This is a genomic window from Leucobacter sp. UCD-THU (genome assembly GCF_000349545.1).
GTDB classification, from domain to species: Bacteria; Actinomycetota; Actinomycetes; order Actinomycetales; family Microbacteriaceae; genus Leucobacter; species Leucobacter muris.
Map to the genome: position 1 here is coordinate 111,746 of NZ_KB714601.1, position 57,671 is coordinate 169,416.

Annotated in this window: 48 protein-coding genes and 1 tRNA gene (2 of these 49 running past the window's edge); 13 read left to right on the forward strand and 36 right to left on the reverse strand. The window is 70.7% G+C overall.

Annotated features, from left to right (window positions below; genetic code table 11):
- Positions 1–714 carry the 5' portion of a LytR C-terminal domain-containing protein gene (locus H490_RS21620; RefSeq protein WP_017883534.1) on the reverse strand. The gene continues 63 nt to the left of window position 1, outside the view, so the window shows 714 of its 777 coding nt (coding positions 1–714); its start codon is at positions 712–714; its stop codon lies beyond the left edge, outside the window.
- Between the two features lie 232 nt (positions 715–946).
- Positions 947–2,062 carry a heme/hemin ABC transporter substrate-binding protein gene (locus H490_RS21625; protein ID WP_017883535.1) on the reverse strand — a complete coding sequence of 372 codons (1,116 nt, stop codon included), beginning with the start codon at positions 2,060–2,062 and terminating at the stop codon, positions 947–949.
- Positions 2,063–2,213: 151 nt separating this feature from the next.
- Between H490_RS21625 and H490_RS21630 the strand changes: the two genes are divergently transcribed.
- The gene (locus tag H490_RS21630; RefSeq protein WP_017883536.1) at positions 2,214–3,281 is read left to right on the forward strand and encodes a FecCD family ABC transporter permease; all 1,068 of its coding nucleotides are present in this window, start codon (positions 2,214–2,216) and stop codon (positions 3,279–3,281) included.
- A complete protein-coding gene (locus H490_RS21635) occupies positions 3,281–4,093 on the forward strand; it encodes a heme ABC transporter ATP-binding protein (protein WP_031289850.1) in 813 nt (270 codons plus the stop codon). Before H490_RS21630 ends, H490_RS21635 begins: the two co-directional genes overlap by 1 nt.
- 119 nt (positions 4,094–4,212) lie before the next feature.
- On the opposite strand, the gene H490_RS21640 is transcribed toward H490_RS21635, so the two are convergent.
- On the reverse strand, positions 4,213–5,082 hold the full coding sequence (locus H490_RS21640; RefSeq protein WP_017883538.1) for an HtaA domain-containing protein: 870 nt from the start codon (positions 5,080–5,082) through the stop codon (positions 4,213–4,215).
- Positions 5,082–7,190 (reverse strand): HtaA domain-containing protein, encoded by a 2,109-nt coding sequence (locus tag H490_RS21645; RefSeq protein WP_193743390.1) that lies wholly within the window; start codon positions 7,188–7,190, stop codon positions 5,082–5,084. Before H490_RS21645 ends, H490_RS21640 begins: the two co-directional genes overlap by 1 nt.
- A gap of 938 nt (positions 7,191–8,128) precedes the next feature.
- On the opposite strand from H490_RS21645, the gene msrB reads away from it, so the two are divergent.
- Both msrB and H490_RS21655 read left to right on the forward strand, forming a co-directional pair.
- Positions 8,129–8,575, forward strand: a complete 447-nt coding sequence (gene msrB / locus H490_RS21650; RefSeq protein ID WP_017883540.1) for a peptide-methionine (R)-S-oxide reductase MsrB — start codon at positions 8,129–8,131, stop codon at positions 8,573–8,575.
- Entirely contained in the window at positions 8,572–9,129 is a 558-nt protein-coding gene (locus H490_RS21655) for a nitroreductase family protein (protein WP_017883541.1), read from the forward strand. The genes msrB and H490_RS21655 overlap by 4 nt, the downstream gene beginning before the upstream one ends.
- 21 nt (positions 9,130–9,150) lie before the next feature.
- Here the strand turns inward: H490_RS21655 and H490_RS21660 are convergent, their stop codons facing one another.
- From H490_RS21660 to secA, 4 genes are all read right to left on the reverse strand, one after another.
- Positions 9,151–10,101 (reverse strand): DMT family transporter, encoded by a 951-nt coding sequence (locus tag H490_RS21660; protein ID WP_041205214.1) that lies wholly within the window; start codon positions 10,099–10,101, stop codon positions 9,151–9,153.
- A gap of 303 nt (positions 10,102–10,404) precedes the next feature.
- Positions 10,405–10,477 (reverse strand) — tRNA-Thr (locus tag H490_RS21665).
- 36 nt (positions 10,478–10,513) lie between these two features.
- Positions 10,514–11,470 (reverse strand): DsbA family protein, encoded by a 957-nt coding sequence (locus tag H490_RS21670; protein ID WP_017883543.1) that lies wholly within the window; start codon positions 11,468–11,470, stop codon positions 10,514–10,516.
- 73 nt (positions 11,471–11,543) lie between these two features.
- Positions 11,544–14,321, reverse strand: a complete 2,778-nt coding sequence (gene secA, locus H490_RS21675; protein WP_017883544.1) for a preprotein translocase subunit SecA — start codon at positions 14,319–14,321, stop codon at positions 11,544–11,546.
- A 132-nt stretch (positions 14,322–14,453) separates the two neighbouring features.
- Between secA and H490_RS21680 the strand changes: the two genes are divergently transcribed.
- Positions 14,454–15,188 carry a polyprenol monophosphomannose synthase gene (locus H490_RS21680; protein WP_017883545.1) on the forward strand — a complete coding sequence of 245 codons (735 nt, stop codon included), beginning with the start codon at positions 14,454–14,456 and terminating at the stop codon, positions 15,186–15,188.
- Between the two features lie 105 nt (positions 15,189–15,293).
- Here the strand turns inward: H490_RS21680 and hpf are convergent, their stop codons facing one another.
- From hpf to truB, 12 genes are all read right to left on the reverse strand, one after another.
- Complete coding sequence (hpf, locus tag H490_RS21685; RefSeq protein ID WP_017883546.1) at positions 15,294–15,926, reverse strand: ribosome hibernation-promoting factor, HPF/YfiA family; 633 nt, start codon at positions 15,924–15,926, stop codon at positions 15,294–15,296.
- Positions 15,927–16,178: 252 nt separating this feature from the next.
- Positions 16,179–16,907, reverse strand: coding sequence for a ComF family protein (locus H490_RS31070; RefSeq protein WP_128387318.1), 729 nt, complete (start codon positions 16,905–16,907; stop codon positions 16,179–16,181).
- 137 nt (positions 16,908–17,044) lie between these two features.
- Complete coding sequence (locus H490_RS21695; RefSeq protein WP_017883548.1) at positions 17,045–18,718, reverse strand: GerMN domain-containing protein; 1,674 nt, start codon at positions 18,716–18,718, stop codon at positions 17,045–17,047.
- Positions 18,715–20,439: an MtrAB system histidine kinase MtrB gene (gene mtrB, locus H490_RS21700; RefSeq protein WP_238560315.1), complete on the reverse strand. Its 1,725-nt coding sequence runs from the start codon at positions 20,437–20,439 to the stop codon at positions 18,715–18,717. The genes H490_RS21695 and mtrB overlap by 4 nt, the downstream gene beginning before the upstream one ends.
- A gap of 8 nt (positions 20,440–20,447) precedes the next feature.
- On the reverse strand, positions 20,448–21,131 hold the full coding sequence (mtrA, locus tag H490_RS21705) for an MtrAB system response regulator MtrA (protein ID WP_017883550.1): 684 nt from the start codon (positions 21,129–21,131) through the stop codon (positions 20,448–20,450).
- Between the two features lie 57 nt (positions 21,132–21,188).
- Positions 21,189–21,626 (reverse strand): metallopeptidase family protein, encoded by a 438-nt coding sequence (locus H490_RS21710; RefSeq protein ID WP_031289854.1) that lies wholly within the window; start codon positions 21,624–21,626, stop codon positions 21,189–21,191.
- Between the two features lie 108 nt (positions 21,627–21,734).
- Entirely contained in the window at positions 21,735–23,132 is a 1,398-nt protein-coding gene (locus H490_RS21715; protein WP_017883552.1) for a DUF5719 family protein, read from the reverse strand.
- Positions 23,129–24,322 carry a hypothetical protein gene (locus tag H490_RS32635; protein WP_069187455.1) on the reverse strand — a complete coding sequence of 398 codons (1,194 nt, stop codon included), beginning with the start codon at positions 24,320–24,322 and terminating at the stop codon, positions 23,129–23,131. Before H490_RS32635 ends, H490_RS21715 begins: the two co-directional genes overlap by 4 nt.
- A gap of 17 nt (positions 24,323–24,339) precedes the next feature.
- Entirely contained in the window at positions 24,340–26,211 is a 1,872-nt protein-coding gene (locus tag H490_RS32640) for a glycosyltransferase family 2 protein (protein WP_069187456.1), read from the reverse strand.
- Positions 26,212–26,373: 162 nt separating this feature from the next.
- A complete protein-coding gene (locus tag H490_RS21725) occupies positions 26,374–26,682 on the reverse strand; it encodes a WhiB family transcriptional regulator (RefSeq protein WP_017883553.1) in 309 nt (102 codons plus the stop codon).
- Positions 26,683–26,844: 162 nt separating this feature from the next.
- Complete coding sequence (locus tag H490_RS21730) at positions 26,845–27,201, reverse strand: hypothetical protein (RefSeq protein ID WP_017883554.1); 357 nt, start codon at positions 27,199–27,201, stop codon at positions 26,845–26,847.
- Positions 27,198–28,211 (reverse strand): tRNA pseudouridine(55) synthase TruB, encoded by a 1,014-nt coding sequence (gene truB, locus H490_RS21735; protein WP_051066159.1) that lies wholly within the window; start codon positions 28,209–28,211, stop codon positions 27,198–27,200. The genes H490_RS21730 and truB overlap by 4 nt, the downstream gene beginning before the upstream one ends.
- A gap of 218 nt (positions 28,212–28,429) precedes the next feature.
- Between truB and H490_RS21740 the strand changes: the two genes are divergently transcribed.
- Positions 28,430–29,314 (forward strand): A/G-specific adenine glycosylase, encoded by an 885-nt coding sequence (locus H490_RS21740; protein ID WP_017883556.1) that lies wholly within the window; start codon positions 28,430–28,432, stop codon positions 29,312–29,314.
- 32 nt (positions 29,315–29,346) lie between these two features.
- Here H490_RS21740 and rbfA read toward each other — a convergent pair whose 3' ends face one another.
- On the reverse strand, positions 29,347–29,781 hold the full coding sequence (rbfA, locus tag H490_RS21745; RefSeq protein WP_017883557.1) for a 30S ribosome-binding factor RbfA: 435 nt from the start codon (positions 29,779–29,781) through the stop codon (positions 29,347–29,349).
- Positions 29,782–29,927: 146 nt separating this feature from the next.
- On the opposite strand from rbfA, the gene H490_RS21750 reads away from it, so the two are divergent.
- The gene (locus tag H490_RS21750; protein ID WP_017883558.1) at positions 29,928–30,371 is read left to right on the forward strand and encodes a helix-turn-helix transcriptional regulator; all 444 of its coding nucleotides are present in this window, start codon (positions 29,928–29,930) and stop codon (positions 30,369–30,371) included.
- 10 nt (positions 30,372–30,381) lie between these two features.
- Entirely contained in the window at positions 30,382–30,792 is a 411-nt protein-coding gene (locus H490_RS21755; protein ID WP_031289857.1) for a VOC family protein, read from the forward strand.
- Between the two features lie 119 nt (positions 30,793–30,911).
- Here H490_RS21755 and infB read toward each other — a convergent pair whose 3' ends face one another.
- From infB to H490_RS21790, 9 genes are all read right to left on the reverse strand, one after another.
- Positions 30,912–33,623: a translation initiation factor IF-2 gene (gene infB / locus H490_RS21760; RefSeq protein WP_031289859.1), complete on the reverse strand. Its 2,712-nt coding sequence runs from the start codon at positions 33,621–33,623 to the stop codon at positions 30,912–30,914.
- 74 nt (positions 33,624–33,697) lie between these two features.
- Entirely contained in the window at positions 33,698–33,955 is a 258-nt protein-coding gene (locus H490_RS31650) for a YlxR family protein (protein WP_081611614.1), read from the reverse strand.
- A 338-nt stretch (positions 33,956–34,293) separates the two neighbouring features.
- Positions 34,294–35,289 (reverse strand): transcription termination factor NusA, encoded by a 996-nt coding sequence (gene nusA, locus H490_RS21765; RefSeq protein WP_017883561.1) that lies wholly within the window; start codon positions 35,287–35,289, stop codon positions 34,294–34,296.
- 66 nt (positions 35,290–35,355) lie between these two features.
- Complete coding sequence (locus H490_RS21770; RefSeq protein WP_017883562.1) at positions 35,356–40,080, reverse strand: FtsK/SpoIIIE domain-containing protein; 4,725 nt, start codon at positions 40,078–40,080, stop codon at positions 35,356–35,358.
- Positions 40,081–40,105: 25 nt separating this feature from the next.
- Positions 40,106–40,807 (reverse strand): hypothetical protein, encoded by a 702-nt coding sequence (locus tag H490_RS21775; protein WP_152424215.1) that lies wholly within the window; start codon positions 40,805–40,807, stop codon positions 40,106–40,108.
- Between the two features lie 26 nt (positions 40,808–40,833).
- Positions 40,834–42,786, reverse strand: coding sequence for an alpha/beta hydrolase (locus H490_RS21780; protein ID WP_017883564.1), 1,953 nt, complete (start codon positions 42,784–42,786; stop codon positions 40,834–40,836).
- A gap of 2 nt (positions 42,787–42,788) precedes the next feature.
- Complete coding sequence (locus tag H490_RS32305; RefSeq protein ID WP_017883565.1) at positions 42,789–42,959, reverse strand: hypothetical protein; 171 nt, start codon at positions 42,957–42,959, stop codon at positions 42,789–42,791.
- A gap of 164 nt (positions 42,960–43,123) precedes the next feature.
- Positions 43,124–43,417 (reverse strand): WXG100 family type VII secretion target, encoded by a 294-nt coding sequence (locus H490_RS21785; RefSeq protein ID WP_017883566.1) that lies wholly within the window; start codon positions 43,415–43,417, stop codon positions 43,124–43,126.
- 261 nt (positions 43,418–43,678) lie between these two features.
- Positions 43,679–45,466 carry a proline--tRNA ligase gene (locus H490_RS21790; protein WP_017883567.1) on the reverse strand — a complete coding sequence of 596 codons (1,788 nt, stop codon included), beginning with the start codon at positions 45,464–45,466 and terminating at the stop codon, positions 43,679–43,681.
- A 171-nt stretch (positions 45,467–45,637) separates the two neighbouring features.
- Here H490_RS21790 and H490_RS21795 point away from each other — a divergent pair, with 171 nt between their 5' ends.
- Positions 45,638–47,206, forward strand: a complete 1,569-nt coding sequence (locus tag H490_RS21795) for a phospholipid carrier-dependent glycosyltransferase (protein WP_031289861.1) — start codon at positions 45,638–45,640, stop codon at positions 47,204–47,206.
- A 37-nt stretch (positions 47,207–47,243) separates the two neighbouring features.
- On the opposite strand, the gene H490_RS21800 is transcribed toward H490_RS21795, so the two are convergent.
- Positions 47,244–47,945 carry a response regulator gene (locus H490_RS21800; protein ID WP_017883569.1) on the reverse strand — a complete coding sequence of 234 codons (702 nt, stop codon included), beginning with the start codon at positions 47,943–47,945 and terminating at the stop codon, positions 47,244–47,246.
- Positions 47,942–49,306 (reverse strand): ATP-binding protein, encoded by a 1,365-nt coding sequence (locus H490_RS21805; RefSeq protein WP_017883570.1) that lies wholly within the window; start codon positions 49,304–49,306, stop codon positions 47,942–47,944. Before H490_RS21805 ends, H490_RS21800 begins: the two co-directional genes overlap by 4 nt.
- Before the next feature lie 114 nt (positions 49,307–49,420).
- Here H490_RS21805 and H490_RS21810 point away from each other — a divergent pair, with 114 nt between their 5' ends.
- Positions 49,421–51,211, forward strand: a complete 1,791-nt coding sequence (locus tag H490_RS21810; protein ID WP_031289864.1) for a PspC domain-containing protein — start codon at positions 49,421–49,423, stop codon at positions 51,209–51,211.
- A complete protein-coding gene (locus H490_RS21815) occupies positions 51,208–51,594 on the forward strand; it encodes a hypothetical protein (RefSeq protein ID WP_031289867.1) in 387 nt (128 codons plus the stop codon). Before H490_RS21810 ends, H490_RS21815 begins: the two co-directional genes overlap by 4 nt.
- A gap of 1 nt (position 51,595) precedes the next feature.
- Here the strand turns inward: H490_RS21815 and H490_RS21820 are convergent, their stop codons facing one another.
- Positions 51,596–53,104: a sensor histidine kinase gene (locus H490_RS21820; protein ID WP_017883571.1), complete on the reverse strand. Its 1,509-nt coding sequence runs from the start codon at positions 53,102–53,104 to the stop codon at positions 51,596–51,598.
- 349 nt (positions 53,105–53,453) lie between these two features.
- On the opposite strand from H490_RS21820, the gene H490_RS32310 reads away from it, so the two are divergent.
- A complete protein-coding gene (locus tag H490_RS32310) occupies positions 53,454–54,086 on the forward strand; it encodes an Rv3235 family protein (protein WP_017883572.1) in 633 nt (210 codons plus the stop codon).
- A gap of 64 nt (positions 54,087–54,150) precedes the next feature.
- Here H490_RS32310 and rlmB read toward each other — a convergent pair whose 3' ends face one another.
- The 3 genes from rlmB to phoU all read right to left on the reverse strand — a co-directional run bounded on the left by rlmB (position 54,151) and on the right by phoU (position 57,306).
- The gene (gene rlmB, locus H490_RS21830; protein ID WP_031289869.1) at positions 54,151–55,140 is read right to left on the reverse strand and encodes a 23S rRNA (guanosine(2251)-2'-O)-methyltransferase RlmB; all 990 of its coding nucleotides are present in this window, start codon (positions 55,138–55,140) and stop codon (positions 54,151–54,153) included.
- Entirely contained in the window at positions 55,137–56,597 is a 1,461-nt protein-coding gene (gene cysS, locus H490_RS21835; RefSeq protein WP_017883574.1) for a cysteine--tRNA ligase, read from the reverse strand. Before cysS ends, rlmB begins: the two co-directional genes overlap by 4 nt.
- Positions 56,598–56,664: 67 nt before the next feature.
- A complete protein-coding gene (phoU, locus tag H490_RS21840; protein ID WP_017883575.1) occupies positions 56,665–57,306 on the reverse strand; it encodes a phosphate signaling complex protein PhoU in 642 nt (213 codons plus the stop codon).
- A gap of 139 nt (positions 57,307–57,445) precedes the next feature.
- Here phoU and H490_RS21845 point away from each other — a divergent pair, with 139 nt between their 5' ends.
- Positions 57,446–57,671, forward strand: partial view of a sensor histidine kinase gene (locus H490_RS21845; protein WP_017883576.1) — the beginning only. It continues 1,004 nt past the right edge of the window; 226 of the gene's 1,230 nt are visible here — the first part of the coding sequence; its start codon is at positions 57,446–57,448; the stop codon falls past the right edge of the window.

Here is a 57,671-nt window from a genome sequence, read left to right on the forward strand (position 1 = left end):
CGTGTCGGGATCGATCAGCCAGCCGGTGGCGGGATCGATGAGCTGCCCGGTCGTCGGGTCGATCTGGTAGCCCGTCTCGGGGTCGATCTGCACCTCCTCTGCGGGGGCGGATCCGCCGGTCAGCGCCTGCGCCTCGTCGAGACCGGGGCCGGCGTAGTCGGCGCCGAGCAGCACGATGAGGCGTGCGCCGTACTGCTGGTACTCCTCGGTCTGGTACGTCGAGATGCCGCCCAGCTCGGCCGCGAGGCCGGCTGCAGCCGACTCATCGGCCGAGTCGGAGTAGAAGACCGCCGAGATCTGCACGTCGCTCGCCGCGGCGCTGCCGCTGAACAGGATGGTGCCCCACTGCTGCTGCGTGATGAGCTGGTCGAGCGCGGCGGCGAGATTCGGGATCTCGGTGCCGTTGAGCACGGCGACGGTGGCCGTGGGGTCGAGCACCGCGTCGGGCGTGCTGGGCGCGTTCGACGTCGTCGCGGGCCGGTCGCCGGTGAACTTGCCGATGTTGCCGAGCCCGCTCACGATCGCGATTCCGACGGTGGTGAGCAGGGCGAAGCCGAGCAGGGCGGCGACCAGGTACTGCCAGACGTACCGGGGCCGGGCCGTGATGCGGTGGGCGCCGACGCGACCGCTGCGGGGTATGCGGTCGAAGCGATCCTCGGGGTAGTGCTGGCGCGCGCCACGAGGCGTGCTCGTGCCTTCGTTCTTCTGCGCCAACCCTGCTCCCGTTCGGTCGTCCACCTGCTTCAGTTCAGCTCGCGTCGGTTCGCGCGAACTCGCGAACCCCGCGATCTCCCGACGAGATCCTGCGGCCCGCACCTCGCGCAGGATGGCGGAACCACGTCCGATCCGGCTGAGACACACACTAGAGTACCCTGCCGCTTCCTGACAGTTCCTCAGGCACGAGGCGCGACCCTGAGCCGCCGCTCGCGGCGACGCTTCGCGGCGCCTACAGCGAGTCGGGCGCGTAGATGGCGCGCGCGAGCCCGTCGATGACGTCCGGGATGCGGGTGCCGCCCGCGAACAGCACGGAGTCGTCGACGTCGATGATGCGCCGGTGCTGCCCGGCCTCGGTGAGGGCGATGCTCGGCTGCGCCTGCAGCAGGCCGTCGACGCCGCCGGCGCTCTCGAGTCCCTTCGTCATCACGATGATGATGTCGGGGTTCATCGCGATCAGCGCCTCCTCGGTCATGGGCTTCTCGCCGACCCAGCCGATCTCGGCGGCCACGTCGACGGCGCCGACCGAGCGGATGAGCGAGTCGATGCCGCTGCCCTCGCCGAAGAGGTAGAAGACGCCTGCGGTGCCGCGCACGTAGAGGAAGGCGACGCGCGGCAGCTTCGACTCGTCGGCCGGCAGCAGCCGCTGCACCTCGGCCTCCTTGTCGGCGATGGCCTGGCCCAGCGAGTCGATGAGATCGGGGGCGGCGGCTCCGACGCCCAGCGCGTCGGCCACCTGCTGCGCGGTGGCGAAGCTGCTCTCGGCGTCGACGGCGCGATCGACGGTGACGACGGGGATGCCGGCCTCCCGCAGCTGCAGCACGACGTCGGTCGGGCCGATGCTGCCGTCGGTGATGATGAGACTGGGGTTGAGCGCGAGGACGCCCTCGGCGTCGATCGAGTGGCCGTCCTTCGTGACCACGGGAATGTCGTCCGAGCCTGGGAAGCTCGTAGAGATGTCGCGGCCGACGATGCGGTCGGCGAGGCCGAACGCGTAGACGAGCTCGCCGATCGAGCCGCTGAGCGAGAGCGGCACGATGCGCGAGTTGTCGGTCACGGTCACCTCGGTGTCGCCCGAGTTGTCGTGCGAGGTGACGGTGGCGGGCAGCTGCTGCTCGGGCTCCTCCGCGAGCGGTGGGATGCTGGGACCGCCGACCAGCGCGGTCGTGGGCCCCTCGTAGGCGGTGGGGTCCTCGAGCGGGGTGATCTCGCTCAGGGGCGGCAGCTCGACGGGTTCGGCCGCGGCCGAACCGCCGTGGTGGGAGCCGCTCTGGCACCCCGTCGCACCGATCCCGAGCAGCACGACGAGCGCGAGCGCGGCGATCCCGCGCTTCGATCCCAACTTCATACGACGGCGCTCCTCATTCATCCGTTGAATACCGGGGTTTAGCCTAACCCAAGCTAGGTATGATGATTACTGGACTTCGAAGATCCGCCCCATTCCACACCGGCCGAGCCGCGCTCGCCGCGTGTTCCACGCAAAGGTGTTCCGAGCTCGCATGACCGTCTCCTCGTCCGCCACGACATCTCGTCGCGCGACGACGAAAACCATCCTGTTCGCGGCCCTCGCGGTGGCGCTGCTCGTGTCGATCGTGCTGTCGGGCAGCACGGGCCAGCTCGGCATCCCGCCGCTCGAGGTGCTCGGGTCGCTGCTGCACCGCGTCGGCATCGACTGGCTGCCGCTGCCGAGCCACCCCATGGGCGATCAGACCCTGTGGACGGTGCGCTTCCCGCGCGTCGCGATCGCCGCGCTCATCGGGGCGGGCCTCGCCGTCGCGGGTCTGCTCATGCAGGCCATCTTCGGCAACCCGCTCGCCGAGCCCGGTGTGATCGGCATCTCGTCGGGTGCGGCTGTGGGTGCGGGCCTCGCGATCGTCTTCGGCGTCACGGTGTTCGGCGAGTGGACGACGGCGGTGTTCGCCTTCGCGGCCGGCCTCGGCGCGACGCTGCTGGTCTACGCGATGAGCCGGGCCGAGGGCCGCACCGAGGTCGTCACACTGGTGCTCACCGGTATCGCGGTGAACGCGATCGCGGGCGCCGGCATCGCACTGCTCACCTTCCTCGGCGATACGCAGTCGCGCGAGCAGATCGTCTTCTGGCAGCTCGGCAGTCTCGCGGGCAGCCGCTGGTCGCAGGTCGCGATCATCGCGCCCGTCATCGCCGTGGGCCTGCTCTCCGCGTACTTCGCGGCCCGCAAGCTCGATCTGCTGTCGCTCGGCGAGCGCAACGCGCGTCATCTCGGCGTGAACGTCGAAGTGCTGCGCATCAGCATGATCTTCGTCGTGGCGCTGCTCACCGGCGCGGCGGTGGCCTTCGCGGGCATCATCTCGTTCGTGGGCCTCGTGATCCCGCACCTGATGCGCATGATCCTCGGCCCCGCCCACCTGCCGCTCGTCACCGCGTCGGCGCTGGGCGGCGCGCTGCTGCTCACCCTCGCCGACCTCGCGGCGCGCACGGTGGTTCCGAACGCCGACATGCCCATCGGCATGCTCACGGCGCTCGTGGGCGGCCCCTTCTTCTTCTGGCTGCTGCGTCGCACGCGCAAGCGCAGCGGGGGGTGGGGCTGATGGCCCGCCACATCGAGATCCCGCAACGCGCGACGATCGGCGAGACGGTGTGCGCGGCCGAGGCCGTGCACCTGGAGCGCGGCGGCCGCGCCCTGCTCGACTCGGTGTCGCTCGAGCTGCGCGCGGGCGAGGTGCTCGCGCTGCTCGGCCCGAACGGGGCGGGCAAGTCGACACTGCTGAGCGTGCTGTCGGGCGATGTCGCTCCGGATCGCGGATCGGTGCGATTCGGCGATCGTGAGATCGGCGACTGGTCGCTCTCCGAGCTGTCGCGGCGCCGGGGCGTGCTGCTGCAGGACAACCAGCTGTTGTTCCCGTTCACCGTGCATCAGGTGGTCGAGATGGGGCGGGCGCCGTGGCGGCGCACTCCGCTCGAGGACGACGACAACGCGGCGATCTCGGAGGCGATCGCCGCGGCCGACATCGCGCACCTCGGCAACCGCCGCGTTCCGTCGCTGTCGGGCGGTGAGCGGGCCCGCGCCGGTTTCGCCCGCGTGATGGCCGGCCGCACCGGGGTGCTGATGCTCGACGAGCCCACGGCCGCCCTCGATCTGGGGCACCAGGAGGCGGTGCTCGGGATCGCCCGCGAGCGGGCGCGTGCGGGCGACGCGGTGCTGGTGGTGCTGCACGATCTCAATCTCGCCGGGGCGTACGCGGATCGGATCGCGCTGCTGCGCGACGGCCGCATCATCGCCTGCGACGCTCCGGAGCGGGTGCTGACGGCCGAGGTGGTCAGCGACGTCTACCAGACGCCCGTCGAGGTGATCCCCCACCCCGTCACGGGCAGGGGCATCGTGCTGCCGCGGCGCTTCTGACGCGGCGGGCCCGCCGCTGAGCCGGCCTGCGCGGCATCATTGAGTCGGCCCGAAAACACCGAGACGGCCCACGATTCGCGTGAATCGTGGGCCGTCTCGGCACAGATGGGCCGACTCGATCAGGCCTCTGGCGACGAGCTCCCGTCGGTCTCCCGCTCGGCGGCGGGCTGCTTCTTGCCGCGGCCCGCGATGAGCATGCCTCCGGTCACGCCGATGACGAGGATCGCCACGCCGCCGATGATGATCGGCAGCCAGGGCACACCCTGCTCTGCGGCCTGCTCGGGCTCCGCCGTCTCTGCGGGCTCAGCGGGGGTCGTCGGCTCCTCGGCCGTGCTCTCGGCGAGCACGCAGTCGGCCGCCACGGTGAGGCTGACGGGATCGAGCTCCTCTCCCGAGACGTAGCTTCCGTACTCGCCGTTGAAGGCGTCGGCGCCCTCCGCCGTGAGGCGGGTGGGTGCCGAGACGATCTCGAGGTCGCCGCCCTGCGCTGCGACGACGCCGGTGAGATCGATCTTCGCGGCCCGCACCTCGGAGGTCGCCGCCTCGCCGCCCGCGTTCGCCGTATCGGTGGCTCCCATGCTGAGCAGCAGGTAGGCGGTGTCGTCACCCGCGAACTCGATCACCGGATCGGCGAGGTCGAGCTCCATGGCGCCGCCGTGACCGGTGAAGTGCACCGCACCGGTGAACGCGATCCGCCCCTCCTCGAGCGTCTCGGAGAAGGCGCCCTCGACCTGGTTCCAGATGAAGTCGGGCGTCTCGTATCGCATGTCGTCACTCACGGTCCACTCGCCGTTCGCGATCGAGCCGCTGATGTAGGAGCGGAAGCTCTCCTTCACGCCCCAGGTCATCTCGGCCGACTGGACGGTGCAGGAACCGTTCGCCTCGGCGGTCGCAGGGGCCGCGGTCGCGGCCACCGGCGCCGCCGTGACGGCGGCACCGATGAGCGAGGTGGCGACGAGGCCTCGGAGCGCTGCGGTCTTCTTGCTCATCACTCTCCCCTGTTGCCTCGACGCTGCACGACCACGAGACCCGTCGTCGCACCGGCGATCACCAGCAGGGCGATCGCGGCCGCCCACCAGACCCACACGGGGCCGTCGTCGGTCGGCACCACGCCGGCGGCCACGGGCTCCGCCTGCTCCGCGATCTTCGCGGTGGTGGCCTTCTTCTTGACCTTCTCCTTCGCGGTCTCGGCCTTCTCGGCGATCTCGATCACCGCTCCGGCGTTGATGCTGCCCTGCAGGGTGATGGTGTGCACTCCGGGCTCGATGTCCTCGGGCAGGGTGCCGATCCAGCGCACGGTGCCGTTCTCGTCGGCGCCCGCAGCCTCGTCGAGCACGATCGGGTCGGAGTAGAGCACCACGAGGATGTCGCGCTCCTTGCGCTCGAAGCCGGAGGCCTCGATCTCGATCTCGCCGCCGGGCACGAGCTTCTTCGCGGGGGTCACCACCTGGATGCCGGTGGTGGCCGGGGGCGTCGCGGCCGGGGTGCGCTTCGTGTTGCTCGCGCTGACCGTGGAGACCGAGCCGTAGCTCGCACCGCTCGCCGAGCCCACCGTGAAGGTGACGGGGTCGAGGCCGAACGAGCCGCCGCCGGAGCCGCTGCTGTTCGAGCCGCCGCCGCTGATCGCACCCGCGACGGGTGCGCCGGCCCAGGTGACCTCACCGTTCGCGCCGACGGACTTCGCCGCGACCGCGAGGTTGAGGCCGTAGCTGCGGCCGCTCACCGAGATGGTGCCGGAGGCGGCGTTGTTGACCGTGATGACGGGATTGCCGAAGGACTCGTTCATGAGCCCCTTGTGCCCGCTGAAGGTCACCACGCCCGAGTACTGCACCGAGCCGGTGTGGGCCGCGCCGTTCCACGAGCTGCCGGCCTGCGGGAACACGTAGCCGCCCGCACCACCGCCGACACCGTTACCGGTGACGCTGCCCTTCGCGATCGGGCCGGTCGTGTAGCCCGCGAACCCGGACGACACGGCCCAGGTCAGCGAACCGGCTTGCTGCGCGCCCTGCGCCGGCTGCACGGGGGCAGGAGCGACGGGCTTCGGGGCTGGCGGTACGACCGTGCCGGAGAGCTGATTCCACTGCTCCTGCGTGATGTTCACGGCGGCGCGAGCGTAGATGGTCTTGGCGGTCGGGACGGAGTGCACCTCCCAGAGCAGCACCTCGTACTTCTTCTCACGGTCGAGCTTGTCCTTCGTCGCGAGGAGGGTAGCGTCGACCGAGCCGCCGGTCACCGTGGGGAAAGGCAGCGCGAACGCGGTGTAACCGCCGTCCGCCGTCAGCTTGCTCTCGGAGCCCGCCTCGATGACGGCAGCGTAGATCTGGCCGCCATCGGACACCGGAAGGTTCTTCCCGGATACCTTCACCTCAAGACCCGAAGCCGAGATCGAGGTGAGGGCCTGAGCGCTCGGTTTGACCGGGCCAAAGATGCTCTCCCAGTTCTGAAGCGTGATCGGAAGAGCCTTAGAGCCGACCTTGCGCTCGGAGAGCTTGCTCCAGTCGGATCCACTCATAACGACGGCCTCATACTGCTTGGAGCGAACAAGCGCAGAGGGTGCCGCCTGGAGAGTGGTTTCGAATGCACCGCCGACAACCGCGCCCTTAGGGATGAATACCCAGGAGACGGTATCGCCATTGGCGACAATCTTCTTGCCCTTCTCCACGACTGCAACGGTCAAGCCGTCCTCACTCTCAGCCGCGCTGATCTGGTCACCCACGATCTTCACTCCCAGGCCTGTCCGGTCGGCCTTGATGATGCTGCCACTCACGGAAGCCGGCGAGGATTCCCCACTCGCCTTGAAGGTCACCGGCACGAACTGATCGAACTGCGTCGCACCATCACCCGAGAAGTTGTGATCCAGACGCACGAACAGACCACACNTCGCCTTGAAGGTCACCGGCACGAACTGATCGAACTGCGTCGCACCATCACCCGAGAAGTTGTGATCCAGACGCACGAACAGACCACACTGGTTCTCACCATCGGCCAGGCACTCCTGCGCCCCCACCGAATCAGGAACCGTGATCGAGGTCGAGAACGTCCACACCCCGTCAACCACAGCACCCGTCACCGGCTGCCCGTACTGCGAAGTATGCATCAACCACTGCTGCTTCGAGCTATCGCACTGCCCACCCGAAGCACGGTTCCCCGTCCCCGGATCCACACACCACATCAGATACACCGCAGTGTTCTTATCCGCAGTCTTCTCCGGGAACACACCCNACCGGCTGCCCGTACTGCGAAGTATGCATCAACCACTGCTGCTTCGAGCTATCGCACTGCCCACCCGAAGCACGGTTCCCCGTCCCCGGATCCACACACCACATCAGATACACCGCAGTGTTCTTATCCGCAGTCTTCTCCGGGAACACACCCGAAACATCGATGCTCGCACCCGGCTCAACATCAGTCGACGGCGACGTCACCGAAACCCCATACGACGGAACGTCGAGCGAAGAGAGCGTAGCGCCCGGCCCACTGAGGGCCTGCGGCGAGACGCTTCCCTGAGGAGCGATACTCTCCGCAGGTGCCGCCGGAGCCGCGTTCTCGACCGGCAGCTGCTCCGGTGCGGTGGGTTCCGCCGCGGGCTCCGCGGGGGCGGCCGTCTCGGGAGCGGGCTCGACCGGCGCGCTTTCAGCCGGGGCTTCGGGAGTAGTGGTCTGCTCGATCACCGGATCTGCGGGGAGCTCCTCAGCCGAGGCAGTGGTGCTGCCGATCAGAGCACCTCCCGCCACCAGGGCAGAAACCAGCAATGCCGCGAGCGGACCTCGCAAACCCCGACGTGCAAACATGCGCAACGCACTCCTTGATGGATGAAACTGGGACGTGGGCGGGAACGCGGATCCAACCGCATCCAATGCCACATCCGACTCAGATGAGGCATGCCTAACTCGGCACCGAAGATAAGTCTGACGAATATCATCGGATGATGCAAGTCGGGTGTGCGTTCTACCCGTGTCGACGATCCTCTCCCCTGACGTTCAGCAGCCTCCCGGCGTACACTGGGCAGCGCATCGACGCGCGCGAAGGAGTACCGTGAACCAGCCGATCGAACCCGATGACCGCTATGAGGTGCGCCTCGACGACGCCGAGTGGCGCGCGCGCCTCTCCCCCGAGGAGTATGCGATCCTGCGCCAGGCCGCGACCGAGCGGGCCGGCACCGGAGCACTGCTGAACGAGGATCGCGACGGTCTCTACCGCTGCCGCGCCTGCGGCAACGAGCTCTTCGTGGCGGGCACCAAGTTCGACTCGGGCTGCGGCTGGCCGAGCTTCTACGAGAGCGTGCGCCCCGAGGCGGTCGAACTGCTCGAAGACTCCAGCCTCGGCATGGTGCGCACCGAGGTGCGGTGCGCGAAGTGCGGATCGCACCTGGGCCACGTGTTCCCCGACGGCTTCGGCACCCCCACCGGCGACCGCTACTGCATGAACTCCCTGGCCCTCTCGTTCGAGCCCGGGTCCGACGAGACCACGGCCGGCGCATGAGCGCCGAGTCGACGCCACGGGCCGCGCTCGACGCGGTGCGCAACCGCCGCTCCTACTCGAAGGTCACCGACGACGCCCCGTCGCAGGCCGAGCTCGAAGAGCTCGTGTCGGCGATGTCGAGCATCGCCGACCACTCCGGGCTGCGCCCCTGGCGTATCATCGCGCTGCGCGGCGACGCCCGCAAGAAGCTCGGCAAAGCGCTCGCGAAGGCCGAGGGCGGCGACCGCGAGAAGTACGTCGCCAAGGCGCAGCGCGCTCCCCTGCTGCTCGCCGTCGTCGTGAGCCCGCGCAAGGACAAAATTCCCCTCTGGGAGCAGGAGGCCGTCGCGAGCGGCGTCGCGCACACTCTCGGCCTGCTGCTGCACGAGGCCGGCTGGGGCACGATGTGGCGCACCGGATCGCTCACCCGCGCGAAGGCCGTGCGCAAGGCGCTCGGGGTCGAGAAGCCCGAGTATCTGCTCGGCTGGATCTACGTCGGCGGCGTGCCCGAGAAGGAGCGCCGCGTCAAGCCGCGCAAACCCCTCGATCTCTCACAGCACCTCAGCGAACTCTGATCCGGCGGCGATCCGGATCCGTCACGCCCGCGAGCCGCGGCCCGGCAGCGACGCGATCACCACGGCCGCCAGCGCCACGGCGGTGCCGACCGCCATGGCGACCGTCACACCGCCGGCGAGCGGCAACCCCGCCTCCAGCAGCACCGACGCGATGAGCTGCCCGGCGACGTTCGACATGCTGAGCAGCAACACCCCGGTGAGGCGGACGAGGATCGCGGCCACCGCGATGAAGATCACGCCGATCACGCCGCCCACATAGAACCAGGGCTCGCTCGGCCAGTTCTCAGGCCATCCCTGGGTCGCCACCGACACCGCCGCGGCGACCGCGAGCACCGCGGTGCCCACCACGAAGTTCACGAACGTCGACGCGATCGCGCTCTGCGCGGCCGCCCGCACCAAGCCGTTCACCGCCGACTGCCACGACATGCCGATGCCCGCCACCAGCGGAACCACCACGAGCCACGGCGATCCCGCGCCGCCGAGGCCGCCCGCGACCGAGATCGCCACGGCCACGACCGCCAGGATCGTACCCGTCACACGCGGCAGCGACGGATCCACCCGGCCTCCCGGGCCCAGCCCGATGCGATCCATGAGCAGGCCCCCGAGCACCTGACCGGCGACGATGCCGACCGTGAACAGCGCGAGACCGATCACCGACGCCACCAGCCCCTGCGTGAGCACGAAGAACGCGCCGCAGGTACCGCCGAGCAGCCCCCAGACGGGGTACCGGCCCGCCCGCACCTCCGCCGTGAGCAGCCCCATGCCGCGTCGCGCCTTCGGTGTGAAGAGCAGCACCAGCCCGACGAGCAGCAGGCCGGAGCCGAACGAGGCGAGAGCGGCGAGGTATCCGCTGCCGATCTGCTGGCTCAGGCCGCCGTTGATGCGCGACTGCACCGCGACCAGCATGCCCGCAGTACCGGAGCCGAGCAGCGCGACGGGAACCCTGAACCTCACATGCACCCGGTCAACCATACTCCTCCGACTGGAGCCTGCGCGCGCTCCGGGCAACGCGCCGGCGTTGCGCGCGGGAAGCCGGTGGAGCCCGCGACACCGGAGTCGGTTCGCAGACCGACAGGCGCCGACACGCAACCGGCCCCGCGGAGCGGGGCCAGCGTGGAGCCCAGCCCTCGCTCCGCTCCGTGGCCGCAGCAGTGGCCGCGCGCCTCTTGCGAAAACGCTGCCGCGTTTTCTCTGCGAGCCCAGCCCTCGCTGCGCTCCATGGCCGCAGCAGTGGCCGGGCGCCTCTTGAGAAAACGCTGGCGCGTTTTCTCTGCGAGCCGCCTGTCGGACTCGAACCGACCACCTGCGCTTTACAAGGGCGCTGCTCTACCAGATGAGCTAAGGCGGCGAGGGGGCGGCGACGTGCGCCGCCGCCCCGAGCAGTTTACTCCGAGTCCTCCGCGTCGGCGGAATCGTCGGCGGCCGAGCTGTTCTTCTCGACCTCGCTCTTGACCTTCAGCAGGTACGACTCGAGATCGCCGTCACGAGCCTGGTTCCACTGCTGGCCGTTCACGATGACGGTGGGGGTGCTGACGAGGCGCTGCGCCTGGTCGGCGGGCTGCAGCTCGGTGCCGCCGGGGCCGAACATCTGGGCGCCCTTGGCGAGGCCCTGCACGCCGGTCTCGCTCACGGCCTTGTAGTTGGCGGCGATGAAGCTGCCGAAGCGCACGTCCTTGACGCACTGGCGCAGTTCGTCGGTGAGCTCGGCTCCGGCGCCCTCGGCCTGCTCGAGCAGCTCGTCGTCGGTGAGGCCGGTGCTGCCCTCGGCCGGCTGCACTTCAGCGCTCAGGAGGGTGTTGTGCAGCTTGAATGCGACGTCGGGCTGCTGCTCGACCACGCAGCTGAACAGGTTGGCGGCGCGGGTCGAGTACTTGGTGCCGAGCGACGCACTGTCGAGGAAGTTCAGCGGGTAGACCTGCAGGGTGACGTCGCCGCTGCCCACGTAGTTCTCCAGCATCGTGCCGTACTGCTGCTCGAACGCGCCGCAGGCGGGGCACATGTAGTCGACGTAGATGCTCACGTCGAGGGGCAGCTGCTTGCGGTCGACCTCTGGCGCCTCGCGCTCCTCGCCGGACTGCAGCGCCGGGGTCTCGACCACCTTGAGGTCCTTGGTGAATACGACACCGCCGGAGGCCATGTTCTCGGGGCCGGGGCCGGCGGGCTTCATCGTCTGGGTGAGGATGAGGGCGACGACGGCGAGGATCGCCAGCACGCCGACCACGATGCCGCCCTGCAGCAGCAGGCGGCCGCGCTTCTCGCGGCGCTTCTCGGCCTCGCGGGCGAGGCGCGCCTGCTCGCGCGCCCGCTCTCGGCGCTCGTTCTTCGTGAGTTTCTCTGCCATGGCTCTCTCCAGTAGTGCCGCCTGCCGGTCGGCTCCGGTCGTTCTCAGGGATTGGGCGGCCCGCCGCCTCGCCTTACTTCTTCTTGTTCGCGCGGCGCTCGGCTCGGTTCGCGGGGGTGCCGTCGCCGGGCACCTGCTGGCCGAAGGCTCCGCGTTGCGCGGGCTGCTGGGGCTGCGCGGGCTGGCTGCCGCGTGCGGCGTTGCGCGCACGCGCGCCGGCGCCGGTCTCGCCCTGCGCGCCGCTGACGGACGGCGCGCCGTCCTCGTCGGGTGCGGTGTAACTGAGCTTGGACTGATCCGGCGTCTGCTGGTCTTCCAGCCCGCCACCCTCGAGGTGCACGTGGTCTTGCGGGCCGGCGGCGGGGCGCACCTTCACCTCGAGGTTGTAGAGCATCCCCATGGACTCTTCCTTGATCTGCCCCATCATGCCCTCGAACATGGTGAAGCCCTCGCGCTGGTACTCGATCAGCGGATCGCGCTGCGCCATCGCGCGCAGGCCGATGCCCTCCTTGAGGTATTCCATCTCGTAGAGGTGGTCGCGCCAGCGGCGGTCGATCGCGGCGAGCACCACGCGGCGCTCGAGTTCGCGCATGGCCTCCTCGCCGAGCTCCTCCTCGCGCTTACGGTAGGCGACCTCGGCGTCGGAGAGGATCTCCCGGCGCAGGAACGCCTTGTCGACGCGGGTGCCGCCGGCCTCGGCGACGAGCTCGTCCACGGTGATGCCGATCGGGTAGACCTGCTTGAGGTCGCTCCAGAGGGCGTCGAAGTCCCACTCGCCGTCGAGGCCGTGGGAATCGAGGATCGCGTCGATCGTCTGCTCGCGGAACGCGTCGATGCGCGACTCGATCTCTTCGCCGTCGAGGATCTGCTGGCGGTCGCTATAGATGGCCTTGCGCTGGCGGTCGAGAACGTCGTCGTACTTCAGCACGTTCTTGCGGATCTCGGCGTTGCGCTGCTCGACCTGGCTCTGCGCGCTCTGGATGGCGCGGGTGACGACCTTCGACTCGATCGCGAGGTCGTCGGGGAAGCCGTCGCGGTTCATGAGCGCGGCGGCGGCGCCGGAGTTGAAGAGGCGCATCAGGTCGTCGGCGAGCGACAGGTAGAAGCGGCTCTCGCCGGGGTCTCCCTGACGGCCGGAACGGCCCCGCAACTGGTTGTCGATGCGGCGCGACTCGTGGCGCTCGGTGCCGAGCACGTACAGGCCGCCGACGGCGATGACCTTCTCGGCTTCCTCGGCGACGGTGCGCTTGACGGCGTCGAAGACGTCGTCCCAGGCGGCCTCGTAACCTTGCGGATCCTCCTCGGTCGAGAGACCGCGAGCGGCCATCTCCTGCACCGCGAGGAACTCGGCGTTGCCGCCGAGCATGATGTCGGTGCCGCGGCCGGCCATGTTGGTGGCGACGGTGACGGCGCCCAGGCGCCCGGCCTGCGCGATGATCGCGGCCTCGCGCGCGTGGTTCTTGGCGTTCAGCACCTCGTGGCGCACGCCCTTCTTCGCGAGCAGGCGCGACAGGTACTCGCTCTTCTCGACGCTCGTCGTGCCGACGAGCACGGGCTGGCCCTTCTCGTAGCGCTCGGCGATGTCTTCGACGGCCTGCTGGAACTTGGCCTCCTCGTTCTTGTAGACGAGGTCGGGCTGATCTTTGCGCTGCATGGGCTTGTTGGTGGGGATGGGCACCACGCCCAGCTTGTAGGTCGACATGAACTCGCCGGCCTCGGTCTCGGCCGTACCGGTCATGCCCGAGAGCTTCTCGTAGAGGCGGAAGTAGTTCTGCAGGGTGACGGTGGCGAGCATCTGGTTCTCGGCCTTGACCTGCACGCCCTCCTTGGCCTCGATGGCCTGGTGCATGCCTTCGTTGTAGCGGCGGCCCGCAAGGATGCGGCCCGTGTGCTCGTCGACGATGAGCACCTCTCCGTTCAGCACGACGTAGTCCTTGTCGCGGGTGAAGAGCGCCTTCGCCTTGATCGAGTTGTTGAGGAAGGAGATGAGGGGGGTGTTCACCGACTCGTAGAGGTTGGTGATGCCGAGGTGATCCTCGACCTTCTCGATGCCGGGTTCGAGCACGCCGATGGTGCGCTTCTTCTCGTCGACCTCGTAGTCGACGCCCGGCTCGAGCTTGCGCGCGATGCGGGCGAACTCGGCGAACCAGCGGTTGGCCTCTCCCGACGACGGGCCCGAGATGATGAGCGGGGTGCGGGCCTCGTCGATGAGGATCGAGTCGACCTCGTCGATGATGGCGAAGAAGTGGCCGCGCTGCACGCGCTCCTCGGCGCTCGACGCCATGTTGTCGCGCAGGTAGTCGAAGCCGAACTCGTTGTTGGTGCCGTAGGTGATGTCGGCGTTGTACTGCTCTCGACGGGTGACGGGATCCTGTCCGGCGACGATGCAGCCGGTGGTCATGCCGAGGGCGCGGAAGACGCGGCCCATGAGCTCGCTCTGGTAGCTGGCGAGGTAGTCGTTGACGGTGACGACGTGCACGCCCTCGCCGGCCAGCGCGTTGAGATAGGCCGGCATCGTGGCGACGAGCGTCTTGCCCTCACCGGTCTTCATCTCGGAGATGTTGCCCAGGTGCAGGTTGGCGCCGCCCATCACCTGCACGTCGAACGGGCGCAGACCGATGGTGCGCTTGGCGGCTTCCCGCACGGCGGCGAACGCCTCGGGCAGCAGATCGTCGAGGGTCTCGCCCTTCTCCAGGCGGGCCTTGAACTCGAGGGTCTCCCCGCGCAGTTCCTCGTCGCTGAGGTCGGCGAAGGAGCCCTCGAGATCGGCGACCGTCTTGGCCAACCGCTGGAGCTTCTTCAGGGTGCGACCCTCGCCGACGCGAAGGAGCTTTTCGAGAACTGTCGCCACGTTGTGTCTCCTGTAAGGTTCTGCACGGTGGTCCGCTTCGCGACTTCACCGCCGTTGCCGAATTGTGACAACTCCTCAGCTTAGCAAGGCCAAGCCCGGCACCGGCTGGGGACTTGCCCGGATGGAGGCCCAGTGGGGGAACCCTCGCGCGAGGTGCTCGTGATCCTCCCCACCTTCAACGAGCGCGAGACGCTGCCCGGTGTGATCGCCGGGGTGCTGGGCTCGGTGCCCGAGGCGCGGGTGCTCGTGGTCGACGACGGCAGCCCGGACGGCACGGGGGCGCTCGCCGATCGGCTGGCCGCGTCCGAGCCCCGCGTCGAGGTGCTGCACCGGGCCGGGAAGAGCGGGCTCGGCACCGCCTACATCGCGGGATTCCGGGCGGGGATCGCCGCGGGGTACCGCCTGGTGGTCGAGATGGACGCCGACGGCTCTCACCTCGCCGGCGAGCTGCCGCTGCTGCTCGACGCCGCACGTGCGAACGGCGGCGCCGCGATCGGCGCGCGCTGGATCGAGGGCGGGCGGATCGTGGGCTGGCCGCGCTATCGGCGGTGGATATCGCGCACCGGCACTCGGGTGGCGCGGATCGCGCTGCGCTCGGGGCTGCACGACCTCACGAGCGGGTTCCGCGCGATCGACGCCTCGTGGCTGGCGCGCCTCGACCTGGACTCGCTCGATTCTCAGGGATACGGCTTCCAGGTGGAGACCGCCTGGGAGCTCGAGCGGCTGGGCTGCCCCATCGCGGAGGTGCCGATCACGTTCGTGGAGCGCGCGGGCGGCCACTCGAAGATGACGTGCGGGATCGTGTTCGAGGCTCTCTGGAACGTGCTGCGCCGAGGCTGGTGGCTGCGATTCGGGCGGCGCGGCTGACGCCGTTCCGCAGCCGGCCGGGGCGATCGATCGCGGTGTCACCGGCGAGCCCCTCGCCCCTGAGGCAGGGGCGAGGGGCTCGTCCGAGGCGAACCGGCGTGCGCGCTACTCCTCGGTGAGCGAGATCACGCCGTAGTTCCAGCCCCTGCGCCGGTAGACGACGCTCGGGCGGCCGGTGCCGCTCTCGACGAAGAGGAAGAAGTCGTGGCCGACCAGCTCCATCTGGTCCACGGCGTCCTCGACCGAGAGTCGCTCGGCGGGGAACTCCTTGCTGCGGATCACCACGGGCGAGTACTGATCCTCGCCTCCCTGCTGATCGGGGAGCGGGATGCTGCCGGTCGCGACGGCGTCGATGACCTCGGCGGGAGCGGGGGTGACATCGATCTCGGCGAAGTCGCGGGCCGCCGCGTCGCCCAGCGAGAGGCGGCCGCGGCCGCGGCGGTCCTGCCGCTTGTCCTTCATGCGGCGGATGCGCTCGAGCACCCGGCCGTAGGCCATGTCGAAGGCCGAGTACTTGTCTCCGCCGGCGGACTCCGCGCGGATCACGGGGCCCGGCCCGATGAGCGTGATCTCGACGAGATCGCCGTGCTTGGGACTGCGGTCGCTCTGGCGCGAAACCTTCACTTCGAGCGCCTGAGCCCGGGGCAACAGGCCCGACACCTTTTCGGTCTTCGATTCGACGTAGTTCTCGAAGCGGTCAGTGATCCCGACATTCTTGCCGCGGATGTTCACGTCCATGGTGACCTCCCAAGTGACTCAGGCGGGTGGGCCTCTGTGGCGCACCGTTACGCCTTTCCCGAACTCTACTGCACTCGGGGTTTTCGTTTCCACCTCGGCTCCGAGCTCGCGGTCAGGAACCTCGCTCAGCTCTGCGGAGCTCCCGGGAACATCCGCCCGTCGATGAGCGCGAGGCCCGGGAACGCGGCCCGGGAGCACGATTCAACGCGGCCGCTCGGCGTCGCGAACGGCCGCTCGGGGCTCGGCATCGGGTCACCCGACGACCCTCGGAGGGCCTGCGGGACGCCCCGACGCCTCACGCGTGTCGCGACGCCGGGCATGGCAGAGCGCGACGACCGCGACCACGTTCGCGCCCGCGGCTTCGAGCGCGTCGCGGCAGGCGAGCGCGGTCGCTCCCGTGGTGATCACGTCGTCGACGAGGACCACCTCGCGTCCCCGCAGCACGGCTCGGCGCGATGCGCGCACGCGCACCCTGCGGGCGTTGCGCGCCCGCTCGTCAGCGCTCAGACCGACTTGACTGCGCCGCCCGCGAGCCGCCCGCAACGCGGCGATTCGCAGCACTCGCACCCCCTGGCCTCGCAGAGCGCTGCTCACGAGCAGATCGACGTGCCGGTAGCCGCGCCGCCGCGTGCTCGAGCGCCGCGAGGGCGCGGCGACGATCACGGGGGCTGCCGGGCCCCGGCAACGGGTCAGCGCCGCCGCGAGCGGCACCCTCAGCTGCGCCCCGAGCTCGCGCCCGAGGCCCGTGCGGCCCCCGTGCTTGAACGCGACCAGCACTGCGCGCAGCGGCCCCTCGTAGGCGCCCCGCACGAAGCACGGAGCGCCGATCTCGGGTTGCAGCGGTGGCGCCGAGCGGCGCAGCTCCACGCGGCAGGGCAGGCAGCACTCGCGGTCGGCGTCGCCGCAGCTCACGCAAGTGGTGGGCCACAGCAGCGCCAGCAGGTCGAGGCCGACCCCTCTGAATTTTGCGATGATCGACACGCTCCGATCCTGGCGCAGCGAGGCCGCCGCGGCGCTCCCATTCGAGCGATCCGTGGAGAGATCGCCCGCGATCCGCCGCATCCCTCGCCTGTGAGCGGAGCTCAGCCGCCCCCGGGCTCGGAGCCCGCCCGGGTGTCTCAGCCCCGTTTCGCCAGCAGCTTCACATTCTCGTCCAGGCGCTGCCATCCGCTGTTCTGCGCGGCGAAGAGGTCGCCGTTCTCGCCGAGCACCCGCAACTGGGTGCGGCTGCCCCCGCCCGAGACCTGCGCACCGCCGGGGATGGCGCCGCCCTGCTCCACGCTGAAGCGGCCGGGGCCGCCCACCGTGACCCGGCTGGTGCCGTCGGCCCGCGTCAGCGCCACGAACCCCGTCTGGCCGACCCAATCGAGGTCCACGGGCTCCCCTGCGGCCCACATCTGCACGTCGGCCTCCTCGCTCGTGGCGACGGGCGCGCCGTTCTCGTCGCGCACCACGCCGGCCACGAGCACCTGGCTGCCGGAGTCGCTGGGAACGAGGGCGGCGATCCTCGCCCCCTCCGGCGAGATGCGCACCGCCACGGGCTCCCGACCGGCCAGCCACGGTGCGGCGATCCACGCCGACGAGCCGTCGGCCCCCCACACCTGCAGCTGCTGAGCGGTCGATCTCTGCACGGTCCAGACGTAGCCGAAGACATCGACCCCCGGCTCGATCAGGCCGTCGCGGGCGTCGACGAGCACCCGCCCCGCCGCGTCGACTCGCGTCACGCCCTCGTCGTTCAGCACGGCCGCCGTCTCGCCGTCGAGCGAGAGCGTCACCGCGTCCGGGTCGTACCCCGGCAGGGTCTCGACGAACCCGGTGCTCTCCTTGAAGTCGCCCGCCATCAGCGTGCCGAAGCGGCCGTCGACCAGCACCGACGGCTCGTACACCTCGCTCAGCACGCCCGGCCCCGAGCCGTCGGCCGGAATCTGGGTCTGCACGCCGTCGACGTACAGGTCGAAGCCGTTGACGTCGGCCACCGTCTGCAGGCTCGTGCGCAGCTGCTGGTAGACCTCGGAGAGCGCGGTCTGACCGCCCTGCAGCAGCGTGCCGGTCAGGTCGATCCGCGCCTTGCCGTCGACCACCGGCACGGTGTTCGAGACGAGAGCCGTGCCGGACGGGAAGCCGCTGTGCACCGACTCGCGCAGACGATCCGAGGGGCCGGCGAGAAGCGCGCTCACGATCGCGGTCGGCAGCGAGGAGCGGTTCAGGAACCAGCGCGTGTCGGGCACGAGCATGCCGCCCGGTCCCACGAAGTACAGCTGCCTCGGCGACCAGATCGAGGTGAACGTGGTGCTGTCGAGGATGATGCCGGCGGGCGCCGACGAGATGCGCCACTCGCCGCCGACCTGTTCGAACTCGAACCGCATGTCGGTGGTCGGGCCCGGCTGCACCGGCAGCATGATACCGGTCTCGTCGACCTTCGCGACCGCGGCGAGCGAAAGCACGCCCGCCGTCTCGCCGTCGGCCCGGTACGGCCGGCTGCCGTCGTCGATGAGCACGCCGAGGTGCGGATCCCACTGGCCCGCGTACTCGGGCGCCAGGAACTCGCGCGCCACAGCGTAGTCCTCGGAGCTCGACGAGGCGGCCTCGACGAAGCCGCGCACCACGTCTTTCTGGCTGGCGCCCGGAGACGGGCCCGAAGGGATGTTCTGCCAGGTCTGATCGGCCTGCTGCAGATTGGTGAGGCCCGGCTGCACGGGCCCCGTCGAGGGGATCGCCGCGCAGCCGCTCAGCAGCAGCACCGCGGCGGCGAGCGCGGCCGCCGAGCGCCATCCGTTCGATCGCCGAGTCATCGCCGCTCCTTCCGAATGCGCCTGCCGGGCCGCCGCAGCCACCCGCCCGTCTTCTGAGGATCGCCGAGATCGGTCTCGACGTCGTCCGGCACGAGCGGCAGCGGCGACATGAAGCTCGTGATGGCGTCGCCCCGCGGCAGAGTGAGCCTGAAGTTCGATCCCTCCCCCGGCCTCGACCAGGCCTCGAGGATGCCGCCGTGCACCGCGGCGTCCTCCTGCGCGATCGCGAGCCCGAGGCCCGTGCCGCCGAGGGTGCGCTTGCGCGAGGGATCCGCGCGCCAGAACCGGTCGAACACGTGCTCGACGTCCTCGGGTCTCATGCCCACTCCCCAGTCGCGCACCGCGATCGAGATCGCTGCCGCGTTCGAGTCGATCGTCACCACGATCGGCCGCCCCTCGCCGTGCTCGATCGCGTTGCCGACGAGGTTCGACACGATGCGGCGGATGCGGCGGGCGTCGACCTCGACGGGCGCGTAGCCTCCCAGCGGGCGCACCTCGATGAGACTCTCCGACAGGGGCTGCAGCCCGTCGACGACCTCGTGCGCGAGCGAGACGAGATTGCTCGGCTCGGTGTCGAGGGTCACCCGCCCCGCGTCGTAGCGCGAGATCTCGAGCAGATCGCCGAGCAGCGACTCGAAGCGCTCCACCTGCGCGCCGAGCACCTCGACGGCGCGCTGCTGGCCGGGGCCGAGGCCCTCGGCGCCGCCCTGCAGCACCTCGCTCGCGAGCCTGATCGTGGTGAGCGGGGTGCGCAGCTCGTGCGACACGTCCGACACGAAGCGCTGCTGCATCTCCGAGAGGTGGTCGAGTTCGTGGATGCGGGCCTGCAGCGTGTCGGCCATGTCGTTGAAGCCGTCCGAGAGCGCGTCGAAGTGCTCGTCGTTCTGCCAGGGCATGCGGGCGTCGCTCTCGCCTGCCGCAAGGCGGCGGCTCGTGTCGGCGGCGGCGCGGATCGGTCGGAACACGATGCGTGACATGATCCACACCAGGATGCCGATGAACGCCATCATCGCCGCCGCGGTGATCAGCAGCGTGCGCTGCACGAAGCTCAATGTGTCCTGCGTGTCGGCGAGGTTGTAGCCGATGAAGAGGTCGTAGCTGCCCGCCTCGGCGGGGAACACGAGGGTGGATCCGACGACGATGCCCGCGGACTGCGAACCGTCGTCGCCGTGGAAGGTCACGGCCTGCCAGTGCTGGGGCGGGCTTCCGTCGCCGACGGCCCTGCTGAGGTCGGCGCTCACCGCCTCGCGCAGCATGACGCTCGTCGCCGCCGAGGGCGGCGCCTCGGGGTACGCGGGCTGCCCGGGCTGCCGGCGCAGATACACGAGCTGGCTCGCCGACGTGTCCTGCACGGTTCTGCGCACCGAGGCGGCGAGCTGCACGAGCCCGCCGCGATCCGAGGCATCGGAGGCGTCGATCTGGCGCTGCGCCGCGAGCGTGGCGCGCGCCGAATCCTGCAGGGCCTGATCTCGACGCGACGAGTAGAGATCATCGCTGATGCTCGTCAGGATGAACACGCCGGCCACGAAGATGATGAAGCCCGTCACCATGCCCGTGATGGTCATGGTGCGCAGCATGAGCGAGCGCCGCCAGCGCGCCCGGAAGGGGCCGAGCACCGGCTGCGTCAGCTTGACCCAGCGGAGTCGCAGGCGCCGCAGCGCGATCCCCGGGCGCGACCGTCCCCGGGGCGGTCGCCCCCGGTGCGCTCGGAGGGTGGGCACGGGCACCCCTATTCGACGGGCGCGCCCGCGCGGTAGCCGACGCCGCGCACGGTCGTGACGATGGTCGGGTGATCGGGATCCTGCTCGATCTTCGCCCGCAGCCGCTGCACGTGCACGTTGACGAGTCGGGTGTCGGCCTTGTACTGGTAGCCCCACACCTTCTCGAGCAGCACCTCGCGGGTGAACACCTGCTGGGGCTTGCGGGCGAGGATCGCGAGCAGGTCGAACTCGAGCGGGGTCAGCGGGATCGGCTGCGAGCCGCGGCGCACCTCGTGGGCCGAGACGTCGATCGTGAGGTCGCCGATGCGCAGCGTCTCGACCGCGTCCTGCTGCGGCTCGCGCAGGCGGGCGCGGATTCGGGCGATCAGCTCGGCCGGGTTGAAGGGCTTGACCACGTAGTCGTCGGCGCCGGCCTCGAGGCCCCTCACCACGTCGCGGGTGTCGGTGCGCGCGGTGAGCATGATGATGGGCGTGCCCGACTCGGCGCGGATCTTCTCGGCGACCTCGATGCCGTCGAGGCCGGGCAGCATCACGTCGAGCAGCACCAGGTCGGGGCGCATCTCGCGGAACTTCTCGACCGCTTCGGCGCCGTCGACCGAGAACTCCGTGACGAAGCCCTCGCCCTGCAGCACCATGCCGAGCATCTCGGCCAGGGCCCTGTCATCGTCAACCACCAGGATGCGCGCGCTCATGTTTCCCATTATGGCTGCTCAGGCTCCCAGTCGCCGGATTGCGGCGACGCCCGCTGTTCAGTAGTGGTCGAAGCGGCCCGGCAGCAGCTCCCAGGGCTCGCGCCCGAGGTACTCGCAGACCGCCTGGTACACGCAGTGCTCCACGAAGTAGCGCCGGTGCTCGTCGTCCTCGACGTGCAGCCCGCGCGCCCGCTGGATCGGCATGCGGTACATGATGATCGTGCGCGCCCCCCGGTCGATCGAGTAGAAGAGCGGGAACCGGCTCTCGCCGCGGCCGGTGGGCGCCGTCTGAAAGCCGATCTGCACCCCGCGCAGCTCGTCGGGGAACTGCGACTGCAGCAGCTCGACCGCGCCTCGCGCATCGATCTCGAAGCGCAGCGCGCGGGCGTTCGGATCGGCCAGACCGGGGCCGGTGAGCGAAGAGCGCATCGACCGCCGCCCGTGGCGTCGCTGCACCCGCTCGGGGGCTGAGGGCTTGCGCTCGCGACGGAACATGAGCCCAGTCTACGCGTGGGCGCACGCCTCGCCGCGCGCCGCGGCCCCGCCCCATCCCAGGCGCGGCGATCGCCTCCCACGACGTATGACCCGGCGGAAGGCGATCGGCTAGCGGGTGTAGACCGTGATCTCGCCGTCGCGGGGGTCCGGGGCGAGGATCGGGTAGCCCGCGATCGTTCCGCCGCTCACATAGCGCACGCCCGCGTGCACGGGCACCGAGCTCGTGAGTCGCGCCTCTGCCGGGGCGCGCACCACGGCGGCCGCCCCGGCCGGCAGCTTCTGCTCGCGGGGCTTGCCGCTGCCGTCGGCGCTCTCGATCACGAGCTCAGCCTCCTCAGAACCGGGGTTGACGACCACCAGCTGCCCGCCGCCCACAACGGGGACCGCTACAGGCAGATCGGCAGTCGTGGTCGGCGCGGGCGCGAACCACTCATAGTCGTGCCCGTCCTCGTCGGTCGCCGAGCCGAGCGCGGCCGCGACGACCGGAGCATCGGCCTCGACGATCACCGCTTCGGCCTCCTCGGGCCAGTGCGGCACGACCAGCTCGCCGACCGCCGAATCGGCGAGTGCGATCTCGCCGAGGTCGACGCTGCGGCCATCCGCATCGACGGCGCGCACGCGGGCGGCGCCCTCCTCGCCCGCCGGTGCGAGCGCGCGCACCACCACGGGGAAGTCGTCGCCCTCGCCCGAGTCGCTCGGGCCGTGCCCGTGGTCGCTCCGGTTGGCGACGCCCGGCAGCACCAGCTGGGTCTCGGGCTCGAGCTGACGGGTCACCGACGACACGGCGAAGGGCGAGATGCCCGACGTCTGCCCCACTCCGAGGCTCGCGGTGACCGGCGCGCCCGTGCTGATGACGCGCACGGCGAGCCGCTCGCGCTCCGGGGCGTAGCCGTTCAGCGAGACGGTCTGCTCGGCACCGGCGGCGACGAGCACGCCCGCCGTCTGCACGGCGTCGACGGGCCCGGCCTCGTCGTAGACGCTGATCTGCACGGTGGCCGGCACCGATCCGGGGTTGCCCAGGCTGAGCGTCGTGGAGACGCCCAGGGCGGTCGAACCGCCCAGCAGCCACTGTTCGTTCAGCGGTTCGGCGCAGGCGCTCGCGGCCGCGCCGCTCAGACCCTCGGTGCTCACGGCCTGAATCTGCGCGGCCCCGATCAGCTCCTCCACGGGGGCCGACAGCACGAGGGGCGGCGACTCGCCGCCCTCGGCCCGCTCGAGGCCCCTCGTCTCGGCGGGCTCCCCGGAGATCACGACACCGGGTGACCCCGTGGGCACGGCGACGCCGGGCCGTGCGGGGTCGGCTCCCAGCTCGGCGAAGGGGCCGGCGCAGACCAGGTTGCGGGCGGTGTTCTGGGCGCTGTCGACGGTCACCGCGACGGGCTCCCGCTCGACGCCGGGCAGCTCGACCTGACCGAGCAGCAGCACCGCCGAGGCGCACACGCCCACCACCACGAGACCGGTCGCGGCTCGGGCGCCGCCGCGCAGCATGCGGGAACGATCGCTCATCGCGGGCCTCCGTTCTCGGGGTGCTCGGGGCTGTCGGCCTCGGGCGCGGGATGCCCAGCTCGGGGGCGCTCGGGTGCGGGATGCTCGGGGTCGGGGTGTTCGGACGCGGGCAGCCAGCGGGCTGCGGATGCCGTGTCCTCGCTCCCGTGCCGGGCGCCGGGGTCGGGATCGCTCGGCGCCGCCTCCGACGGGGCCTCCGTCGGAGCGCCCGGTGCGCCCGGGAGCACCGGGGCAGCGCCCGCCGCCGTTCCCGGGGCTGCGGGCGCAGACGTCCCCGCCCGCTTCACGGCTCGCCGGCTCGGCCGCTTGCGCCGCTCGGGACGGTAGGTCACCTCACCGGTCGGCAGCGCGAGCAGCACCATCCCGAGCAGCACGACGAGCTGGATGCCCCAGATCGTCTGCCCCGTCAGCGAGGTGCCGCCGAGCCTCGTACCCGCGTCGCCCTGAGCATCGGAGACGGATTCGGGATCCGCGACCCGCCACAGCAGCCCCTGCTCGGTCAGGCCCGCGCTCGCGAGCGAGGCGTGCTGGTCGAACACGCGCTGCAGCTCGGCCCGCTCGAGGTCGCTGCCGCCGTTCACGAGCAGCACGAAACCGATGCCCTCGTCCTGCAGCCGCTCGCGCATATCGGGGCCGCCGACGCTGGCGAGCCCGCCGACCACCTCGGCAAGGTCGCGATCGGCCGCCGTCTCCTCGGGCGAGGCGAGCGACGAGCGGATGCGGTCGAGGCGCGACCCGCTGCCCGTCACCAGCTCGGCGCGCACGCTGTGGGCCGCCTCGGGGGTGAGCACGAGGGTGCGCACGTCGGGATCGCTCTCGCCCGCGGCCTGCACGAGCGCGGGCATCTGGGCGCTGGCGGGCACGAAGGGCACACGATTCAACAGCAGGTTGCCGGCGACGGGCACCACCGCGAGCACCGCCGCCACGAGACCCACCGCCACCACGGGTGCGGCGCCGCGCCGAAGCGTGGTGGCTCCCATCGCCGCGAGGCTCAGCACCGCGATCCAGTACACGGCCAGCCCCGAACCGGTCCACACGGCGACGCTCTGATCGCCCGTGACGGTGAGGTGCAGCTGCGCCGCCGCGATCGCGGTCGCCATGCCCAGACCACCCAGCACCGAGTTCAGCACGGTGATGGCGACGCGGCCCGTGAAGAGCCCGAGCAGGGCGAGCAGAGCGATGGGCGCCATGATTTTCGACGGATTTTTCACACCGGGATGNTGGCGGGCGGCCCGCCGAGACCGATCCCGTCGAGGATGCCGGCCCACCCCTCGAGTCCGAACTCGGGGAAGCCGAGCAGCAGGTGCCAGGTGGTGCCCGCGTCGAAGGGGGCGACCACACCCGGGTCGCGCAGCAGATCGAGCGGGCGGCCGTTCACGAGCGCGTAGACGATCTTCGGGGCGAACAGCACCGCCGGCATGAGCGCCGTGGTGAGCACGCGCGCCGCGCCACGCAGAGTCGTGAAGAGCCCCACCACCACCAGCACGAGCGCGGCGGGGATCAGGATCGGAGCCGCGGCGAGGGCGACGGCGGCGAGCAGCGACGCGGTGCCGGCCCAGCTCCACGACTCGCGGCAGCGGGTCGCCGCGAGCAGCAGCCACGGCAGCACGATCGCGAGCACGAGGGTGGGCAGCCGCCCCGCATCGAGCGAGCCGAGCAGCACGGGGCTTAGGGCGAAGCCGAGGCTCAGCAGCACGCGCGCGGCGCGCGACTCGGTGAGCTGGGCGGCCCAGATCCAGGCCCCGAGCGCGGTGAGCGGGATCGCCGCGATCATGAGCAGCACGAGCGCGTGCGAGGGGTTCCAGAAGGTGAGCGTGCCGAGCAGCGCGAGCACCCAGGTGAACGGGTCGGCGGGCACGCCGCCGAGGGGCCGGGTGTTCCACCACAGCTGGTCGATCTCGCTCAGGGGCGCGAGACCGCCCCCGGCCAGGCTGGTCTGCGGGAAGGCCCACCAGGTGAGGGCGATCGCGGCGACCGCCGCCGCCGCGAGCACCGCGAGCCCGCCGCTCGAGATGAAGTGCAGCTCGCGCCTCTGCCGGCCGGAGGACGCGAGGATCGCCTCGCGGTCGATCATGCGGGCGGTGCGCACGCTCTTCGGATCGATCCTGAGCTGCCGGATCGCGGGCCACCCGGCCGAGGAGTGCCTGCGGATGCGGCGCCGCGACGCGACGATCGAGTGCGGGCGGAAGAAGACGGCGAACGCGGCCACGAACTCGCCCAGCATGTAACCGGGCTGCTCGCGGATCAGCGCCCACAGCACCCGCAGCACCGCGTAGACGGGCAGCCCGAGCCACTCGAAGAACGCGACCGGCGCGGGGGCGTACGAGATGCGGCGGTGCAGCTGCGAGGTGCGCGCCTGACGGTGCGCGGCGCGCAGCACCGAGCGGCGGCGGTCGAGGTGGGGGCCGGCCACGCCGCTCTGCGCGAAGCGCACTCGAGAGGCCGGGGCGACCTCGACGCGGTGACCGGCGAGGCGGGCGCGCACGCAGAAGTCGAGCCCGTCGTCGTACACGGGCAGCGCGGGATCGAAGCCGCCGAGCTGCTCCCAGACGTCGCGGCGCACGAGCATGCCGACGGGGCCCACGCCCAGCACGTCCTGCATGTGGTCGTACTGCTGCTGATCGAGCTCCTGCCGACGCAGCGTCCACCGCGAGCCGTAGCGCGTGAGGCTCTGGCCGAGCTCGATGATGCGCTCGGGGTGGTCCCAGTCGACGAGCTTCGGCCCGGCCACCACCACGGAGGGCGCGCGCTGCACACTGCTGAGGATGTGCTCGAGCGCCTGCGGTTCTGGGCAGGCGTCCTCGCTGAGCAGCCAGATCCAGTCGTCGACGCCGGCCTCGAGCGGCACGGTCTGCACGCCGCGCGCGACAGCCTGCCCGAACGGGAGCCGCGATGAGAGGCCGACCACCCGCTCGGCGCCGCTGTGCATGAGCTGCTCGCCGACCCGCTGCGCGCCCCCGTTGTTCACGGCGACGATCGCGGCCGGCGCCACGGTCTGGCCCGCGATCCCGGCGATGGTCTGGTCGAGCCACTCTCCGCCCCGCTGGGCGACCAGAATGGCGGTTACTCTCGTACGCATATCGCGCTCAGTCTAGGCGCGGATCGCCATCGCTCCCTGACGCCATGCCCGGCACGGCACTAAAAGCAGCAGCCGTCGTCGCATCCCGCGAAAGCCCCCGCTCCCGGCGGCATGAAGAAAGAACCGAGCGAGCGACTCGATCCCGTGCGTCGGCGAGTGGGCTCAGCCGGCTTCGCGGCGCAGCTTGCGGCGCTCGCGCTCGGAGAGGCCGCCCCAGATGCCGAAGCGCTCGTCGTTCTCGAGCGCGTAGTCGAGGCACTCCGAGCGCACCTCGCAGCTCTCGCAGATGCGCTTCGCCTCGCGGGTCGAGCCGCCCTTCTCGGGGAAGAAGGCCTCGGGGTCGGTCTGCGCGCAGAGGGCGTCGGTCTGCCAGGCGAGCAGTTCGTCGTCGCTGCGAACCCCCGGCACGCCGAGGAACACGGGATCTACGAACCAGTTTCCCGGAACGGGGGTCTGCGACTGATCCGACACTGCCGCTCCTTTCCTCTGCTCCGAGCACCGAGTGTGCGCTGATACCTCACAATTACATCGGTGTGATTCGTTCAAGTCAAGCCGGGAAGTTTAAACCCTCAAGAACCGCTTGAGGGTCGAAGACACGCCAGCGTGTCGCAAATGTGCCTCGTCGGGCAAGCCCTAACCCCAGATCACGAGCATCCGGTAGACCATCACCGCGACCGCCAGGTGCACGACCGAGAGCACCAGATTGGCCCAGCGGGTGCGATCCACCAGCGCCCAGAAGCCCGCGCCAGGGGGCAGCAGGAACGCGACGACGAGGTACATCCAGAACTCGAGCGGGTCGCCCGTCGCCGAATTGCCGGTGAACGGAGCGACGATCGAGATCACGATCTGAACGAGCAGCAGCAGCGCGACGAGCAGCGTGGCGCCCATCGTGAAGTCGTCCGGGCCCCGCTTGCGCAGGGCCGCGATCAGGCACAGCGATGCGCCCGCGAGCGCGACCACGATGATGACGACGGCGTACCAGAGGATCATGCCGAGCCCTCCCCTTCCCGAACGCCGCCCGGCGCGCCCGCGTCGGGCGTGGGGAAGTTCGTCACGACCCGCGTGCGCCCCTGCTTCACCTCGACCAGGCCCACCAGACGCCCGTCGGGCGCTACGGCCGCGGCGAGCTTCGCATCGGGCTGCGTCTCGGGATCCACCTCCACCCGCTTGCCGTGCCCCAGGTCGACGGCCTGCTCGGCGGTCAGCCGCAGCTCGGGAAACAGCGCCGTCGCCACTTCGGCGGGCTCGGCGAGCGCGCCGATCCGCCCCTCCACCAGCTGCTCCGTGGACGTGACGCCCATCACCGAGAAGGGCCCGACCTCGGTGCGCCGCAGCCCCGTGAGGTGGCCGCCCACGCCGAGCGCGGAGCCCAGGTCGCGGGCGAGCGCCCTGATGTAGGTGCCCGACGAGCACTGCACGGTGGCCTCGATGTCGATCACCGGGTGCTCCGCGCCGTCCGCGCCCATCGCGACGCCGGGGCGCGACTCGCCGAGCTCGAACGCGTGGACCGTCACCGGGCGCTTCCGCAGCTCGACCTGCTCGCCCGCCCGCACCCGGTCGTAGGCGCGGCGTCCGTCGACTTTGATCGCGCTCACGGCGCTCGGCGCCTGCTCGATCTCGCCGGTGAGATCGGCCACGGCAGCCGCGATGCGGGCCGGATCGGCCGCGAGCGACACCACCGCCCCGGGATCGGCGATGCTCAGCGTCTCCCCCTCGCGATCGTCGGTGACCGTCGCGGACCCGAGACGGATCGTCGCCGTGTAGGTCTTGTCGAGGCCGACCAGGTGGGTGAGCAGCCGGGTCGCGGGGCCCGCGCCGAGCACCAGCAGCCCCGTCGCCATCGGGTCGAGCGTGCCCGCGTGCCCCACCTTGCGCGTGCCGAGCGCCCGACGCGCCTTCGCGACGACGTCGTGGCTCGTCCACCCCTCCGCCTTGTCGATCAGCAGGATCGCGCCCTGCGGGGGCAGCACGGCGGGAGCACTCCGGGGGTCGTTCGTCACGCCACCAGCCTACCGAGGGGCGCGCCCCGCCCCTGACCCATCCCGCACCCGGCCGATCCGCCCAGCTTTCTCCTCCCGAGCAGGCCGTTTCGCGGCGTCTTCATGAGACGAGGCCGGGCCGATCCAATCGCCGGGCTTCGCGGGGAGTGCCTTCGGCCCACCCTGCGAGGGAGCGTCCTCGCGTCCGGCCTCGGGCGGCGCCTCGCTAGGCTGAGCGGGTGGACACAACAGCGATCGCGCGCGAGCTGAACGCCTGGTACGCGCGCACCGCGCGAGACCTGCCCTGGCGCGCCGAGGACGCGACGCCGTGGGCCATCCTCGTCTCCGAGTTCATGCTGCAGCAGACCCAGGTCGAGCGGGTGCTGCCGCGGTGGACGGCGTGGATCGAGCGCTGGCCCGCCCCCTCGGCTCTCGCCGCGGAGGAGCCGGGTGAGGCGGTGCGCGCGTGGGATCGCCTCGGCTACCCCCGCCGCGCACTGTGGCTGCACCGGGCCGCCGTCGAGATCGCGCAGCAGCACGGCGACCGCGTGCCGGCGGACGTCGAGCAGCTGCTCGCCCTCACCGGCATCGGCCCCTACACGGCGCGCGCCGTCGCCGCCTTCGCCTTCGGCGAGCGCCACCCCGTGGTCGACACCAACACGCGGCGCGTGCTCGCCAGACTGCTGCACGGAACGGCCGCCGCCGGCATGCCCTCCCCGCGCGACCTCGTCGACATGGAGCTGCTGCTGCCCGACGACCCCGCCGAGGCCGCCGTCTTCAACGCCGCCGCGATGGAGCTCGGCGCGGTCGTCTGCACCGCCCGCGCGCCCCGCTGCGATGCATGCCCCGTCGCGCAGTGGTGCGAGTGGCGGGGCGCCGGATACCCCGATAACGCGCCCGCCAAACGGCCGCGCCAGGCGAAGTTCGAGGGGAGCGACCGTCAGGTGCGCGGTCGGATTATGGCGCTGCTGCGCAGAGCGGACGCCCCGGTCTCGGTCGAGGACGTCCTCGCGGCGGCGGCCGAGGGCGGGGTGCGCGATCCCGAACAGCCCCGCCGCGCTTACGACTCGCTCATCGCCGACGGGCTCGTGGTCGAGTTCGGGGGCGGCGTGCGTCTGCCCTGATCCCGACCGCGGAAGAGCGAGGCCGCCTCAGCTCAGTCGTCCTCGTCGTCCTCGCGGGGCTTCACGTACGGGTCGGCCTCACCCGCGTACTTCGCGCCGGCCGCGAGCGCCGCCGCCTCCTCGTCGCGCCGCTTCGCCTCGGCCAGCAGCTCGTTGAGGTGCTGCGCGCTCTCGGGCAGCTCGTCGTGGATGAACTCGAGGCTCGGGGTGAGTCGCGTGCCGAGCTGCTTGCCCACCTCGGTGCGCAGCATGCCCGTGGCGGCCTTCAGGGCCGCCGCCGAGTCCGCCTGCTCCTGCTCGTCGCCGTAGACCGTGTAGAACACGCTCGCCTGCTGCAGATCGCCCGTCACGCGCACATCGGTGATGGTGACGAAGCCGAGACGCGGATCCCGCAGCCCCTTCTCCAGCCTGCGCGCGATGATCTGTTGGATGCGCTCTGCCACCTTGCCGGCCCTGGGATTGCTCATGCCCCAAGCCTACCGCCAGCCTCCGACAGGGAGCGCACCGCGACGCCCCCTCCGCGGCGAGCTCGCGCTCGCGCCTCCCTCGTCATGGCTCCAATCCCTCCTCCAAGGGATCGCGTAGACCGCCCTCGATCCGGGAAGATGGACCCGTGAGCAGAGCGAACGACGAGGATCGGCGACTGCACGACCTCACGCTGCTGAGGAGGGTGCGGGATCGCATCGACCGCGAATACGCGAGCCCGCTCGACGTCGAATCGCTCGCGCGTGGCGTCGGATTCTCGGCGGGTCACCTGAGCCGCGAGTTCAAAGCGGCCTACGGTGAATCCCCCTACAGCTACCTCATGACCCGCCGCATCGAGCGCGCCATGACCCTGCTGCGGCGCGGAGACCTCAGCGTCACCGACGTGTGCTTCGCCGTCGGCTACGGCTCCCTCGGCACGTTCACCACCCGATTCACCGAGCTCGTGGGCATGCCGCCCGGGCGATACCGGCGCGAGGGCGGCCCGCCCCTCACCGGGCTGCCCGGCATCATCACCATGCGGGCCACGAAACCGGTCAGGAATCGAGAAGTCTCGCGCCCGACCGGCGAGTAGCGTGACCGGCATGAAGATCAACATTCACGTCACGTTCCTGCCCCACACCGATCCCGAGGCCTCCCTCGCGTTCTACCGCGACGTGCTCGGATTCGAAGTCCGCAACGACGTCGGATACGAGGACATGCGGTGGATCACAGTCGGCCCCGCCGGCCAGCCCGACACCTCGATCGTGCTCACGCCGCCCGCCATCGACCCCGGCCTCACCGACGACGAGCGCCGCGTGGTGCGCGAGCTGGTCGCCAAGGGCGCCTACGCCTCGATCGTCTTCGCCGCCGATGAGCTGCAGCAGCTGTTCGAGAAGGTCGAGGCGTCGGGCGTCGACGTGCTCCAGGAGCCCATGGACCAGGACTGGGGCACCCGAGACTTCGCGTTCCGCGACCCGGCCGGCAACACCGTCCGCGTGCAGCAGCTGGGCTGAGCGAGGGCGCCCGTCCGAACGACGCAGGATCCACTGCGCGGCGGGCGCAACGGAGAAGGAGGCGGGGAGCATCGGCGCAGTGCCGATCCTCCCCACCCCCTTCTCGCGGGAACCGCTCGCTACGCGCGCGGCTTCTCCACCATCTCAGTGGTCTCGATCTCGTCGCCGATCTGGATGTCGTTGTACTTGCCGAGGCCGATACCGGCCTCGAAGTCCGTCTTCACCTCGGTGACGTCGTCCTTGAAGCGGCGCAGCGACTCGATGGCGAGGCCATCGGCGATCACGACGCCCTCGCGGATCACGCGCGCCTTCGCGTTGCGCGTGATCGTACCGCTGCGCACGATGACACCCGCGATGTTGCCGAACTTCGAGGAGCGGAACACCTCGCGGATCTCGGCGACACCCGACTGGACCTCTTCGTACTCGGGCTTGAGCAGGCCCTTGAGCGAGTTCTCGATGTCGTCCAGCGCGTTGTAGATGACGTTGTAGAAGCGGATGTCGATGCCCTCGCGCGCGGCGCGCTCGCGAGCCTTGACGTCCGGCCGCACGTTGAAGCCGAGCACGATCGCGTTGTCGATCGTCGCCAGGTCCACGTCCGACTCGGTGATCGCGCCGACACCGCGGTGCAGAATGCGCAGCTGCACCGACTCGTCGACCTCGATCTTCATGAGCGACTCCTCGAGCGCCTCCACGGCACCCGACACGTCGCCCTTGATGATGAGGTTGAGCGACTCGACCTTGCCGTCCTCGAGGGCCTTCGTGAAGTCCTCGAGGCTGATGCGCTTACGAGCCTTGGCCAGCTGGGCGTTGCGCTCAGCCGCCTCGCGCTTCTCGGCGATCTGACGGGCGGTGCGGTCCTCGGAGGTGACGATGAAGTTGTCACCGGCGCGCGGCACGCTCGACAGGCCCTGCACCTGCACGGGGCGCGAGGGCAGCGCCTCGACCACGGCATCGCCGTTCTCGTCGCTCATCGCACGCACACGACCGTAGGCGGTGCCCGCCACGATCGCGTCGCCGACGCGCAGCGTACCCGACTGGATGAGCACGGTCGCGACCGAGCCGCGCCCCTTGTCGAGCTTCGCCTCGATCGCGACGCCTCGCGCGTCCTTGTCGGGGTTCGCGCGCAGGTCGAGGCCCGCGTCGGCGGTGAGCAGCACGGCGTCGAGCAGATCGGTGATGCCGATGTTGTTCTTCGCCGAGACATCGACGAACATCACGTCGCCGCCCCACTCCTCGGCCACGAGGCCGAACTCGGTGAGCTGCTGGCGCACCTTGTCGGGGCTCGCCCCCTCCTTGTCGATCTTGTTCACCGCGACCACGATCGGCACGTTCGCCGACTGCGCGTGGTTCAGAGCCTCGATCGTCTGGGGCATGATGCCGTCGTCGGCCGCGACCACGAGGATCGCGATGTCGGTCACCTGCGCACCACGGGCGCGCATGGCGGTGAACGCCTCGTGACCCGGGGTATCGATGAAGGTCAGCGCGCGATCGATGCCGTCGTGCATGGTGTGCACCTGGTAGGCGCCGATGTGCTGCGTGATGCCGCCGGCCTCTCCGCCGCCCACGTCCGCCTTGCGGATCGCGTCGAGCAGACGGGTCTTGCCGTGATCGACGTGACCCATGACGGTGACCACCGGGGGCCGCGCCTGCAGCACCTCGTCGCCCTCATCCTCGAGCTCGCCCTCAATGTCGATGTCGAAGCCTTCGAGCAGCTCGCGATCCTCGTCCTCGGGCGAGACGATCTGGATCTTGTAGCCCAGCTCGTCACCGAGGATCTCGAAGGTCGCCTCGTCGAGCGACTCCGTGGCGGTCGCCATCTCACCGAGGTGGAAGAGGATCGTCACGAGGTTCGACGCACTCGTATCGATCTTGTCGGCGAAGTCGGAGAGCGATGCACCGCGACGCAGACGAATCGGCGTGTTGCCGTCGCCGCGAGGAACCTGCACGCCGCCGATCGACGGCGCCTGCCGCATCTCGAACTCTTGCCGCTTCGCCCGCTTCGACTTGCGCGCCTTGCTCTTGGAGCCGCCGCGACCGAACGCACCCGCGGTGCCGGCGCCGCGACCACCGCGACCGCGACCGGCGAAGCCGCCGCCGGGACGGGGACCGCCGAAGCCGGTGCCGGGGCCGGTGCCGCCGCCGGGACGGTTGAAGCCGCCACCGCCGCCGCCCGGGCGTCCGCCGCCCGGACGGCCTGCGCCGCCGGGACGACCCGCGCCTGCGCCGGCACCTGCGCCCTGCGGGCGCGGAGCGGGCCGGGGGATGTTTCCGGGGTTGGGGCGGCCGGTGCCGCCGCTATTCATGCCCTGGTTGGGCGAGAACGGGTTGTTGCCCGGGCGGGGCGGGCGCGGGATGCCCATGCCCTGGCTCGACGCGAACGGGTTGTTGCCGGGACGGGGGCCCGCGGGCTTGGGGGCGGGCTTGGCGCCCGCCTTGGGCGCAGCAGCCGGCTTCGCACCGGGCTTCGGCGAGCTGCCCGGCGTCGGAGCAGCCGCAGCGCTCGACTTCGGGGCGGCCTCGGCCTTCGGCGCCGCGGACTTCTTCGACTCCTCGGCAGCGGGAGCCTCGGGCTCCTCAGCCTTCGGAGCCGGCTTCGGGCCGGGCTTCGGCGCGGCGGGCTTCTTGGCGGCGGGCTTCGGCTCCGTCGCACCGTCGTTCTTCTTGGTCACGCCATCCGCCTCGAGGGCGGCTTTGACCTTGCGCGCCACCGGGGGCGCGATAGCGGACGAGGGCGCCTTGACGAACTCGCCCATCTCCTTCAGCTTGGCCAGCACGACCTTGCTATCCACACCGATCTCAGTAGCGATCTCGTGTACGCGTGGGTTTGCCACTTTTCTCCTGTCTGGGTTCACGCCAGACAGGCGAGAACCTTGGTTATCGGACGGGCCTCATTGTGAGCCGCTCATTAGTTGTCCATGAGTGTTTTCAGCCTGTTCTCTAAGGGGCCGGTGTCAGGCTTGCCCGACACCTTCAATGCACGCGGAAAAGCTCCGCGAGACACCGCTCGTTCCAGACACTGCGCCGTGGGATGCACCCAGGCTCCCCGCCCGGGAAGCACCGCACGATCATCGGCAATGAGCCGGTCATCGTGCAGCACTACACGCAGCAGTTCTGCGCGCGACGCACGCTTGCGACACGCGACACAGGTCCGAACCGAATCCATCTTACCAGCTTCCCACTTCTCGCTCTCCTTCGGTGCTGCGCTCACAGCGATCCCCGGGCTCTCCCCGCGTGTCGGCGCACGCGGGGAGAGCCCGGGGGTCCCGTGCAGGACCGGGGCTCGGCCTCGAACGAAACTCGGTCGTTCATGATGCGGCGCAGTGGCGCCGCCGCGGATCGCGCAGAACCGCTGGCGCGCTTCCGCTCAAGCGATCCCCGCAGGCTGGATGTCGATGCTCTCTGCGCTCGCCACAGCTCACTGACCGGAGTGCGAAATCGCTGGCGCGATCTCCCTGAGCGCTCCGGCGCAAAAATCGAGACACCCGTCCCTCGACGCTGCCCTCAGTCGTTCATGATCGAGTCGGGCTGGATGTCGATCTTTGCGCCCGTCAGCTTCGCGGCGAGGCGGGCGTTCTGGCCCTCCTTGCCGATCGCGAGCGACAGCTGGAAGTCGGGCACCAGCGCGCGCACCTGCTTCAGCGACTCGTTCAGCATGAACACGTCGGTCACCTTCGCGGGCGAGAGCGCGTTCGCGACGAACGCGGGCAGTTGCGACGAGTAGTCGACGATGTCGATCTTCTCCTCGCCGAGCTCACTCATCACCGCTCGCACGCGGCTGCCCATCTCGCCGATGCAGGTGCCTTTGGCGTTGATGCCGGGCTGCTTCGCGCGAACGGCCACCTTGGTGCGGTGCCCCGCCTCGCGCGCGAGCGACACGATCTCGACGATGCCCTCGGCGAGCTCGGGAACCTCCCGTTCGAACAGCTTGCGCACGAGGCCCGGGTGGGTGCGCGACACGATGACCTGCGGCCCCTTCAGCCCCTTGGAAACGCTCGTCACGTACACGCGGATGCGGGCGCCGTGCGGGTACTTCTCACCCGGCACCTGCTCCTCGGGAGGCAGGATCGCCTCGAGCTCGCCCAGATCGACGTGCACCATGCGCGGGTTCGGCCCCTGCTGCACGACACCGGAGACGATCTGGCCTTCCTTGTCTTTGAAGGTTCCGAGCACGGCGTCGTCGCTGAGGTCGCGCAGGCGCTGGTTGATGACCTGCTTCGCCGCGCTCGAGGCGACACGACCGAACTCGTCGGTGGTGACGTAGGCCTCGCCGATGACCTGGCCCTGCTCGTCGACCTCGGGGACGAGCACGGAGATCTCGCCGCTCTTGCGATCGAGCGTCACCCGCACCTCGTCTTCCCGGGGAACCGGGATGTTCTGGTTCTCGGCGTGACGCAGGTAGGCGGACTGGATCGCCTGCTCGATGATCTCGACGAGTTCGTCGAAGGGGATCTCCTTCTCGCGCTCGATCTGTCGCAGCGTGACGAGTTCGATCTTCACGGCGCCTCCTTGAGTATTGAAATGTCTATTCAGCTATCGATCCGCACAGCGGATCAAACCTCGATTTTATCCCAGCTCGTCTGATGCGTCCACCGGGTGGGGAATCGCCACCTGCACGGGGATCGCGCGCCCGCCCTCGATCGCGAAACCCCGGCCGGGAGGGAAGTCCGCGCGCTTCACGCGGCCGAGATCCTCGCGGAACGGGCTCTGCGACTCCTGCTGATCCGGCTGCAGCGACAGGCCCCACTTCGGCTGTTTGAGTGCGTGAAAGAGGTCCCAGACGGCGCTCGCCGTACCCGATTCGAATTCGAACAGCACGAGCACACCGGCCCTGCGCGCGGCCTTGGCGAGTGCGACGAGCTGCGGCAGCGCGGCGGTGCCCTCGGCTTCGGCGGGGCGTTCGACGACGATCACCCCCTGGGCGCCATCCCTCGGGAAGACGAGCGGGCCATCGGCTGCTCGAGTCCGATCCGCGGCTGCATGCGCGAACCCGACTGCGCTGGGGCTGCCGCCCTCGGCGAGTTCGGCCCCGCCTTCCCCGCCGCCCGCACCGATGATTCCCCCGCCGACAGGCGCTCCGGCTCCGAGGAGCACTCCTCCAGAGGAGGGAGCGCGCGCGGGGCTCCGGCCCCCGATGGCGACGACGAGCTCCCCCGCGAGCCGCTCCACCTCTTCCTCGCCCTGGGCGAGGCGGTTCCACGCCCGGCCGCTTCGAAGACCGTTCTCGTCGAGGCTGAGCAGTGCGCAGTCGATGGGCTGCCCCCGTTCGGCGGCCGCGCGCTCGACGGCTTCGACGCAGCAGAGCGCGGCGAACGACAGACCCGATCCGCTGGGGCCGGCGATGACCCCGAGACCGCGGCTCGGCAGACCGACCGGATCGAACGTGCGCACGTCGATGCCGAACACCGGCCTGCCCCTCGCCGTGGCCGGCAGTTCGACGAGCGGGAGACGCTCGGGGGCGTTCACGACGCGCGGCGCCTGTTCGACTCCGCTGGCGCGCAGTTCGTCGGCGAGGAGCTCGATCGCGGCGGCCTGTTCTGCGAGATCGAGGCCGCCGAGGATCGCGAACTGGATCTCACGATCGTCTCCCGCGAGCAGCCCCCGCCCCGCGGGAGCGTTCTCGAGCGCGTCGACCGGCACCCCGAGGGCGCCGTAGTCGTGCGGATTCGCCAGTCTGAGCACGAACTGCCGTTGCAGGCTCGCGCTCATCGATGCGGGAATCGCCGACGGTCGGTCGCCGGTGAGCACGACGTGCAAGCCGACCGAGCGGCCCTGCATCATGATCTCGGCGAGCATCTGGAACGGCGTCTCGGCTCCTCCGAGCGTCTCGGTGGCCTGTCGGAACGCGGCGAACCCGTCGACCAGCAGGAAAACGCGGGGTTCGCGGCTGTCCGGCACGGCCTCGCGGTAGGCGGCGAGCCCGCCGGCACGCACCGTCGCGTAGCGCGGCCCGCGACTGGCGATCAGCGCTCTGAGGTGTCGGAGCACCCGGCCCGTCAGCTCGGTGTCGGCGAGCGGCGCGACGGCGCCGACGGTGGGCAGGGGTGTGAGCGTGGCGAGCGAACCGCCCGCGGCGTCGATGGCGTAGATCTGCACCGGGTCGCTGCCGGCCGCTGCGCTCAGGGCGGCCGACAGGGTGATGAGCGCGCTCGTCTTGCCGGTGCCGCCGGCTCCGATGATGGAGATGTTGCCGGCTTCTTCGAAGTCGACGTGCACGGGGTGCTGAGCTTGCGCAGCTGGTTCGTCGTGCAGGCCGATGAGAGCAGCCGGGGGCTCTTCGTCTGCCCGGGCGTGCAGCTCTGCGAGCGTCAGCCGGGAAGGGAGTTCGTCGAGCCACGGTCTGCGAGGCGCGGCGAGTCCGAGGTGCCGAGAGGCTGCCACGATGCCGTCGCGGAGACGTTCGATGTCCCTGGCCTGAGGCCGAGCCGAGCTTGCGAGCGAGGCCTCGGAGGGGATGCTCCACGGCTCGCTCTCGATGAAGCCGAGGGATCGCACCTCGATCTCGGCGGATGTGCTCTCGCGTGAGGCTCGCCCGCCGAGGTAGCCGGTCTGGAAGTGCGCGATGCGGCCGGGGCCGACCTTGATCGCACCGCGGCCGGGGGTCTCGGCGGCGAAGAACGCGGCGTCTTTCACCCCGATCACGTCGGCGCTGTCGGATTCGTCGGCCATGCGCAGAGCGACGCGCAGGTTCGTGTTGGCCCGCAGATTGTCCGTGATCACGCCGGCGGGGCGCTGCGTGGCCATGATCAGGTGGAGCCCGAGGGATCGTCCCCGCTGGGCGATGTCGACGACGCCGTCGACGAACTCGGGCACTTCGCTCGCGAGGGCCGCGAACTCGTCGATCACGATGACCAGCGCGGGCGGAGCCTCCGCGTCGGATCGACGCTCCATCGAGATGAGATCCTTCGCTCCGCGTGCAGCGAGGAGTTCTTCACGGTGATGGAGCTCGGCGCGCAGCGAGGTGAGCGCGCGACGCACGAGGTGGGGGCTGAGGTCGGTGACGAGCCCGACGGTGTGGGGCAGGTCCACGCACTCGGCGAACGCGGCTCCGCCCTTGTAGTCGACCATGAGAAAGGTGAGGCGATCCGGGCTCACATTCGCGGCCATGCTCATGATCCAGGTCTGCAAGAACTCCGACTTGCCGGCGCCCGTCGTGCCGCCGACGAGCGCGTGCGGGCCGTGGGCGCGCAGGTCGATCCTCGCGGGCCCGTCGGGGCTCTGGCCCACCACGGCGGTGAGTTCGACGGGGCCGCGATCCCGGCCCGATTGCCACTCCGACACGAGGGAGCCGCTCCGCGCCCAGGCCTGAGCGATGGGAAGGCTGCCGCCGAGCAGGTCAGTGCCGTGCAGTTCGCGCAGGTGCACCGATCTCGGCAGGTCGCTCTCGTCGAGCACGCGTGCCGCGGTGTCCTCGACGGGGGCGAGCCGTCGGGCGAGGTCGCGGGCCAGCGCGGAGTCGACGTGCTCGTGCCGCGACATCGGCACCACGTTTCCCGAGCGCACGAAGTGCACGCGGCCTTCACCGCGATCGACCTCGACGAAGGTGCGGCAGGCCGCGGGCAGGGAGGCGCGATCCGCAGCCGCCCAGAGCACGTGGATGCCGTGGTCGGGGCCGGTCTCCGCGATCTCGATGAGGCGCGCGGGATCAACCAGACCGTCTTCGAGCACCAGCACCACGATCGCCGGCAGCGCGGGCGTCTCGGTCACCGCGTCGCCGTGGGATTCGTCGTTGCGGGCGGTCTCATCGAGGTGAGAGCGTATGCCCGCTCGCGCGCCTCGGGCGGCTTTGCGGGTTTCGAGCACCCCCTCGAGCGCGGTGAGCAGGCGAAGGGAGCTCTGCTCCGAGTCTGCGAGCTGCCAGCCGCGGATGGGGCTCGCAACGGGGTCGACATGGGGCAGCCACTTGAGCCAGCCCCAGGCCTCATCGTGTTGCGCGCCCGCGAAGCACGCCAGCACGAGCTCATACGGCGAGTGCAGGCCGGCGAGCTGCAGCACCAGTGACGCGGCCATTCCCTCGGCCCAGTACCTCTCGCCGGAGACTCCGATCGCCCCGCATCGGTCGAAGCGCTCGAGCACGGGCACGGGTGAGATGTGCTCGAACTCGTCCGCAATCTGCTGCAGTCGCTGCCACTGGTGATGCGGCGCATCGCCCCGGTCGGGCATGGAAAGCCCGGTGCGGCTGGGAAGCGCGCCCTCGCCGAAGCGCAGCTCGAGGAAGGATCGATGTTCCGGGCGCCGGGTCCAGAGCAGCTCGCCGCGGTTCTCGATCGCGGCGCGCACGTCACCGCTGGTGGGGGTCTCCGCGGCCCGCACCTCGATCTCACGCCTGCGCAGAGCGGTGAGTTCGTCGCGCTCCCCGCTCAGGTCTTCCTCGAAGCGGGTGGTCGCACTCCTGAGCTTGCGGCGGCTTCCGAGCCTGCCGTCGAGCCACGATCCGATCATCATCATGGGCGTGAAGGCCACCATCATGAGGCTCAGCGGGGACTGGGTGATCGCGTACATGGCGCCGCCCATGAGCATGGGGACGAGCATGGCGAGCATCGGGATCCGCGCGGGCTCGCTCGGTGCGGGAGGGGCGGGGAGCGTTCGCCCGGTCGCCGGAAAACGAGGCGCGACGCGGGGCGATCGGGTGTGCATCACTCGGTGGGAGAGGGCCGGCGGTCGCGGTTCGGCGGCGCCGGGCTGCCCGGGGAAGACGCGGAGGTCGATCTCGCCCAGGCGCAGAGTGGTCGGCCTGGTGATACGGCATGAGGTGAGGCGCTCATCGGCGAGCAGCACGCCGTTGGCGGATCCGAGGTCGGTCACGGCGATCGTGCCGTCGGGTTCGACGCGCACCTCGGCGTGGCGGCGCGAAACGCTGGAATCGAGCAGTCGGATGCGGCAGGACCTGTCGCGGCCGATGAGGGCCGTGCCGCGGATCAGGCTGAACTGCACGCCGCGTTGCTCCCCGGTCAGCACCTCGACGAATGCGGCGGCTTCGATCATCCGTTCGGCCGGGCCCGCGGATCCGAATTCAGGCACCGGCTGGATCACGTGACCGGACTGCAGTCCGGAGGCCGCCACCGGGGCCGCAGGGTCGAGCAGCACGGTGCTCGCCTCGCCGCCCCGGGTGACGCGCAGTGTCATCGGTGCGAGCCCGCGGTTCGCGATCTCGGCGAGGCGCGGGTCTGACCCCAGGCCCGCGCGCATGAGGGATCGTGCGACGTCGGCGACGGTCGCCGTGACATCGCAGGAGAGCGTGACATCGTGCACCCCGCCCTGCGGCAGGGTCACCGAGACCTTCAGCTTCACGGCCCGCTCCCCGCCCGCTCGCGCACTACCGGTCGCTCAGGTTCTTCTTCGGCGGGTTCACGACGGGCTCGTCCCACGCGGGGAACGGCACCCGCACCCCCGGGACCGTGAACTCGTCTTCGAAGGCCTCGTCGAGCGTGCGCTTGCTGAGCTCGGCCGTGAGCACACTGTCACTCCCCCAGAACGGGCCCGCGTATACGCTCATCACATACCACCCGTTCGCCTGCGCGCGGTACTCGAGGAGATAACCGTCACCCGCGTCGGCGTACACCTCGTGGTGGAACTCCGCGACGTCGTTGACCTGGTACTCCCAGCCCCGCTCATCGAAGTAGGCCAGGACAGGGTCGAGGTCAGCCGGATCCCCCACCGCGCCGTCAAGTTGAATCGCACGATCCGCCCCCAGATAGTACGAATCCTCGCCGCCGGATCCCGGCAATGCGCCCGACGGACTAAACAATCCGTTCTCAGGCGCCATTCCTCTCGTCAGGTACTTCCATCCTGCCGAGCTGACTCGCCGTTGCGCCTCTGCCAGAAGATCCTGCGATCGGTCATACCGCTCACCCAGCAGAGCGAACTGCTGCGCAAGCGGCATCCGCTCCACCTCGGACCGCGTGAGCCCCGCCGCGTCTCGCACCTCGTCTGTCAGCATCAGGCCGACCTCCCCGTTCTCCTTCTCCGCCCGCGCGCACCCCGATGAGGCCGCCAGACACAGCAGCACCACGGTCACACCGAACATCCGAGCCATTCTCGATCTCATCTATCGCTCCTCAACTTCCCTGTCGCAAGAATCGATGCGATCTCCCTCACGGAACTGGTCCCGGGCGACAGATACCCGACTTTCTCGCTCGGATTGCCCTTCTCATCGACGTCTGCCACGAACATGTCGTGGGCATTCGTCCGCTTCTCACCCCTGCCGCCCTCGGCCGAGAACTCCACGGCCCCGAGCTGCCGCGGGTCGACCCGGTCGCTCAGGTAGACATCTGTGCCGGCTTGCGCCTTGATCGGCAGCTGTGCCAGCCCGTCTCCCGCTGCGTGCGTTGCGTAGAGGTGCCCCGTGTCCTTGATCCCGTGCCGCAGGCCGTCGAGCGTGGTGTCGGCTGCGAAGCCGGCAGACCCGTATGTCACGAAGCTGTCGACCTTGAACTCCAGCGAGACGTGCTGCAGCGCCTCGGCAACCGCGGTCGAGCCGTAGGAGTGGGCGAACACCGCGAACTGCTCGACAGGAAGCCGTCTCGTGCCGCGGCTCGCCTGAATGCCGTCCAGGAAACCCGCGATGCGCTCCGCGGCCCCGGTCGCGCGCGCCATCGATGCCACTCCCGCGAAGGATGGAGACCGGTAGCCGATCATCATCACCACCGCATACGAACCGTTCGGAGAGCTCCTTCGAGCTTCCTTGAATATCTCCGCGGCCCCGTCGACCCCGTTCCCGATCCCGGCGACGCTCGAGTTCATGCCCGCGTAGTTCACTCCCACCTGAGACGCACGGTCGAGGTTGCCGAGCGAGATCCCGGCGGTCAGAGCGCCGTCGTGCGTTCCCAGGTTCACGAGCTGGATCTTTGTGCCCCGGGGAAGACCTCTCCCAACTTTTGTTTCAGCATCGGTGATGGCCTGCGCCAGCCCCTCGACATGCCGCATGAACTCGGTGAGAGCGAGCGGATCCCCGGGCGGTGAACCGTACATCAGCTCATAGGCCGAAGCCGGATCGGTCAGTGCGTGATCGAGCACCGCTCGCCCGGCGATATCCTGCACCCAGGCCGGAATGCCGTTCGTGCGCGCCAGCACCGCGAGCACGTCGAGGGGAAGATTCTGAACTTCGCTCTTCCCGTACCGCGCCGACTCTCGGATCGCTTTCCATGCCGCAGCAACCTCGGTCTCAGAGAGCCCGCCCGAAAGGATCCGTCGCATGTTCGGATCGTCGGCGAGACTTCTGGGCCGCGATGTACCGCTGATATCCGTTTGGAACATGCTCGCAGGAACCGGGCCTCCCGAGAAACGGATCAGCTCGCCGATATCCGTGCGATCCAGTGCGTTCACGAGCGCATGCTCTGCGTTCCTCCGATCCTCAACGAGAGCACGCCACAGACGTTGCTCCGCGCATACGCGCTCCACGGCGCCCAGCCATATCCGAACCGCGCTTGCCCACTCGGCCTCGGCTTGCGCCCGCGCAGCCCGCTTCGCGGTCCGGCGCGCGGCGACCGCGGGGTCGACCGTCTCAGCACCCGCGAACACCGACTCCCCGGGGCCCGCAGGCGGGAACACGCTCGGCGGCGCGTTCCATCTCTCGGGCACGCACCGGCTTCCTACTCCGAGGCCCTCGCATGCGGCATCCAATCGACGGGAGGCCGCGACGATCACGGCCAGTTCGGATTCAACCCGGGTCACCACCGCATGCGCGGCGGTGTGGACCTCTTCGATCTCGGACGCGTACCTGCCGAACGCCTGCGCACCTGCGGTCACCGACCGGGTGAACGCGCGGGCTCCGGAAACCACACGGCTGTCGAGCCGGGCCCGCAGGTTCCGTATGCTCACCGCCCGCATCGCGTTCAAAGATCCAGACGCCTGGACCGTGTGCCCGATCATCTCTTCGAGTCGACGGACCACGCCGCGTAGAACCTGGGCGGCCTGAGCCGCGTCGGCGGGAGACCCCACCACGGGCGACCGCTCGTGCAGTACGCCGCCTTCGACCGGGGGCAGCAGCACCGGCATGACTAGACCGTCGCTGTTCCGCCGGAGCCGACGCCGTGCGCAATGCGATTATCAGTCTGCTTCGCCGTATCGGCGACGGCGATGACCGAAGCGCGAGCGGAAGCCGCCGAGATCGAGAGCTCCGCCATGCCGGTCTCGACGGCCCGGAGGAACGCGTCGATGCGGTCGGTCACGTTCTCGTATGTGGCGGCGCCACGTATCGGCAGCCCCGTCACCGCACTCGCGGGAACGGCGGAACACGCGCGGTGCAACCCGGAGGCAGCCGCATGCAGTTGCTCGCTGGACAGTTTCAGATCAGACACGGCGCAACCCTCCTCGACCGAGCAGCAGGCCGGCCCTAGTTGATCCGCGACGCGATCTGCGCGTCCATGTCGCGCATCGCGTTCGCGGTCTGGGTGAGAAAGCTCTGGATCTCGGTGAGCTTCTCGATCACGGTGTTGGCACTCGCGGTGTACTGCCCGTAGGCCTCGTTGAATCGCACCGAGGCCTGGTCGGTGACGAAACCCGAGGACACGAGCGAGGCGATCTGCTGCTGCATCAGCTGCAGCTTCTGGGTGATCTCGTCGCGCCCGACGCCCAGTTGGGTCGCCGACTGCTCGATCTCGGCGTAGGAGACGCTGATGTTAGCCATGGGGGTCCGTTCGTTCCGGTCCGCGAGGAGAAGCGCCCGCGAAGACGATGAGTGAGAGGTCGCCGCTGAGGCGATGTCTGCAACGCTATCTTCTATGTGACTTCACAATGCGTAATCAATCCAAATCTGTGGATAACTCAGGCAAGAATCAAGCCATCAACCATGTGGGGGCGAAGTGCGGTCAACGCTCTGATACGCAAAGAGGCCCCGGATCGAGCGATCCGGGGCCTCTCCGATCACGCGCAGCGCGCGTCGTCTCCGCTACTGCGCGGCCGCGCCCGTGAAGAGCGCGGGCACGTCGGCGAGCGCGACGCGATCCTTCGTGCCCGCGGCGCGATCCCACACCTCGGCGAAACCCTCGGCGGCATCGCGTCCCACGACCACCACGCGCGGCACGCCGAGCAGTTCGGCGTCGCCGAACTTCACGCCGGGCGACACCTTGGGCCGGTCGTCGAACAGCACGTCGACGCCCGCGGCGTCGAGGGTCGAGGCGAGCGAGTCGGCGATGTCGTAGACGGCCGTGTCCTTGCCGGTCGCGACGAGGTGCACGTCGAACGGCGCCACCGCGGCGGGCCAGATCAGCCCGCGGTCGTCGTGGTGCAGCTCGGCGAGGATCGCCATGATGCGGGTCACGCCGATGCCGTAGGAGCCCATGGTCACGGTGACGAGCTTGCCGTTCTCGTCGAGCACCTTGAGGCCGAGGGCTTCGGCGTACTTGCGGCCGAGCTGGAAGACGTGGCCGATCTCCATGCCGCGAGCGGTCTCGATGGGGCCCGAGCCGTCGGGCGCGGGGTCGCCGTCGCGCACGGTCGCGACGTCGGCCACGCCGTCGGCGGTGAAGTCGCGGCCCGCGACGAGGTGCGCGACGTGCTTCTCGTGCTCGTTCGCGCCGGTCACCCAGGGGGTGCCGTCGATGACCCTGGGGTCGAGCAGGAAGCGGATCCCCGTCGTTCCCTCGAGGCCCAGCACGGCCTCGCCGTTCAGCGTGGGGCCGATGTAGCCCTTGACGAGCCCGGGGTGCTTCTCGAAGTCCGCGGCGGTCGCGGGCTCGACCTCGCAGCCGGGGAACGCCACCTCGACGCGCTTCATGTCGGCGTCGCGGTCGCCGGGCACGCCGATCACCACGAGCGAGCGCTCGCCCTCGAGGTTCGTCACCGCGAACACGAGGCACTTGAGCGTGTCGGCGGCCCGCCAGGCCCGGCCGTCTTCGCGGGGCAGCACCGCGTTCGTGTGCGCGACGAGCGTGTCGATCGTGGGGGTGTCGGGCGAGTCGAACACGACCGGCTGCGGCAGGCCCGCGATCACCTCGGCGGGCACCGGATCGGGCACGGGCGTCGCGTAGGCCTCGACGTTCGCGGCGTAGCCGCCCGCCGAGCGCACGAAGGTGTCCTCGCCGATGCCGATCGGCAGCAGGAATTCCTCGCTGCGCGACCCGCCCATCGCTCCGGCGTCGGCCGAGACGATCACGTATTCGAGGCCGAGCCGGGAGAAGATGCGCTCGTAGGCGTCGCGCTGCCGCTGGTAGCTCGCGGCGAGCCCCTCGTCGGAGACGTCGAAGGAGTACGCGTCCTTCATGGTGAACTCGCGCCCGCGCAGCAGGCCCGCGCGGGGCCGGGCCTCGTCACGGTACTTGTCCTGGATCTGGTAGAGCGAGAGGGGCAGATCCTTGTACGACGAGACGATGTCCTTCACCATCAGGGTGAAGGCCTCTTCGTGGGTGGGGGCGAGCAGGTAGTCGGCGCCGTGCCGGTCCTTCAGGCGGAACAGCGCGTCGCCGTACTCCTCCCAGCGGCCGGTGGCCTCGTAGGGCTCGCGCGGCAGCATGGCGGGGAAGTGCCCCTCGTGGGCGCCCGCCGCGGCCATCTCGTCGCGGATGATCTGCTCGAGCTTCGCCTTGACGCGCAGCCCCAGCGGCAGCCAGCCGAAGACTCCCGGCGCCTGTCGGCGGATGTAGCCGGCGCGCACGAGCAGCTTGTGGCTGGCCACCTCGGCGTCGGCGGGATCCTCACGGAGGGTCTTCAGGAAGTAGTTGCTGAGCCGCGTAATCACCCCACCATCGTAGCCCCGTCGGCGCCGGGCCATCATCACTCGATTCGTCGTGCACCGGATCCCCGCCGGAGCGGACGGCTTCCCGGGTTGCAGCCGCTTCGATGGGCGCTCCACCGCACGAGGGGCGCCGCACCCGAGCGCCCCTCACCGCGCCAGCCCTAGTCTGGGGGCATGAGGGGAAGACGGTGGCTGCGCTGGGTCGCTCCCGCGCTGGTGCTCGGGATCGCCGCCGTGCTGCGGTTCTGGGCGCTGGACCGCCCGGGGGTGCTCGTGTTCGACGAGCTCTACTACGTGCGCGACGCGATCAGCCAGCTCGCGCACGGCTTCCCGACCGCCTGGCCGGACGACGAGCCCTCGATGGCCGGGGCTCGCGCGACGGCGTTCGGCGACGCACCGTCCAACGCCGTGCACCCGCCGCTCGGCAAGTGGCTGATCGGGCTCGGGATCCTGGTCTTCGGCCCGGACAGCGGCTGGGGCTGGCGCAGCGCGGTCGCGCTGGCGGGCGTGGCGACGGTCGCCGTGGTGATGCGGCTCGGCTGGCTGCTCTCGCGCAGCCTGGTCATCGCGTGCACCGCGGGCCTGCTGCTCGCGATCGACGGCGTGCACGTGGTGCTGACCCGCGTGGCGCTGCTCGACGGCTTTCTCACGCTGTTCGTAGCGTTGGGCGCGCTCTTCGTGTGGCGGGACGCGGAGTGGGTGTCGCTGAGGTCGCAGGATCGACCTGTCGGGACGGGCCGGAACGGCCTCACCGCCGGATCTCGGGCCGACGCGCGGCCGATCCTCGTCTGGCGCCCCTGGCTCGTCGCCGCGGGGCTCGCCTTCGGCGCGGCTGCGGCGGTGAAGTGGTCGGGGCTCTACCCGCTCGCGTTCTTCCTCGTCTTCGTGGCGGTGCGGGATCTGCTCGCTCGGCTGCGCCGGCGCGAGCACGCGGGGGTGCGACGATCGGCCGCCCAGGCGGCGGTCACCGCGGTGCTGGCTCTGCCGGCGGCGGCGCTGGCCTATCTCGCGAGCTGGACGGGCTGGATCCTCACCCCCGGCGGGTGGGGGCGCACGCCCGGAACGCCGTGGCCCGCGGCGTTCGTCGAGTACCACGCCGAGATGCTGTCGTGGCACAGCACGCTCACCGCGCCCCACCCGTACCAGTCGCCTCCGCTGAGCTGGCCCCTCGCACTCGTGCCGACCGCGATGTACGAGGTGCGCTGGTCCGAGGGGTGCTCGTGGAGCGAGTGCGTGTCGGGCATCTCGCCGCTGCCGAATCCGCTCGTGACCTGGGGAGGGGCGGCCGCGCTCGTCGGGCTGGTCTGGCTGCTGGTGCGGCAGCTGGTCCGCTCGCGCGGGGGGTTCGGGATCGGGCCCGGCGGGGCGGCCCGCAGCCCCCTGCTGCTGAGGGGCGCATTCGTGCTCACGGGCTACCTGTCGGGGTGGCTGCCCTGGGTACTCACGTTCTCGCGCTCGGCGGTGTTCCAGTTCTACGCGGTGGTGCTGACTCCGTTCTCGGCCCTCGCGCTGGGGCTCGTGCTCGGGATGCTGTGCGGGATCCCGCTGCGTTCGAGGGACGGCGCGCGTTTCGAGGCGCCGTTCGACCCCGAGCCGGCCGCCCTGCTCGGCCGTCGCCTCGCGGTCGCACTGTTCGTGGTCGTGGCCGGAGTGCTCGCCGTGTTCTTCTTCCCGGTGTGGTCGGGCATGCCGGTCGCCGACTGGTTCTGGCAGCTGCACCTGTGGCTGCCCGGGTGGAGCTGACCCGCTGCTGACCGGCCCGGACGGAGCCGGTGCCCGGTCACAGCAGGCGCCGCTGCAACGCCCAGGCGGTGAGCTCGTGACGGTTCGAGAGCTGCAGCTTGCGCAGCACCTTCGAGACGTGGGTCTCGACCGTCTTGACCGAGAGGAACAGCTCTGCGGCCACCTCTTTGTAGGCGTAGCCGCGGGCGATCATGCGCATGACCTCCTGCTCGCGGGCCGAGAGCCGATCGAGTTCGTCGTCGGCGGCGGCGGTCTCGCCGAGACCCGCTCCGAAAGCGTCGAGCACGAAGCCCGCGAGTCGCGGCGAGAACACCGCGTCGCCCCCGTGCACGCGCAGCGCCGCTGCCGTCACCTCGGCCCCCGAGGCCGTCTTGGTGAGGTACCCGCGCGCGCCGGCGCGGATGACGCTGACCACGTCGTCGGCCGCGTCCGAGACGCTGAGCGCGAGGAAGCGCGTCGCGCGCAGCGTCGGATCGGCGGCAAGGCGCTGCACGACCTCGGCCCCGCCCCCGCCGCGCCCGCCCGGCAGATGCACGTCGAGCAGCACCACGTCGGGGGCGAGCGCCGCGACGCGCTCGACGGCCTCGTCGACGCTCGCCGCCTCGCCCACGACGTCGAGCTGCGGCCCGAGTTCCGCGCGCAGCCCGGTGCGGAAGATCTGGTGGTCATCGACGATCACCACCCGGATCGGCGCCCCGCCCCGATCCCGCTGCTCGTCCGCTTCGCGCTGCTCCGTCATCGTTCGCTCCCTCGTCGCTCGTGCTCGGCGGTCTCGGCGACCGGCTGGTCGATGGGCATCTCCAGTCGCACCGAGGTGCCGCCGCCTGGGCCGGGAACGATCCTCGCCGAGCCGCCGGCGCGCTCCATGCGGCCGAGGATCGACTCCCGCACGCCCATCCGACCCTCGGGCAGCCGCTCGGGATCGAGGCCGGGGCCGCGGTCGGTCACGTCGATGGAGATGCGGTCGCGAGCGGCTTCGATGTAGACGGTCACGTCGCCCCCGGCGTGCCGCGCGGCGTTGAGCATGGCCTCCCGGGCTGCGAGCACGATCGCCTCGGGCGCGGTCGCGCTGCCACCGACGGACACCACCTCGAAGCGCGCGGCGTGATCCCCCTCGAGCGCCGTCGCATGCGCCCTGAGCTCTGCATCGACGGCCTCGCGCTGCGGCTGCGGAGCCCCGTCGGCCGACCGGAACAGCCATTCCCGCAGCTCGCGCTCCTGGCCCCGCGCGAGCCGTGCGACGTCGCTGCCCGGCTCCGACCGCTGCTGAATGAGCGCCAGGGTCTGCAGCACCGAGTCGTGCAGGTGCGCCGCGATGTCGGAGCGCTCGGCCTCCCTCGCGCGCGCCGCGCGCTCGGCGATCAGTTCGCGGTTGATACGCAGCAGCCACGGCGCGATGGCGAGCGCGACGCCCGCGAGCACGGCGAGGGAGGCTGCGACCACCGTCCAGGCGTTCGGCTCGCGCGAGGTCACGAAGATCATGAGCACTCCCACGGCCACCAGCGCGAGTGCGCCGAGCACGCGCGGCAGCTGGTTGCGGTCTGGGCGGTCGCGATCCGCGATCTGCCACCAGGTGAGCCCGACCCCGACGAGCACCGCGAGAGCGGGCAGCAGCAGCTCGAGCTCGAGGTGCGCGCCGAGGCGGTCGAGCACGAGGCCGGCGCCCGCGATCAGCAGGCAGACGCCCAGCAGCAGCTCGGCGATGGGCCACCGCGGGCGGGGGCGGGGCGCCTCGCCCGACCGGGGCTCCGGAGCGGGCGCTTCGGGCCGCGCCGACGAACGCGTGCCTTCCCGCGTCGCCTCCGCTGCGGGGGCCGCGCGCGGCCCGGAGAGCGGGAGTTGACCCTCTGCCCGAGGCGCGGCGGCCGAGGGACGGGTGAGGGCTCGGCGCAGCGGCACCACGCCCTCGACCTCGCCCTCGAGGGGCACCGTGCCCCACAGCCAGAGGTAGAGCAGCCCGCCCGCTCCGCCGAACAGGCACATGCCGAGCATCGCTCCGCGCACCACCGCGATCGGCCAGCCGAGGTGCTCGGCGAGACCCGCGCAGACGCCGGCGAGAACGCCGGCGTCGCGCGAACGGGTGAGGGGCGGTCGCTGCATGCTTCCATCAAAGCACGGGCCGCCGACACGGTCGGGGTCGCGTTCGAAACATCAGGGGTCGCTCAGGGTGATCCCCGATGGCGCGGTGTCGGTGGTCGGCGTCAGACTCGAAGCATGAACGAATCATCAGAATCCGAACGCCCCGGGGGCGCCCCGGCCGGGCAGGGCTTCTTCGCCTGGCTCCGCGGCCTCGGCATCGTGCGCGGCTCCGACCGCTGGTTCGCCGGCGTGGCCGGAGGCATCGCGGCGAAGGCCGGCATCGACCCGCTCATCGTGCGCGGCATCTTCGTGGTGCTGGCACTGCTCGGCGGGCCCGGCGTGATCCTCTACCTCGTGGGCTGGCTGCTGCTGCCCGACTCGACCGGGCGCATCCACGTGGAGGACATCTTCCGGGGGCGAGCATCGGCCGGGGTGCTGACCGCGGCGATCATCTTCGCCGCAGTGGTCATCATCCCGGCGATCGTCGGGTTCGTGCTCACGGGGGCGCCGCTGGTCGGCGCGCCCGGCTTCTGGGGCTGGGATCTCTGGGGCTCCGTGGGAGTGCCCGAGTGGATTCCGCGCACCGTCGCCTGGCTGTTCTGGATCGCGTTCCTCGTGTTCGGCTTCCTGTGGCTGCGCAAGGCCCTGTTGAACCGTGGTCGCGAGCAGGCCGGGCAGCGCGCCGCCGAGACCGCTGACGAGGCGGCGGCGACGGGCTCGTCGGCGCCCGCTCCCCCGTTCGGGGTCGCCGGCTTCGCCGCCACCGCCGATGGCTCGGGCACCGAGCCCCTCGGTCCGCCCACCCCGACGTCCGCGCCGGGCTCGCCCAGCGCGGACGGCTCGATTCCGCCGGCCTCAGGCGGCCGCTCCTTCGCCGATCGCACCGACGAGTTCGCGAAGCGCACCGCCGAAGACGCCGCGGCCTGGGGCGAGCGCGTCGGCGAGAAGGCCACCCGCTGGAGCGAAGAGGTCGGCCGCCAGGCCGACGAGTGGAGCGCCCGGTACGCCGAGCACCACGACGCGCACCGCATGGGCCCCGCGCAGGCGGTGCTCACACTCGCACTCGCACTGCTCGCGGCAGGCGGCACCGCGCTCTGGGTGATGGGCCTCGACGTGCCCCCGCAGGTGAGCAGCGTCGCACCGGCACCCCTGCTCGCGGCCATCATCGCGGCGCTCGCAGTGCTGGCGCTCTCGCTCATCGTCGCCGGGGTGCGCGGCCGCCACACCGGCTGGGTCGGGTTCCTCGCCGCCTGCGGTGTGTTCGCGCTGCTCATCACCGTCGTGCTGCCCTGGGGCACCCGCTTCCAGCCGTTCGGCACCGCGCACGTCGACGGGATGAGCCCCGCGGGCACCGTCGTCGTGGCCGGCAACGTCGAGATCGACCTCAGCAGCCTCGACGAGCATCCCGGCGACGGGGGCGACATCGAGGTCTGGCAGCTCGCCGGCAACGCGACGGTGCAGCTCCCAGAGCATCGACCCACGGCGGTGCGGGTGCGGGTGCTCGCCGGCAACGTCAAGGAGACGGGCACCGAGCGCGACGGCTTCAGGATCTCGGGGCCGTTCCTCGCCCACGACACGGGCACGACGCTCACCGGCACCGGCGACGCCTTCGCCGACGACTCGGTCGCGCATGTCACGGTATACCTGCTCGCCGGCAACGTGCGCGTCGAGGGCGGCGGATCGTCGGTGGGTCAGATCGGCGAGCGCGAACGGCAGCGACTCGAAGACGAGCAGCGCCGCATCGCCGCCGAGCAGCGGGCCGGTGCCGACGCCGAGCGCCTCGACGAGGCGCAGCAGCAGCTCGAGCGCGTCGAGTGGCGGCTGGAGGAGCCCGGCCTGAGTGCGAGCGAGCAGCGAGCGCTCGAACGGCAGCGCGACGAGCTGCTCGACACCGTGAACGACCTCGAACAGGAGATGGCGCGATGAACACGAACGACCAGGGCTCCGAGCCGCACAAGCCGCAGACCACGCCGCTGCCGCACGGGCGAGACGATCTCGTGCCCCCTCCCCCCGAGACCGACGGGGCATCGGCCGCATCCGGTGCCGCGCCCGCCGCTCCCGCCGCGCCCGCCGCTGGCGCCCATCCGGCGCCGGTCGCCGCGGACGCCCGACCGCCGGCCCGCACCGGACCGCGCACCGGACCGATCGTCTGGGGCGCGCTGATCCTCGCCTTCTGCGGCTATGCGGCGCAGCGCGCGTTCGGCACCGACGGCCTCGACACCGCCTGGTGGATCACCGCGACGGTGATCGGCCTCGGCGTGCTGCTGCTCGTGGTGGGCGGGGCGATCCTGCTGCGAGGCAGACGCTGAGTCAGCCCTGGATGCGAGGGATCTCGCGCGTCTGCGCCGAGATCCAGTGCAGCGGCACCTGCACGGCCACGCGGGTGCCGCCGCCCTCGCTGGGGCCCCACACGATGCTGCCGCCGAGCTCGCCCTCGACGAGGGTGCGCACGATCTGAGTGCCGAGGCCGTCGCCGACGGCGCCCCCGGGCAGACCCGTGCCGGTGTCGACGACCTCGACGGCGAGCCTCTCGTCGCTGCGGTTCGCGCGGATGAACACCTCTCCCTCGCGCCCCGCGAGGCCGTGCTCGACGGCGTTCGTCACGATCTCGGTGAGCGCCAGCGCCAGCGGCGTCGCGTACTCCGAGGGCAGCTCGCCGAACTCGCCGTCCTTTCGCAGGTGCACGGTGGTGTTGTGCAGGCTCGCGACCTCGGCGGCGAGCCCCAGCACCCGGTCGAAGACCACGTCGAAGTCGACGATCTGAGAGAGGCCCGTCGACAGCGTGTCGTGCACCACGGCGATGGCGGCGACGCGGCGCATGGCCTGGCCGAGCACCTGCTTGGCCTCCTCGCTGCGCGCGCGGCGGGCCTGCACCCGCAGCAGCGAGGCCACCGTCTGCAGGTTGTTCTTCACCCGGTGGTGGATCTCGCGAATGGTCGCGTCCTTGGTGATGAGCTCCTGGGCCTGCTGCCGCAGCTCGGTCACGTCTCGGGTGAGCACGATGCCGCCGACGCGCGCACCGTCGCGGATCACGGGGATGGAGCGCAGGTTCACGGTGCGGCCGCGCGCGGTGATCTCGCCGCGCTTCGCGACCTTGCCCTGCGCGATGAGCGGCAGCGACTCGTTGGTGTCGAACTGCCCCTTGACGATCTCGGCGATCACCTCCGAGAAGTTCTCGCCCTCGAGCTCGTCGCGGAAGCCGAGCCGGTTGAAGATGGTCTGGGTGTTGGGGCTTGCGAAGGTCACGGTGCCCTCGAGGTCGATGCGGGCCAGACCGTCGGAGGCGCGAGGGGCGCCGTGCTGGCGCCCGGGGGATGAACCGGGCGACGGGAAGAGGCCGTGCCGGATCATCATGAACATGTCGTCGGAGACCTCGCGGAACGCGGCTCCGATGCGCGACGCCTTCTGGGTGTCGGCGACGCTCGTGTGCACGGTGACGACGGCGAACGGGCCGAACTCCTCGCCGTCGGCGAGGCGGCTCACCGAGTAGGCCGAGAGCCGCATCGGGTTCTCCTCGTACCACGCGGGAGACGTCGAGATGACCGGCTCCCCCGTCCCCATCGCCTCGTCGACCAGCTCGCGCCAGTCCGGGCGCAGGAACTCGCCGATCACGTCGCGGTAGAACAGCGTGACCGAGCCCGCGGGCCGGCTGTGCGCCACCGCGAGGTAGTCGCCGCTCTCGGTCGGCACCCAGAGCACGACGTCGCTGAGGGCGAGGTCGGCGAGCAGCTGCCAGTCGAGGGCGAGCAGCTCGAGCCACTCGACCTCTTCTTCGTTCAGGGTCGAGTACTTCGTCGCGAGATCACGCAGAGTTGCCACCCCCTCAGCCTAGGGCACCCGACCCGGGCCGACGCTGCGCCGCCGCTCGATCCGCTGAAGCCCGAACGGGCTTCCATCGGCTGTCTCCGAGCAGGCGCGCCGGAGACCCGCGCCGGAGACCCGCGCCGACGACGGCTCAATGCGGAACGACCCATCCCCCACCCCAGGCTAAGCACAGCTTTATCACAGCTTTTACATCCTGCTCCCAAAAGCTCTTGACCGGCCGCAGGTCGCATTCTCTAGTGTGGAGCTTCCCCGACTCCGCGACAGTTATCGCGAAACTCGGTGTCCGATGCGATGACGCATCGTCGTCCGACGACCCGGTCGGCTGACGCGAAAGGAGATCCTCATGCCCTCTTCCGCCCCTCGCACCCCCGCGCGCCAGAACTCCACCGGCCCGTCGCCGCGTCCGCCGAACCCTGCCGACTCACCGCTCGCACCGGCGGACTCACCGCTCGCACCGGCCGCGACACCCATCGCGCGGCCGGTGGGCCCGGCGCCGCTGCGCGCTCCGAGCAGGTCGACCCGGCGGCACCTGCGCGCGCTGCCCGCACTCGGCGAGACGCCGGTCGGGGCCGACACGGGACAGGGCGGCCGCCTGCGCCCCAGCTCCGCATCCGGCACGGGCAGCGACGACGGCGACATCCCGCCGCCTCCCGCGCAGCTCGTCCAGAGGCTCGCGCTCTACGCCTTCGAAGCCCTCGAGGGCTCGCGCGCGATCGCCCAGCTCGCGGGGTGGATCACACCGGCGGTCGTGCAGCAGCTGCGTGAGCGACGCGCCGCCCGCACCGAGCGCCGCACGATCTACCGCGACGACCGCCGCATCGTGGCGACCCCCGGCAGGGCGCATATCCGACGGCCGATGCCGCACGTGATCGAGGCGACCGTCGTGCTGTTCGCGGAGCCGAGATCCTGCGTCGTCGCGATGCGGCTCGAGCACGCGGCCGGCCGCTGGCGCGCCACATCGCTCACGGTGCTCTGAGCCGCGTCCGCGGAGTCACCGTGAAGGGCCCCGCAAACCCGCGACCCCGAGCTCCCGGCAGCCGCTACTCCGCGCGGAGCTTCGCCACCTCGTAGAGTGCGACGCTCGCCGCGATGCCGGCGTTCAGCGACTCGGTCGCCGACGAGATCGGAATCGACACGACCGCGTCGCAGTGCTCGGTGACGAGCCGCGAGAGCCCCTTGCCCTCGCTGCCGATCACGAGCACGAGCGGGCGATCCGCCAGCTCGAGCCCGGGCAGCGACACGTCGCCGCCGCCGTCGAGGCCGAGCACGAAGACCCCCTGCTTCTTGAACTCTTTGAGGGTCTGCGTGAGGTTCGACGCCATCGCCACGGGAATGCGGGCGGCGGCGCCGGCCGAGGTCTTCCAGGCGGCCGAGTTGAGGCCGGCCGACCGGCGCTGCGGCACGACCACGCCCTGCCCGCCGAAAGCGGCGGTCGAGCGGATGATCGCTCCCAGATTGCGGGGGTCGGTGACACCGTCGAGCGCGACGATCAGCGGCACCTCGTCGCGGCCGATGATCTCGTCGAGCATCTCGAGGGGGTGCGCGTACTCCATCGGCGGCACCTTGAGCACCACGCCCTGGTGCACCGTGTCGCGCTCGGTCATGCGATCCATCTCGGGGCGCATCACCTCGAGCACCGGCACGTTGCGGTTCGTCGCGAGGCGCAGGATCTCGCGCGTGCGGTCGTCCATCTCGATGCGCGCGGCAATGTAGAGCGCGGTCGCTGGGATGCGGGTGCGCAGGGCCTCGAGCACGGCGTTGCGGCCGGTCACGAGCTCGGACTCGTCCTTCTTCGCACCGCCGCGGCCGCGCTCGGGGCCGCGGCCGGCGCCGCCCGCGTGCCGCAGCTTCGCCGCCTCGTAGCGCTCGCGCGACTTCTTGGCCTTGTAGGCGGCGTGGTACTCGCGGTCCTCGGCGCGGGGCGTGGGGCCGCGGCCCTCGAGGGCCTGACGCCCCTGCCCGCCCGAGCCGACGGCTTTGCCGAGGCCCTTCTTGCGCACTGCGCCGGTACGGCTCTTCTTATTACTCATGACAGGCTCCAGCGGGTTCCGTTCGGGGTGTCTTCGAGCGCGACGCCGGCCGCCAGCAGGCGGTCCCGGATCGCGTCGCTCGCGGCGAAGTCCTTGTTCGCGCGGGCTTCGGCGCGCTGCTCGATGAGCGCGCGCACGAGGTGGTCGAGGGCGGATGCGGATGCATCGCCGGGTGCGGAGCCGCCGGGCGCGGCCCAGGAGTCGGCTCGCGGATCGAGGCCGAGCACGTCGAGCATGGCGGCGACCTCCGCGGCTCGGGCGAGCGCCGTCGCGGTGTCGGCGGAGTCGATCGCCGCGTTGCCCGCTCGGACGGCGCCGTGCAGGGCGGCGAGCGCCTGCGGAACCGCGAAGTCGTCGAGCATCGCTTCGACGAACGCGGCGGGGAGCCGCGACGCGGCGTCGCCCTCGCCCGGGGCCGGGATCGGGGCGCCCGCCGCCTCGGCGAGCTTGCCGGCGCGCTCGAGGAAGCCCTCGATGCGCTCGAACGCCGCCGCCGCCTCGGCGAGCGACGTGTCGGAGAACTCGAGCACCGAGCGGTAGTGCGCCGATCCGAGGAAGTAGCGCAGCACGACGGGCCTCGCAGCCGCCAACAGGTCTGCGGCGAACAGCGAGTTGCCGAGCGACTTCGACATCTTCTGCCCGCCCGTGTTCACGAGGCCGTTGTGGATCCAGTGGCGCGCGAACGGGTGGCCCGCGGCCTGCGACTGCGCCAGCTCGTTCTCGTGGTGCGGGAAGCGCAGGTCGAGGCCGCCGCCGTGGATGTCGAACTGCTCGCCCAGGTAGCGCGTCGCCATCGCCGAGCACTCGATGTGCCAGCCGGGCCGGCCGCGCCCCCACGGCGACTCCCACGAGGCCGACACCGGCTCGTGCTCGCGGTGCGCCTTCCACAGCGCGAAGTCGCGGGGGTCGCGCTTGCCCACCGGTTCCGAGTCGGCCGCAGCGTCCATCTGCTCGCGGCTCTGACGCGTGAGGGCGCCGTACTCGGGCCAGCTCGCGGTGTCGAAGTAGACGCTCGCCGAACCGTCGGCCGCCCGGTAGGCGTGGCCGCGCTCGATGAGCCGTTCGATGAGCGCGATCATCTCGGCGATGTTCGCGGTGGCGCGCGGCTCGTAGGTGGGCGGCAGCACGCCGATCGCCTCGTAGGCGGCGGTGAACTCGCGCTCCACGCGGTAGGCGAGGGCCCACCACTGCTCGGCGGATCCGCTCTGCTGGGCGTCGCGGGCGTGGTCGAGGATCTTGTCGTCGATGTCGGTGACGTTTCGGATCAGCGTGACGTCGTGGCCGGTCGCCGTGAACCAGCGCCGCATCTGGTCGTAGACGAGCGCGCTGCGCAGGTGCCCGATGTGGGGGGCCGACTGCACGGTGGGGCCGCAGACGTAGAGGCCGATCCGACCCTCCTCGCGGGGCTCGAAATCGACGACCTGCTGCGCGCGCGAATCGTAGATGCGTTGTCTCACCCTACAAGCCTACCTGCGGCCGACCGCGCGGCCGGCGCGGCCGGCGCCGGCGGTGCGAGCGGATCGCTCAGTCGAGCGTGCCGTGCAGGAAGAACTGCACCTGCTTGGCGATGCTCACGGCGTGGTCGCCGAAGCGCTCGTGGTACCGGCTCGCGAGGGTCGCGTCGACGGCGCCCATCGGGTTGTCGGCCAGCTTGTCGCTGAGCACCTTCTCGAACACCTTGGCGTGCAGCTCGTCGAGATCGTCGTCGAGGTCCCGCACCTCCTCGATCACCCGCGGGTCCTGCGTGCCGAGCAGTTCGACGATCTTGCTCGCCATCTCGACGTCGAGCGCACCCATGCGCACGAAGATCTTCTTGAGGCCCTTCGGGATCGCGCTCTCGGGGTAGCGGTAGCGCGCGAGCTGCGCGATGTGCTGAGCGAGGTCGCCCATGCGCTCAAGGGAGGCGCTCATGCGCAGGGCGCCGACCATGAGGCGCAGGTCGGACGCGACGGGCTGCTGACGGGCCAGGATGTCGATCGTGAGCTGGTCGAGCTGGGCTGCGAGCACGTCGATCTCGTCGGCGCCGTCGAGCACCTGCTCGGCGAGGGCGACGTCGGAGTTGCCGAAGGCGGCGGTGGCGTTCTCGATCGCCGCCTCTACGAGCTCTGCGATCTTGACGAGGCGCTCCTGCACCTCGCGCAGTTCCTGCTGGAAGACCTCACGCATGCCGTTTCCTCTCTCAAATGCTGCGCCGAACGGGCACCCTCACCAGTCTGGGGCGGATCGATGAACCACGGCGCACCGGCAGGTGAACAACAGTTGAACTCTGGATCTCGCGCCGGGGGCCACCTCTACGATAAAAGACATGGACCCGACCCTGCTCGTTCTCGCTTCGACGGCACTGGGAGCCGTGGTCGGCGCGGGCGTGGCCGTCACCATCCTGGGCATGCGGAGGGCGGGCCGTCGACGCGCGGCCGAGCTGCGGCCCGAGCTCGGCGAGGTCGCCACCACGATCCTCGACGAAATCGACATGTTCGCGGTGATCCTCGACTCCTCCCTCACCCCGGTGTACGCGAACCCGATCGCCCGTC

What these genes read in the sequence shown, in the direction of transcription:
- H490_RS21625 (WP_017883535.1), bottom strand. Translation starts at nt 2,062, where the DNA reads ATGAAGTTGGGATCGAAGCGCGGGATCGCCGCGCTCGCGCTCGTCGTG.
- H490_RS21630 (WP_017883536.1), top strand. Translation starts at nt 2,214, where the DNA reads ATGACCGTCTCCTCGTCCGCCACGACATCTCGTCGCGCGACGACGAAA.
- H490_RS21635 (WP_031289850.1), top strand. Translation starts at nt 3,281, where the DNA reads ATGGCCCGCCACATCGAGATCCCGCAACGCGCGACGATCGGCGAGACG.
- H490_RS21640 (WP_017883538.1), bottom strand. Translation starts at nt 5,082, where the DNA reads ATGAGCAAGAAGACCGCAGCGCTCCGAGGCCTCGTCGCCACCTCGCTC.
- H490_RS21655 (WP_017883541.1), top strand. Translation starts at nt 8,572, where the DNA reads ATGAGCGCCGAGTCGACGCCACGGGCCGCGCTCGACGCGGTGCGCAAC.
- H490_RS21660 (WP_041205214.1), bottom strand. Translation starts at nt 10,101, where the DNA reads ATGGTTGACCGGGTGCATGTGAGGTTCAGGGTTCCCGTCGCGCTGCTC.
- H490_RS21670 (WP_017883543.1), bottom strand. Translation starts at nt 11,470, where the DNA reads ATGGCAGAGAAACTCACGAAGAACGAGCGCCGAGAGCGGGCGCGCGAG.
- hpf (WP_017883546.1), bottom strand. Translation starts at nt 15,926, where the DNA reads ATGGACGTGAACATCCGCGGCAAGAATGTCGGGATCACTGACCGCTTC.
- H490_RS21695 (WP_017883548.1), bottom strand. Translation starts at nt 18,718, where the DNA reads ATGACTCGGCGATCGAACGGATGGCGCTCGGCGGCCGCGCTCGCCGCC.
- mtrA (WP_017883550.1), bottom strand. Translation starts at nt 21,131, where the DNA reads ATGAGCGCGCGCATCCTGGTGGTTGACGATGACAGGGCCCTGGCCGAG.
- H490_RS21710 (WP_031289854.1), bottom strand. Translation starts at nt 21,626, where the DNA reads ATGTTCCGTCGCGAGCGCAAGCCCTCAGCCCCCGAGCGGGTGCAGCGA.
- H490_RS21715 (WP_017883552.1), bottom strand. Translation starts at nt 23,132, where the DNA reads ATGAGCGATCGTTCCCGCATGCTGCGCGGCGGCGCCCGAGCCGCGACC.
- H490_RS32635 (WP_069187455.1), bottom strand. Translation starts at nt 24,322, where the DNA reads ATGGCGCCCATCGCTCTGCTCGCCCTGCTCGGGCTCTTCACGGGCCGC.
- H490_RS21730 (WP_017883554.1), bottom strand. Translation starts at nt 27,201, where the DNA reads ATGATCCTCTGGTACGCCGTCGTCATCATCGTGGTCGCGCTCGCGGGC.
- rbfA (WP_017883557.1), bottom strand. Translation starts at nt 29,781, where the DNA reads ATGAGCAATCCCAGGGCCGGCAAGGTGGCAGAGCGCATCCAACAGATC.
- H490_RS21755 (WP_031289857.1), top strand. Translation starts at nt 30,382, where the DNA reads ATGAAGATCAACATTCACGTCACGTTCCTGCCCCACACCGATCCCGAG.
- H490_RS31650 (WP_081611614.1), bottom strand. Translation starts at nt 33,955, where the DNA reads ATGGATTCGGTTCGGACCTGTGTCGCGTGTCGCAAGCGTGCGTCGCGC.
- H490_RS21780 (WP_017883564.1), bottom strand. Translation starts at nt 42,786, where the DNA reads ATGCCGGTGCTGCTGCCCCCGGTCGAAGGCGGCGTACTGCACGAGCGG.
- H490_RS21785 (WP_017883566.1), bottom strand. Translation starts at nt 43,417, where the DNA reads ATGGCTAACATCAGCGTCTCCTACGCCGAGATCGAGCAGTCGGCGACC.
- H490_RS21795 (WP_031289861.1), top strand. Translation starts at nt 45,638, where the DNA reads ATGAGGGGAAGACGGTGGCTGCGCTGGGTCGCTCCCGCGCTGGTGCTC.
- H490_RS21800 (WP_017883569.1), bottom strand. Translation starts at nt 47,945, where the DNA reads ATGACGGAGCAGCGCGAAGCGGACGAGCAGCGGGATCGGGGCGGGGCG.
- H490_RS21805 (WP_017883570.1), bottom strand. Translation starts at nt 49,306, where the DNA reads ATGCAGCGACCGCCCCTCACCCGTTCGCGCGACGCCGGCGTTCTCGCC.
- H490_RS21810 (WP_031289864.1), top strand. Translation starts at nt 49,421, where the DNA reads ATGAACGAATCATCAGAATCCGAACGCCCCGGGGGCGCCCCGGCCGGG.
- H490_RS21815 (WP_031289867.1), top strand. Translation starts at nt 51,208, where the DNA reads ATGAACACGAACGACCAGGGCTCCGAGCCGCACAAGCCGCAGACCACG.
- H490_RS32310 (WP_017883572.1), top strand. Translation starts at nt 53,454, where the DNA reads ATGCCCTCTTCCGCCCCTCGCACCCCCGCGCGCCAGAACTCCACCGGC.
- rlmB (WP_031289869.1), bottom strand. Translation starts at nt 55,140, where the DNA reads ATGAGTAATAAGAAGAGCCGTACCGGCGCAGTGCGCAAGAAGGGCCTC.
- phoU (WP_017883575.1), bottom strand. Translation starts at nt 57,306, where the DNA reads ATGCGTGAGGTCTTCCAGCAGGAACTGCGCGAGGTGCAGGAGCGCCTC.